The sequence below is a fragment of the Kurthia populi genome (genome assembly GCF_042686175.1).
In the GTDB taxonomy this organism is placed as follows: Bacteria; Bacillota; Bacilli; order Bacillales_A; family Planococcaceae; genus Kurthia; species Kurthia populi.
The window spans coordinates 1-57671 of record NZ_JBHUOR010000008.1; the positions used below are offsets into that span (position 1 = coordinate 1).

Here is a 57671-nt window from a genome sequence, read left to right on the forward strand (position 1 = left end):
TCATTTGCTTTGCTAGCGTTATCTTGCTTGATAACATTTTTTCGATTCAATTGAACCGAATTTATTGTGATTACATCTTGCTTGTTCAGTTTTCAAGGTTCATTTGTACGTCTTGCTGACGACTTTATTACTTTACCACGATAACTTTCAAAAAGCAAGAACTTTTTAATCGCTACTTTTATAAAGTTTTATAAGCCGTCTTAATGACAAGTAATACTATAAACCATAGAACTATTATTCGTCAATAGTTTTTCTAAAATATTTTTTTATTTTCTTTTCATCGGTTGTATAGAAGATAATCCCTACCAAAACAATGATGCCACCTATTATCTGTGATGAATGTAAATATTCACTGAAAATAAAGTATGCCAATATAGAAGCTCCTACTGGTTCAAATAAAATAGCAATTGAAATCGCATTTGCAGAAACATATTTTAATGCCCAGTTAAATAGATTATGCCCTAACAAATTGGGAACAATAGCTAATAGAAGAAACCACAGCCAGTCCATTGCCGGATAAGGGCCAAAACTTTCCCCTTTTCCTAACATATAAATGGCTAACACAACGGTACTAATCGCATAGACATTGATCGTATACGTAGTAGATGAAATGTTTTGACGCACACTTTGCCCGCATAACATATAGAAAGAAATGAGGGCACATGCAAGCAATGCTAAAAGATCGCCAAATAATGCTGTGCCACCTAGTTGCACATCTCCCCAAGCAAGCAACACACTACCAAAAATAGCGATACATGCGGCAATAATGGTTTTAGCTGTTATTTTTTCTTTAAATAAAAGATAGGTCCCAACGATTGCAAATAAGGGCTGCAATGTCACAAGTACAGTTGAGCTTGCAACAGATGTGTAGTTTAAGGATTCAAACCACAAAATGAAATGGAAGGCGAGAAAAATACCGGATAACGTCATAATCCCCCACTGTTTCCAATTGATGATGCGTAGTTCCTGTCGGTACTTTAGCCAAAATAATGGCAACATTAGTAACACCGAAAAGAACATTCGATAAAAAGCGATGGCTCCTGCTTCTGCACTTGCTAATTTCACAAAAATCGCAGAGGCGGCAACCGATAAAACACCTATAATAATTGCGAAGTATGGATGCATTTTCTTACTCCTTGAAAAATTGGTTAAATACTCCACTTAACTAATGTACAATGAAGCAATAACCTATTTTCTCATTAAACAGATGAACTGACAATATTATTTAAAAGGGGGAAATCCGATGGAGTGGCTGACAGATTATAGTTTATTACGAGAGGCTAGTATAAAAATGCTGATTGCTGCGACATTAAGTTTAATCATCGGTGTAGAACGGGAATTAAAAGGCAAGCCTGTTGGGTTGAAAACTAGTCTTGTTATCGCAACATTTAGCTGTTTATTGACGATCATTTCAATGGAATCGGCGCTACGTGCAACACCCGTTCCAGGCATCAATATTACAATGGACCCGCTACGTTTAGCGGCACAAATTGTTAGTGGTATCGGTTTTCTCGGTGCTGGGGTTATTTTGCATCGTACAAATGATAGCATTACAGGCCTTACAACAGCAGCAATGATTTGGGGCGCGGCTGGTATTGGAATTGCTGTAGGTGCCGGCTTCTATATCCCTGCTCTTATTGCCGTTTTCATTATTTTACTTGGTGTGGAAGTTGTAGCACCACTCTTCTTTCGTTTAGGGCCCGCTCTATTGCGGCGTAAAGAGGCTTCACTAAAGATTGTTGTGTTACAAATAGAGGATATGGATACCGTGCTTGATTATTTAAAATTAAACCATTTTACCATTGAGCAACTCAATATTAAGGATATCCATGCGGACTTCGTTTTGAAGCATGTTATTCATTTACAGCTATCCTCGTTACCAGAGGAGGACGCACTATCAATGTACCGGAAAATCCGTAAACTTGATTGTGTTGAAACAGTAGAAATTGAACTTCTATCATAGAGGAGGATTTTATAATGGGTGAATTTTTCTCACTTTTAAAGCAAGGTAATAAACCATCGCTTCTAGCAGGGTTTGTTAATTTAATTTTAGGCATTATTAAAGGGGTTGCTTATGTTTTCACAGGAAATGTAGCGATGTTCGCTGAAATGATGCACTCACTAGGTGACGCCGCCAATCAATTCTTTGTTTTCATTGGCTCCGCCCTCTCAAAAAAAGCGCCAACTCGAAAATTTCCCACTGGCTTTGGTCGGGTTATTAATCTTGTTTGTTTATTTGCTGTTATTATCGTTGGGATTTTAGCATATGAAACAATTTTAGAAGGCTGGCATCATATTTTACATCCGACGACTTCTACAGGTGTTTGGATTGTACTAAGTGTTTTAGCACTAGGTATCCTATTAGAAGGAACGGTATTATTTAAAGCTTGTAAAGAAATTAATCACGAGGCAAGTGTAGAGGCTAAAGGACTTGCAACATTTATATCCGCACTGAAAAATCTCGGACGTGCTAAGCCTGCAACAAAGCTTGTCTTTATGGAAGATACGGTAGCAACGCTTGGGAATGTCTTAGCCTTTATCGCCGTACTCATTGCGCATTACACACCGTTTAATCAGATTGAAGGGATTGTATCAATTATTATCGGCTGTATGATGTTCTTCGTTGTCGGGACAGTCTTTTTGGAAAATGCGCGTGGTGCAATTGGTGAAACAGATGAAGAAATGTTAAATCATATTGCTTATCTTGTATCCGATAATCCACATATAAAAGATATTCGTCGTCTAGAGGTTATTAAAGAAGGTGAATCCTTACATGTTGAATTAATGGCTGAAATCGATCCGACTGTGACAGTGGCTTTTGCCGATGATGTTCGAGACAATTTAATGAAACTGCTATTAGTACAAAAAGGTGTTAGTCGTGCTACAATTTATTTTGACGAAGATGACGGTGTTACAAACTGGAGTCATATCGGTGAACGACCGGAAACGTTAAAAACAGAGAATGCCAATTTATCATCAAAATAGCAATTCTTTTATTGCTACAAAAGAATTGTTCTACGGGACAATTCTTTTTTTATGGAGCGAGGAGCTGACTGGATGCGTACATTAGTAGTTGGAGATATTCACGGAGAACTAGCAATGGTTCAAGCATTAGTAAAAAAAGTAAAGTATGATTCATCGCAGGATGAGCTGATTTTTCTTGGTGATTATATTGACCGAGGTCCTGATTCAAAAGGAGTGATTGCCTTTATGAAGCAATTACAACAAGCAGGTGCTATTTGTCTTTCTGGTAATCATGAGCAAATTATGTATGAGGCCTTTAAAAATCGTTCTACCGAAAGCTGGCTACACTGGCTTCATACGGCTGGTGGTGTCGCAACACTTAAAAGCTACGGTTTTGTTACAGAGGATATCGAGCATAGTATGTCACCTGAATCGTTTGTGACAGCTGAAATTGAAGAAGATTTAGAATGGATTCGCTCACTTGAAACGTATGTCGAGCGTGACGACTATATTTTTGTCCATGGCGGCGTCGATCCAGAGGTGCCGCTTAGCATTACGCCAAAACATCGTCTGTTATGGATTCGCCAAGAATTTCACGACAATTATCGAGGCAAAAAAACGGTGGTGTTTGGTCATACGCCTACACCACGTCTTCATAAAGAACGAGGTAATTTCGCCGTCTATTTTGGTGATAACAATATTATTGGCCTTGATGGTGGCGCAGTCTTTGGCGGTGCACTACATTGTCTTGTCTTACCAACTAGAGAAATTGTATCTATTAATGCTAAGGGATAAGTTCGCCTTAAAAAAGAGACTGAGACAAAACACATCATGTTCCTTTTTAGCGTTCACAACGAAAAACCGGAACCGCGCCACCGCGCGATTCCGGTTTTTCTTATGCTCATAGATGTGTCAAAGCCTCTTTTTATTATACCCAGCCACGGAAGCGTGATGCTTCAGCTGTTTTACGTACGCCGACCATATAGGCTGCTAAGCGCATGTCAATTTTTCGTGATACGGCCACATTGTAAATATTATCGAATGCTTCGACCATTTTTTTGTATAGTTTTTCGTTTACTTCTTCTTCTGTCCAGTAGTAGCCTTGATTATTTTGTACCCACTCAAAGTAAGATACCGTTACACCACCAGCAGATGCTAATACGTCTGGCACAAGTAGAACGCCACGTTCTGTCAAGATTTTTGTTGCTTCTGATGTCGTTGGGCCATTTGCCGCTTCGACAACGATATTTGCTTTAATATTATGTGCATTTTCTGCTGTGATTTGATTTTCAATCGCAGCTGGCACTAAAATATCACATTCAAGTTCTAGTAGTTCTTCATTTGTAATCGTATTTTCGAATAGGTTTGTTACCGTACCGAAACTATCACGACGATCAAGTAAGTAATCAATATCTAAGCCTTCTGGGTCGTATAATGCACCGTTTGCATCTGAAATGCCGACTACTTTTGCACCTAGATCATTCATAAACTTCGCTAAGAAGCTACCCGCATTCCCGAAACCTTGAATCACAACGCGTGCACCTTTGATTTCTAGGTCACGACGTTTTGCTGCTTGCTCAATGACGATGGTTACACCTTGGGCAGTCGCACGGTCACGGCCTTGCGAGCCACCAAGTACGATTGGCTTCCCTGTAATGAAGCCTGGAGAGTTAAATTCATCCATGCGGCTATATTCATCCATCATCCATGCCATAATTTGTGCATTTGTGAAAACATCTGGCGCTGGAATATCTTTTGTTGGACCAACGATTTGGCTTGTTGCACGAACGTAACCACGGCTTAGGCGCTCAAGCTCGCCCATTGACATTTGACGTGGGTCACAGACAACGCCACCTTTACCACCACCATATGGTAAATCGACAATTCCTGCTTTTAATGTCATCCACATCGATAATGCCTTAACTTCTTCTTCTGTTACATTCGGGTGGAAACGAACGCCACCTTTTGTGGGGCCAACAGCATCATTATGTTGTGCGCGGTAACCTGTAAATACCGTTACAGTACCATCATCCATACGAACAGGAATGCGGACTTGTAGCATGCGTAATGGCTCTTTTAAAAGCTCATACATCGCCTCATCATAACCTAATTTTTGCAATGCTTCTTTAATAATCGTTTGTGTAGATGTAAATAGATTCAGATTTTCTGCCATTATACATTCCTCGCCTCTTTACTAAGTATTAGATTACCAATATCGCCCATATTGTAACACAGAACACTCACTCATGCCGACTATTTCTACTTTTTTCATCTATCTTTTTTAAAACGCTTACAAAACAATTAAAAAAAGAGTTGCCCCATTATGAGACAACTCTTTTTCAATCGAAAAACTGCTTAGTTTAAACCGGATTCTTCAATCCATTCACCGAGCTTTTCTTTTAATGAATTAAAGCCAACCGAGTCTTTTTCGTCCACTCGGTCTTGTAGTGATTTGCGTGGCAATTGTTCTTTTCGCTTTATCGGTTTTGCCTGTAAAGCGCGCAGTGACAGACTAATTTTTTCGTCATTATCCGCAATATCTAAAATCTTCACGCGAACAATGTCGCCGACGTTTAAATGGTCTGTAATGCTTTTTACAAAGCCGTAAGTAATTTCAGAAATATGAACTAAACCTTGCGTGTTAGCATCTAATGCAACGAAAGCACCATAAGGCTGAATACCAGTGACTTTGCCTGAAACAATATCGCCAACCTTATACTTGTTAGACATCGTCATCCTACTTTCCAAACTGCCCTTGTTCTTTTATATATCCATTGTCATTATAGCATAGACGAATTGGTGCTTCAAAAGTTCTCGATTATTTCTGAAAATATCTTTTTTAAATTTTCAAATATCTTTAAATATACGAAATCACAGCATTTTTGAGATTTGAATCATATAAAAAAGAACTTCTACTATATTAGTAGGAGTCCTTTTTTTATTTACTCTTCAACAAAGCCGCTAATTTTAGCACAATTAATTTGCGGGCGGTATCGATGCATTCTTCAATTGGTAACCACATTTGAGAAGACGTTTCATAAATGCGCTGAATTTGATTTCCTAAAGCAGACGGGTCAAACGTTTCTTGCAAGGCTTCAAACAATTTTACTGCTTGGTCATCCTCTAGCTTTAAAGCATTCCATTCTGCTAACATATGCTCCGCTTCTCGCTGTATGTCTATATTGTCCATTGCTTCCACCTATCTATTTCCATTAATACTCGATATAATAGCATAAAATCAACTAATGCAAAAAGAAATGGGGCTAAAAGCAATGAGTTTATTCGATAAAGTTTACACACGTCAACAAACGGATTCATTAAAATGGGACAAATTAAAACTCGTCTACGGACGCGATAATGTCGATGGCATCATTCCAATGTGGGTAGCAGATATGGATTTTGCCGCACCAAAAAGCATCACACAAGCGATTCAAAAACGCCTCGATAATCCCGTTTATGGCTATTCATTTGAAGGTGAAGCCTGCACGACTGCCACAACAAATTGGCTGAAGTCGCAGCATGATACAATTATTGATTCGAGCTGGGTACTGTATCACCAAGGGGTTGTTCCTGCGATTGCCTCTGTTGTGGAAGCATTCACAAGTGAAGCGGACACTGTATTAATGACGGCACCGATTTACCCACCCTTTTTCAATTCACCAAAGCAATTAGCGCGTGAGGTCGCTTTTTGTCCACTAGATGAATCAAATGGTATCTATACGTTAAATTTCGATAAACTTGAGGCTGCCTTAGCACCTGAACAGGTGACACTCTTTATTTTATGCCATCCACATAATCCAATTGGCTTTACATGGGATGAGACGGCACTGCGTCAAATCGATGCGCTTTGTGCGAAGCATGGCGTACTATTATTATCCGATGAAATCCATAGCGACCTTGTGCTAACGGGTACCCACACACCACTTCTAAAAATCACGGCGCATCCTGAAAATGTCATTACATTATTTGCGCCAACGAAAACGTTTAATATTGCAGGTATTCATGCAGCGATGATGTTTGTGCCAGACGCGCAAAAACGTCAAACCTTGCAAAAGACAATGCAAAGTCATGCACAAGGTGGCTTAAATATTTTTGCTATTGCCGCAATTGAAGGTGCTTTTAGCAAGGAAGGTGCTAATTGGTTAGCAGAGCTAAAAGATTATTTACGTGCGAATATCCGTTATACAGCTGAACAATTAAATGCAGTTGATGGCTTACGCATCCATGAAAATGATGCGACGTATTTAATGTGGTTGGATTACCGCGCAACAAATTTAGATGAAAAAGATGTCATGAATCGCTTATTAGATGCTGGTGTCGCATTAGATCCCGGCACAAAATACGGTGAATATGGCAAAGGCTTTTTACGCATTAATATCGCATGTCCTAAAGAAACTCTAGAACAAGGCATTTCACGTATTAAGGCTGTCTTTACAGCATAATTAACTAGCTCTTTCTTATTTTTTCTACACTATACATTTTTAAGTACATTAAACTAAAAAAGCACCATCTATAAGGACGTGTATAAAGAATTGGTCTCTTTTATACACGTTTCTTTTTATTTCTCCAAGTATTTTATTGACAAAAATATGATTTTAAATCAACAAAAATACGATAAATGGCATATTTTTATTATTTAAAACTACGTGTATAGTGTAATTACCGTTTTAATAAAAAGTATTTGCTAAAGAATACACTTGCCATGTGAAATTCAATCTCAAATGCATCTTTTCCCACTGACTTGCCGGTCGGTGGTTTTTTTTATGCCCAAGGATGGGCATAGTTCGGTGTTGCCGCATGGACGCGGCGCTCTTAACCGAACTTCCTCTTTCAGGACGTGAACGGATCGACGTTGCCACAGGACGTGGCGTTCTTAGTCGATCTTCCTTCGTTGGATGGGCATAGTTCGGTGTTGCCGCATGGACGCGGCGTTCTTAACCGAACTTCCTCTTCAGAACGTGAACGGATCGACGTTGCCACAGGACGTGGCGTTCTTAGTCGATCTTCCTTCGTTGGATGGGCATAGTTCGGTGTTGCCGCATGGACGCGGCGCTCTTAACCGAACTTCTTCTTTCAGGACGTGAACGGATCGACGTTGCCACATAAAAATAATTTTTAATACATTAAAAAAACACCGCATCTCCAAGTGGAGATGCGGCGTTTTATTGTAGTGGCAAATTAATCTTCTACAGTGATTGTGTTGATTTTGATATCTTCTTTTGGTTTGTCTTGGAAACCTTTTTCAACTTTAGCCATTGCATCGATAACATCCATGCCTTCGATTACTTGACCGAATACAGTATGTTTACCGTCTAACCAAGGTGTACCACCGTTGTTTTTGTAACCATCGATAAGCTCTTTTGGCCAGTTGCGTACTTCCATTTGTTTAATGAAAGAGTTATCAACTTTTGGTGCTTGTACGATGAAGAATTGAGAACCATTTGTGTTCGGACCTGCATTCGCCATTGAAAGTGCGCCACGCATGTTGAATAATTCTGGATCGAATTCATCTTCGAATGAAGAACCCCAGATTGATTCGCCGCCCATACCTGTACCGGTTGGGTCGCCACCTTGAATCATGAATGAATCGATAATACGGTGGAAGATGATGCCATCGTAGTAACCGTTTTTCGCATGTGTTACAAAGTTTTCAACTGTTTTTGGTGCTTTCTCAGGGAATAGCTTGAAAGTGATTGGACCCATTGTTGTGTCCATAACCACTTTAATTTCGTTTTCTTGAACTTCTGGTGTTAATTGTGGATACATCGTATCGCTCCTTATGTCAGAAATATTTTACGCTCATAGTCTAACATACATAGCGGACAATTTCAGTTGTAAGCTACGAATTCATTGGATTTTCGATAAATTTGCATGACAACCAGGAAATTTGTGCTATTCTTTTAATGAGTATTTTAATCTAGTCTAGGGAGGTTTCTCGTGAAAAAAGCATTTGGTTCATTCGTCATTATTGCGAGTATCGCCCTGCTTGTTGTGCTATTCCAAAAAATTGGTCTTGAGCTAAAATCCAGTCGTGCATTTAGTGAGCAGTTTGATAATGCTGTACAGATTACAGACCCTACTACGAATGTAGTTCCAACCATTTTAAAAGACCGAAATGGTACGATTTTTTCTGAAGAATATACGGATTGGCGCGAGCCTGTAAAATTAGCGGATATTCCTGAATTTATGCAAAACCTCTTTATTTATAGTGAGGACGCTAGCTTCTACGACCATATCGGCTTTGATATGGCAGCAATCGCTCGTGCCTTTATGGTGAATAACTCCAGTGGTGCCGCCTCACAAGGTGGTAGTACCATTACGCAGCAGCTTGTGCGTATGCGCTACTTAACACAAGAAAAAACATACGAGCGAAAAATGCTTGAGATTTTTTATGCTTATGAGCTAGAGCGTAAATCATCAAAAGAGGAAATTTTAAATAGCTATTTAAATGAAATGTATTTCTCTAATGGCGTTTACGGTGTATCAGCAGCGGCTTCGTATTATTTTGATAAGCCACTTAATAAATTATCACGCGCACAAATGGCCTTTCTAGCAGCTATTCCTAATAATCCAAGCCTCTATAATCCGCTAACAAATTTTGATAACACAAAAAAGCGACAAAAACGCTTATTGAATAAAATGGTCGAAAAAAATATCGCCTCGAAGCAACAGGTGGCGATTTGGAAAAAAGAAGATATCCATTTATCAATTAAAAAGAAAAAACAAAATCACCCTGCTTATAGCTCTTATGTGATGAATGAGTTAACATGGCTTGTTGCGGAGCGAGATGGCTATCAAAAACGATTAGATGCCGCTAAAACATCTCAACAGCGAGCACGTATTAATAAAGAATTGAAAAAACATGTTACGAAGCTTCGAAATAAGGGCTTAATTATTGAGACAGCGCTTGATCAAACGAAGCAAGTACGCGATACCGCATCGATTAATAGTCTCATAAATGGCCATAAAGACTTGCAGGCAGCGAGTGTCGTCATTGATAATGCTACACGTGAGGTTGTGAGCGTCTATGGTGGTAAAAACTTTAAGCGCTATGAATTTAACCGTGCCTACCAAGCTGTTCGTCAGCCTGGTTCTGCGATTAAACCTATTTTAGACTATGCACCGTATATCGAAAAATTCCGTGCAACGCCTGATTCAACAGTTAGTGGAGCGCCTTTCTGTCATAAAAATTACTGCCCAGAAAATAAAGACGGTGTCACAGTGAGGGATATGTCACTAGAGACAGGTTTTAAATATAGCTATAATACCGTAGCTATTCGTCTCTTTGATAATGTCGGTCTTGCTACGGCATTCCGTGCACTTAATCAATTTGATTTCCGCTCTGTGACAGAATCGGACCGCCGCTATACATCTGCTCTTGGTGGTTTCGAGTATGGTGTCACAACGGCCGAATTAGCCGATGCGTATACAAGCTTTGATAATGGTGAATATTATCGTTCTCATGCCATTCGCAGTGTGAAATCACGTGATGGTCAGACGCTTTACACATGGCCTGACAAGAAAAAAGAAGTATGGGCTGCATCTACTGCCGAAACAATACGTGCATTAATGCAGGCAACGGTCGCCTCTGGTACAGGTACAGCAATTTCCGTGCCCGGTGCAAGCTATATCGGTGCGAAAACAGGTACGACGAATAACTTTTTTGACCTTTGGACAGCCGGCTTAACAGACCGCTATACATCAGCCGTCTGGATTGGCTATGACACACCGCGCAGTATGCAGGCACTTGAAAACGCCAAGATTCAACAGCATATTTTCTCTTCTATTATGAGACCATAAAAAAGAGGCTTTGACATACGTGTAAAAACAACATCTTCTATGTGCATAAAAAAACCGGAATCGCGCGGTGGTGCGGTTCCGGTTTTTCGTTGCGAATATTAAAAAGGAAAATGACGTGTTTTGTCCCAGTCTCTTTTTCAATTAAATGGTAAGCTCGATACGATGCCGTTGTATAGTTTGAAAATCGCATACGCTAATAATGTTAAAATGACTGCCCACATGACAATCTCAAATAACATCACACCTAGCACTGCACCAAACGAAATGACATCACTCATTTTGTATGTAACGTATATAAAATAAATAAAGGCACTCGCAATAAAAATAGCGACTAAAATATATACACTCGTCAAGCCAACGACCGATGCCAATGAGCCGAAGAAGAAAATGACACTCCCTCCGCGAACTTTTGTGATGGCACTATCAATCGAGTCTTTTGTGAAAAAAAGCATGCCGACATTATGAATTGTTTCGCCAATTAATTTAAGTGCAGAAAAAACCATAAAATAAAGCGTCGAAAAGACAATTAATAAGAGCATGCGCATTTGCACATCTGATAAAAACTCATGCATGCCCCCGTACACACCGATTTTCCGGAATAATATAATGGCTTCATTCACACTAAATAGCCCAAAAGTTAAGCTAAATAAAATGATCGTAATCAATGGTAAATAACTATATAAATAAGGGTTTTTAATCATATCTAGTCCTCTTTAATTAAATTTCGTAGCAACTGTCCTAGCTGGACCTGCTGCTTTCTTGCATGATGAGGCAATTCTAAATGAACCCATAGCGCTGGCGCGAATAACCGATACAGTGCTGCACGTTGCATAACACGACCTTTTGTATAGCGTTTTAGTAGAGCATCTGCTAATGCACTTGGCTTTGGCATGGCTGCTTGGACAACTAAATCTGCTTCCGGTGCTTTCATGCGTCCATTCGTATACGCAATGGAACCCGTATCCCCAAAGACAAGCTGGCCCTCTTCACTTAAAGTCGAGACCGTTGTTACCGACTGCACATGCTGTGTTGCCGCAAAGGCTAACACATCGACAAGTGCCAAATCACTCGCTAATGCACCTTCCGCTAGCTCAATCGTTTTCCCAATCATCGTTGTAATGACATGCTTATTCGGCAACGTTGCCTTTAAGGTGCCAATCGCAAAAACACCCATTACTTGTGCAGTGACGACCGCTTCTACACTACTAAAAAGCGGCATCGTATCGCCGACTGCAAAAGCCCCGACAACCGCATGCTGTGCCTCAAGTGTCGTATTGACGAGTAAAACGCGCACATCTTCTTCGTAGGCCATGAGCGCCGCGCTAAAACCAAGCGCTTCTAAATCCTGAAGCGTTAACACCTGACACGCTAACTCAGCATCATGACAATACGCAATAATACGCTCCTCTATATGCGCTGCTGTTAGCACATTGACTGGTTCGTCTTCATAAGCACGCCATACAGCTAATTGCTCACTTTCGCGATGTGCGTCTGCTAGCTCAAGTCGTTCGTCTGTAATAAAAATTAGCTCATCTATCGATACATCGGCTTCATTTGACGAAGTTTGATAGCCATAGGGTGTATAACTGCCATAACGAATGGCGGATAGTATATGACTTGCTACCATTTGTTTTGAAAATTGTGGCATAAAAAACGTTTCAAGCATCACATTTGCACACGACCATTTACGTTCGATCATGAGCGCGCCGACCGCCTCAAATATCGTATCGATATCCGCTTCACTTAGCTGCTTGCGGTGATCAAGTCCCACACATAAAATACGTCCTGTCGCTGTTGGAAGAACAGTTAAGGCGCCTTTTTTCAGTTGAATATCTCCTGTCTTCATCCACTCATCCATTGGCACTGACAGTGAGGCTGAAAAGTCAGCCCATCCTGAAACGGTATGCTGATGACGTGAAACGCCGATAATCGTAACGTCCCCCATCTGTTGTTGTTGCTCAAGTCGATAATTCATTCCATCACCTCATTTTAACGCTTCTAGTATACCATGCCGATAGTCGCATGAATGCAAAAAACGAGACAACAGCCACTAGCCGTCCATCTCGCTTTTTTGTTATTAGAAAAATAATTTATACGCTGTATAACCAAACACATTATCATCCTCAAGCTCGTCGAGTTTAATGGGTTTTGCTTGTAGTTTTAAATCAAGTAGCTCTAGAATCATTAACGATGTGCGGTCATCTTGTCCTAATTCCTCAGGTGACATCCAGCGCACTTCGTATAGCTCATCTAGCTGCGCCTTTAAATTTTGCTCTGCGGTATGTGCCGTTAAATAAAATACAGCCAAATTATCGCTAATATCATACTGCAACACCCCTGTACGAAATCCTAAAAACCCTTGCATCGATGCATGCACATTCGTTTCTTCTTTTAATTCGCGCTGACACGCTTCATCAACCGTTTCGCCCGGTTTTACAAAGCCTGCCGGAAGCGACCATTTGCCATCTAAGCCCCCGTAGCGCTTCATGACAACGAGCCATTCGCCAAGTTCATTTTCCACTAACCCTGCGACTCCAAGCCAAACACGACTGCGTTCATTATTATCCATTGGCGATTCCCTCCTGACAATTCACTACTTTATTGTACGAAGAAATACGCAAAAAAGAAAATTTTAGCTACTTAAAGATATTAAATTTCCCCTTCTTCGCAATGAGACCTGGTCCCCCTACTAAGAAAAGTGCATGATTATCAATCATTTTCTTTAAAACAGCCGCTTTACGTCCTGTATATTCGCGCTCCTTCACAAGCGCTACGCCATCGCCGCTGCCTAGTGAGCAGACAGAACCTTTTAAATTTGGCATAAACGGCGTCAATGGCTCATCCTCAAGCAGATGCTGTAAATTATTCGCAATCGCTTCGCCTTGTTGCATGGCGATTTGCGCTGTCGGTGGGTACGGCTTTTGATGATAGCGGTCTGTAACAATGGCCGAATCCCCGACAACAAATACTTCTGGGTAATCTGCTACGTTTAATGTTGGTAATACTTGCACGCGGCCACCTGTTGACGGAATAGAGGACTGCTCAATTACAGCGGAGCCTTTCACACCTGCCGTCCACACAAGCGTCGATGCCGCAATCGCTTCTTCACCCTGTGGTCCACGCACGGTTACTGCCTTATCGGTTACGCCAATTACAGCCGTTTGTGTTAAAAATTCAACGCCGCGTGCTTCTAGCTGCTGTTTCGCATACAGAGAAAGTGATTCTGAGAAGCCAGGTAAAATGCTCGTATCCGCTTCAGCACAAATGACACGAAGCGCCTCTTGTGGAATATGATAGGCTTGTGCAAGCTTTGGTAATTGATCAACGAGTGAGCCGATAAATTCAATGCCCGTAAAGCCTGCTCCACCTACAACAATGGTCGCATATTCAGGGCTTTGCTCTTTTTCATACATTGCAAATTGTGCATTAATATGCGTCCAAATTTTTGATGCAGATAAGGCATTTGAAATCGACTGGGCATGCTCTTTAATCCCCGGAATACCGTAATCCTGTACTTCAAACCCTAAACCAACAACTAAGTAATCATAATTAAATACACCATTCGTTGTGAGGACTTGCTTGCTATCCACATCTAATGCTTCCACCGTTGCTTGTACAAAAGTCGCTGAATCTTTTAAAAGTGGCTCGATTTCATAGCACACATCATTCGCTGAAATCACGCCAGCTGCTGCTTCATGTAACCACGTCGTTTCATAGTGATAATCATTTTTATTAATTAATGTAATCGACACATTGTCTGCATTCACTTTACGCTGCAATGTCACAGCCGTTGCTAGACCACCATAGCCTGCGCCAACAACGACAATCTTCGTTTTTCCCATCACATGAACCCACCTTTAAAAAGTATTTACTATTACCATACCATGAACAATTGCCAAATGCCCAAAAAAAGGGAATAAAAAAGACTTTGCACAGTGCTGCACAAAGTCTTGGATTCGTTCTTAGCAGTTTCCTGGTGTACCAGCATTTTTTGCTGTACGGAATGAAGAACCACAGCCACATGCTGCGATTGCATTTGGATTGTCGATTGTAAAACCGCCGCCCATTAGCGATTGTTTAAAGTCGATTACTGTACCGTTTAAAATTGGAATATCTTGTTTTGCGACAACAATATTTAAACCAAACTCTTCGTAAGCCTCATCCTCTGGTGATACTTCTGTATCAAAGCCCATTGCATACGTTAAACCACTGCAACCGCCGCCTTTTACGGAAACGCGTAAAAATGCGTTTTCTTCTTCGTTGTTTTCCATCATTTCGTTAATATGGAAAACAGCTGCTTCTGTAATGTCTACTACGTGTTTTGTCATATTTACACCTGCTTTCTCTATAGTATTATCATATCAATTTTCCTAGCAGTCGTAAAATAGTTGAACTCATTTCTTTTTTTTACTTTAATGATATAATAGACCTATAACTAAACATAAGAAATGAGGCCTAAAAATGGACCTATCCCCCTATTATACAAAGCAGGTTGATTGCATTCATTGTAAAAAGAAATTTAATACGACAAAGATTCGCATGAAAATGCTGAAAATTGCGTCAACAGATGCCGATTTTCGTCCAGTTTATGAAAATGATGTACATGGTTATTTTTATAATGCTTATGTATGCGAGCATTGCGGCTTTGCATTTACAGATGATTTTAGCACCTATTTTATGCCCGGCACTTCTGAAGTATTACAACAGCAAATTAGCAATAAGTGGGTCCATCATGATTTTTCTGGTGAACGTTCTCCGCAGCAAGCACTACAAGCCTATCAGCTCGCGCTCGTTTCAGGGCAAATTAAAAAGGAAAAACATATCACACTCGCAGGACTTGCCCTTCGCTGTGCATGGATTTATCGCTCACTCAAACAGCATGATGCGGAGCTACGCTTTATCCGCATTGCGCGCGACCAATACATAGAAGCGTTTTCTACAGGTGATTATGTCAATAGCGGCATGTCTGAAGTACGCGTCGCATATTTAGCGGCTGAATTATCACGTCGCCTTGATGAACGAGAAAAAGCGATTCGCTATTTCTCGATTGTCATCGAACAACAGCGTACATCCAATGAAATAAAAATTATTGATATGGCAAAAGACGCCTGGAACGATATGCGTCAAGTGCAATAAAAAAGAGGAAGTATTCGTAAATTACGAATACTTCCTCCTTCATATATCGTCATTCATTGTGTATTAGAATACTTGCTCTACTTCAACTACGCCTGGTACTTCTTCTAAAAGTGCGCGTTCAATACCTGCTTTTAGTGTAATTGTAGAACTTGGGCAGCTGCCGCATGCACCTAGTAAGCGTAATTTTACAACACCATCTTCTACATCTACTAATTCACAGTCGCCGCCGTCGCGTAATAGGAAGGGACGTAATTTATCTAGAACTTCTTGTACTTGATCTAACATTCGTATCGACTCCTCTCTCTAAAATCATTATAATGTCTATAAGCTAAAAAATCCATTAAAGAAACACGGAGGTTAAAGAAATGACGAATGAACCAATTAAAATTGAGATTTTTGGAGCAGACGTACAATGCGCTAGTTGTGTGAATGCACCTTCTTCAAAAGATACCTATGAATGGTTACAAGCAGCAATTGATCGTAAATATCCCGGACAAGCCTACGCTATCAATTACATTGATATCGAACAACCAATTGAGAATGAACGCCATAAAGACTGGGCTACACGCGTTCAAGAAGATGAGTTTTTCTATCCACTTATTTTAATTAACGATGAAGTAGTTGGAGAAGGCTATATTCAATTAAAACCAATTTACAAAGAGCTTGAAAAATTAGGGTTCCACGCTTAGGAGATTTAGAACTACCACAGTATTGACTGTGGTAGTTTTTTATTTTAAAAGAAAAAGTAAACATAAAGCAGAAAAAAAGGACATAAAATTGGCATTATTGCGATTTTATTATTTATGCTATTCCCAACGACAACACCGCTTATCCTAGTCGGTGGCGTATTCTTTGGCTTCATTTCCGCTTCGATTACGACACTTGCACCTGCCTTAACGACGGCATTATTTGGTACACGTGATTATAGCCGCATTTATTCAAGTGTTTCTGTTGGTTTAGCTGTTGCATCTATCGTTGCACTGCCTGGATACGGCTATGTACTTGATTTCACTGGTAGCTACACACCAGCGATGATTGCCGTCATTGTATTACTTGTTATGAATATGCTGTTTGTTGTCCTTGCGTTCCGCGATAAAGACGTCCTTGTAAAACAAGGTACTTGGGATCGCCCAGCGCCTCTAGAACCACTAAAAGAACCGATTCAAACAGAATTAAACTAAAGAAAGACACTGGGACAGAACACGTCACTTTTATTTTTTAGCGTTCACAACGAAAAACCGGAACCGCGCCATAGCGCGATTCCGGTTTTTCTTATGCTCATAGGAGCGGTTGCTTTTACATGTATGTTAAAGCCTTTTTTTATTGCAACACAATACGGATTAGCCGTTTTGGTTTTTGTACATCCATAGTAAACCAGATTTCATCATACGTGCTACGCGACCTGTTACCGTTGCATCGCCTAAGTTTACGAAACCTTGTTTTTTACCTAATGCACCCATGAAGCCTTTTAGTTTGATTGGTGAAAGTTCTGCTGGTAGCGTTTCACCTTTCCAACGTTTTTGAAGAACGATCGCAATGCGGTCGCCTTGTTCTTCGGCTAATTGTGCACTTGGTCCACCTACTGAAGAATGGGCACAGTCGCCAACAACGAATACATGCTCATCTACTGGTAAATGATAATGTGGTGTAATTTTAATGCGACCACGTTCCATTTCAACGCCATCAACTTCGCGAGCTACTGATACTGGACGAATCCCTGCTGTCCAGACAATTAGGTCCGCTTCGATGCGGTCTTCATGGTTATAAAGTGCACCTTGCTCTACTTTTGTAATATCCGATTCTGCTACGACATCTACATCGTTTTTATCAAACCATTTTTGTACGTAGCGGCTAAGTCGTTCTGGGAAGTCTTTTAAAATACGTGCGCCTCGGTCGAATAATTTAATTTTTAAGTCTGAACGGCTTTCGCGTAATTCAGAAGCTAATTCAATACCTGATAAACCAGCACCTACTACAGCAACCGTTGCTCCTGCTGGTAATGCACTAATTTTATCGTAAGCGATACGTGATTTTGCCATTGTTTGAATTGAGTAGGTGAACTCTTCTGCACCAGGTACGTTGTGGTAGTTATCTTCACACCCTAAGCCAATGACAAGATCATCATAGTTTAATTCTTGACCATCTGCGAAAACAACAGCATTGTTTGCGCGGTCAATTTTTGTCACTTCACCGTAGACAACTTTTAAGCGTTCGTGGTCAGGGAATTGTACACGAATATGACTTTCTGGTGTTGTACCTGCGGCAAGTGCATAAAATTCTGTTTTTAAACTGTGGTATGGGGCGCGGTCTACTAATGTAATCTGAACGTCTTGGGGAAGGTTGTTCGGAAGTAGGCGTAATAATACGCGCATATTACCGTAACCGCCGCCTAATAATACTAAGTTTTTCATCAGGGATTCTCCTTTTTTATGTGACAATTTAGTTACAAGCTTTTTCTATCCTTTACGAGTATAAATGATTGTGATACTTTTCACAATATCTTTGTGATAACTTTCACAATTTAATTTCGTTTCGTTGACGCCGCGCATAAATCTATAGTAGGATTCACTATTAGAGGTGACAAACTTGAATCCATTAGTAGAATTTTGTGTAAGTAATCTAGCAATGGGTGCGCAATCCGTCTATGAAGCACTCGAAAAAGATCCAAATGTAGAAGTACTAGAGTATGGCTGCCTTAGCTTTTGTACCCGTTGCTCAGAGTCATTATATGCAGTGGTCGAAGGTGATGTTGTAGAAGGCGCCACACCAGAAGAATTACTGAAAAATATTTATACCGCTATCAATAATAATCCGATGTTTTCGGCGTCTGAATTTTAATAAAAAACGGGTACATGCTATGACACATGTACCCGTTTTTTTAATTGGTTATAGCCAATCTGCTAAAGTTTTTACATAGTACGTTGGCTGTGCGGACTTCGCTTTGACCGTCTCTTGACGTGTCACACCAGTGTCAACATGCACCGTATCGATGCCATACGCAATGCCTACTAAAATATCGGTATCATAATTATCACCAATCATCAGCATATCCTCTTTTTCAAAGCCAAAGCTATCGCGAATGATTTCAAGCATATGTGGTGCTGGCTTGCCGATATAAAGCGGTTCGACACCCGTAACGTTTTGCACAAGTTGAACAAATGAGCCATTTCCTGGTGCAAAGCCTTGCTCTTTTGGCAGTTTAATATCGCCATTTGTCGCAATATGCTTCGCCCCATGTTGAATGTCATAACACACATCTTCTAGTGCTTCGTATGAAATATTCATTGTGAGTCCCTGTGCAACGATGTCCGGATTTTCCGTCACAACGGGAATGCCCTCTGCGGCAATTGCCTGTTGTAAGCCTTGTTGACCGAGCACTTTTACGCTTTGACCCTGATAGTGCTTGGCGATATATTTCGCTGTCGCAATCGATGACGTCATAATGCGCGCTTCTGGTACAGCAAGGTCCATTGCTGCGAGCTTTTTCTGAATATCTAGTTGCGTATATTTCGCATTGTTTGTGACATAGAATGGTTCGATTCCTTGTGCTTGTAGATGGTGAATAAACGCCACCGCTTCTGGAATCGCCGCTGCACCGCGGTAAACAGTACCATCTAAGTCAAAACAATAGGCTTTATAAGCTTTCATCTAGTCTTCCTCAGGAATAAATGCTGTCACAACCGTACCCATTTCTTTCGCAACAAAGGCTTCAATGGCAGCACGTAGTTTTTTGATTGTTGGTACAACTGCTGTTAGGACACGTAATACTTCAGCATCGTCTACTTCTAAAATATCGCGTACTAATACGCGGCGTAATGTTAAGAGTAATTTTAAATCAGCATCATATTCTGCTGGTACGGCTTTTTCATCCACTAAAATATCAATAATATCTTCGTAACTACCTGGGTCACGCATAATAAAGCCGTCAATCATCGTGTTACCGATGTCAATAATTGCTTCAATATATACGTTGGCGATACGTTCTAAAGCAAGCTTTGAAACCGCATCTTCTAACCAGTTTTCACGCGACTCAAATACCGCAGTGATGTCATCCATATATGCTAAATTTTTTGTGATTTTTTTACTGTCGATAAAATACACAGCAATTCCTCCAATTGAAAAAAGTTGATAGTCTTTCCTTCCCTATAGTACCATATCTTTAACACCGGAAGGAGAATTAAACATGGATAGATTTTTCTTATATGATGACCTTGAAGATACACAAACACGCTTTGTTAGCTTTACAGGTGAAAGTCAGCGCTACGATTTAGCCATCATGCAAAGCACTCGTTTTTACGGTAAAATCATCGTCATGGATATGCAAATGAGTAAGTTTGCGATTATCGGCTCTGACGATTTAGATGAACCTGGATACTTAGAGCACGTTTACAACCGTCCTGCTGACGAGGCACAGGAGCTACGTGAATACTTACATGAATTAGTGTAAACAAAAAAACGGACGTCGCGATTTGCGATGCCCGTTTTTTTGTTGAGCTATAGAAATCAACCCTGTTCAGGCGTTGCTTCCTGTAACTCTTGCACTGGTTCCGTCACTTGTTCTGTAACTTCTTTATCCGGTGCTGGCGGTACAATTTTGCCGATTTTTCGAACGATAAAATAAGCACAACCAAAATTGCAATATTCATATAGGTAATCTTCTAATGTGCTAATCTTCGTATCGAATGTAGCTTTTTGGTTTCGCTCTTCATAGAAACCCTTCAAGCGCAATTGACCGTAGCCCCAATCCCCTACGATATAATCGTATTTTGATAAAATGTCGGCATAGCGACCTTTAAAATCTTCCTCATTAAAGGCGTTGCGATAATCTTGCACGACCTCATATTCATATTGATCCGCAACAATCATTTTTCACCCTCCTAGGTGATTTACATACCCGCCTCAGCCTGCATTTGGCGTTCTTTCGTCGCCGCATTTACCTGCTCATCTGCATGGTAACTACTACGAACGAGTGGACCCGCTTCACAGTGTTTAAAGCCTTTTTCCATCGCAATTTTACGTAAGCGACCAAATTCGATTGGTGCGTAGTATTTTTGGACAGGTAAGTGCTTTTTCGTCGGCTGTAAATATTGACCAATCGTCATGATATCTACATCGTTAGCACGTAAATCATCCATTACTTCGAGAATTTCTTCTTCCGTCTCCCCTAATCCTACCATAAGAGATGACTTTGTAGGAATGTCAGGTTGCATTTCTTTTGAACGACGTAAAAATTCAAGTGAACGATCATATTTTGCTTTCGCTCGAACTCTCGGAGTCAGACGGCGAACTGTTTCGATATTGTGATTTAAAATATCTGGTTTCGCATCCATTAGGATTTGAATGTTTTCCTTCACGCCGGCCATATCAGATGGTAGCACTTCAATTGAAGTTTGTGGACTTTTACGACGAATAGCGCGCACTGTTTCAGCCAGTACACTCGCGCCCCCGTCCTTCAAGTCATCACGGGCTACTACTGTTATAACGACGTGCTTTAAATTCATTAATACAACGGAGTCTGCTACGCGTTCTGGTTCCGCTAAATCGAGTTCAGTTGGCAAACCAGTTTTAACCGCGCAAAAACGACAGGCGCGCGTACAAACAGAGCCTAAAATCATAAAGGTTGCTGTGCGGCGCTCTCCCCAACATTCGTGGATGTTTGGGCATCTTGCTTCTTCACATACAGTGTGCAAGTTTTTCTCACGCATTAAGGTCTTTAATTCCTTGTACTGCTTATTCGCCTTAATGTTAATTTTTAACCAATCCGGTTTGCGGACGTGTTGTCGTTTATCGTCTTTCGATGTCGGTTTACATGATGACATAGAACTTCAACTCCTCATAAATGTGTATTAAATGACGTCCCCACCTGTCACTCTAACACATTTTTTGTTAATAATACAGTAAATTAGGAAATTTCAAACAGTGAAATTTGTCCATGTCAAAAAGATAAAAAGAAAACGACAAGGCCTATTTGTTACGCTGCCTTGTCGTTTTCTTTTTACGTCATATATACGGTCCCTTTTTCTTCTAAATAATCTGGTTCTACGTTTAGGATATCGAGCTCACTACTAGCTAGATCTAGCTCATATGTTGCTTTGACAAGCTTGCCATGTTCTTCAAAAATACGCAATTTCGGACGCATTGTATTGCTGGCATTTTGCTTTGATACAATGCCACGACTGCCATTACTTAAAAGTAAAACAGTACCATTTGGATAAGCCGCAATCACACGATTAAATGCTTCGACAACCATTTGGTCGTATAGCGTTCCTGACCCTTCATTAATAATGGCGAGACCTTCAGACGGTAGCAATTTATTACGATAAACGCGATTAGAGGTGACCGCATCAAATACGTCAGCTACAGCAATAATTTTGGCGTATGGGTGAATTTCAAAATCCACTAACCCACGTGGATAACCACTACCATCTAAGCGCTCATGATGCTGAAAGGCACAATGCGCCGATAATAATGAAATGGTATGCAGATTGCGTAGCATATCAAAGCCATACTGTGTATGCATCTTCATCGTGTCATACTCTTCATTCGTTAAACGGCCTGGTTTTTGTAAAGTTTCTTGTGGAATCAACATCTTACCGATATCATGCAACATCGCACCAATACCGATTTGACGCACTTCCTCGGCATTGTATTTCATTTCATGTGCAATCGAAATCGTATAGATGGTAACTTGCAAAGAATGCTGATAAATATATTCATCATAAATAAAGGCATCACTTAAGACCGTTAATAATTCTTCATTGTCAAAAATGCTGTCCATTAAGCTATTAATAATAGCCTTAAAATCTTTTGAACTTTTTTCTAAACAATACGTAATATCAGTTCCTTTTAAACGTTTTAGCGTTTTAAAAGAGTTTTCAATTTTATTGACTGCGGCATTACGAATCTTCGGTGGAATGGCTTCTGCCACCTCGATGTTTTTAGAAATTTTATCATCGATGTAGACATATTGAACGTTTAATTGCTGCAATCGTTGAATAATTCGATTTGTCACATGGACACCTTCTTGTAGTAGCGGCATACCTGCTTCATTCCAAATCGTTTTGGCGATAACCATCTCTTCTTGTAGCACTTTCGTTGATATAAGCCTCATACTTTTGTCCTCATTTACTTTGTAATCATATATATATTATATACTATGAATCATAATAAAAATATCTAATTTTCTAAAAAATTGATTATACAAAGTGCTTATGACCATAAATTGTAAGAATATCACGTAAAAATTGTGGTAGTAAATATGTTTTTGGCAATGCTTTTAACGCTGGGAAAAACCAGCCAAATGTAAACATATCGAGCGTCGCAACTTTCACTGTTTCACCTGGCGCTAGTATTTTATCGTTCACAAGAATATGCCCGTCTTGCTGTTTAAAATGATACGTCAGCATTTTACCAACAACAGTTCCTCGGAATCCTAAGCCACGCAGCTCACGCCTTGGCCATTCCTCCGCGCGCTCGATAATAGCTAAAATATCGCGTAGCTGTGCCTCGTTTAATTCAAAAATACAGGCATTGATTGGATGTGGTAGCATACGGTGAATATCAAGCGCCGTCACAGGCCCCTTTTTCATATCTGTTAAAAAAATGCCCGCATTAAAGAATGCACAATCTGCACCCGAGAAATCAAGTAGTGCCTCCGCAAAGAAATGAGATAGCTTCGAGTAGTGGTACCATTCCTTATTATAAAAGCGTGTCGTTTCAAATACTTCTACGTCTAAAAGCTCCTCACCGTAGCGTTGTTGTGCCGCTACCTCGCGATGCTCTCCTCGCTCGGGTGGAAGAGTCGTCGTATCAATTAATTCCGTTTCTACTCGCTGAACCATTCCATCATAATGAATAATCGAATGCCCGATGTAACGGCCATATTTGCCGCCTCCCGTGAGTAACGTTTGGTTGATGTATTTGCCATGCTCTAATACGTGATGCGTGTGAGAGCCAAAAATAAGCGTCACATCGCGCTCCTGCTCTGCAAGGCGCTCATCTGAATGTAAGCCAAGATGCGACAAACAAATAATAATGTCAGCTTCCTTGCGCGCCTGTGCAATCGATTCATGTAGACGTGTAAAAGGGTCCTCAATTTTCCAGCCTAGATTATTATAGTAATCTGGAAAAGGAGCTGTTGCCGCAACAACACCAAGCTTTGTACCAGATGCGAGTGTATACACATGATAAGGTTCTACCCATGTTGGCATTTTTCCGTCGGGCTCTTTTAAATTATTGACGATAACATTGAATTTTGCTTCAGTATATAGTTGATTCAGCGCTTCTTTTGCGAGCGTGATTCCCTCATTATTGCCGATAGTAACAGCATCATAATTCGCTTCGTTAAGTAGCGTAATACTTGACTTTCCGAGTGTTGCTTCTGTAAAAATATTCGAGCGATCAATAAAATCGCCAATATCTACTATTAAGCAGGCTTCGTCATGTTGTTCATGGAACGCGCGACGCTCTTGTAAATAACTTCGTGTGCGTGGCCATGAATCAAGATGGCTATGCACATCATTCGTATGATAAATATGAATTGTTTCCAAGGTCCACTCACCTCTCTATAATATGCTCGACACAATCGAGCGAATCCCCATTAATAGGAGCATGACACGTAAGCACAGAACGACGGTTTTTGAGTTGAGACGCTTGTTTAGCTCCGCTCCTAACTTACCGCCAATCATTGCTCCAATGACGACCGGTATGACGTAATGCCATGGAATATGGTCGAAATACCAGTGTGCGCCTGAATTGACGATGGATGTTAAAAACACTAAAAACATCGATGTTGCGACGGCCACATGTGCAGGGAATAAAAATAAAATTAACATCATCGGCACGATCATCGAACCGCCACCAATGCCAAATAAACCAGAGGCAAAACTAATGATGAACGACGCTAAAATCGCAAACCAAATTGGATAGCCATAAGTGTATGTATGCCCGTCTGAATCAGTGATGGTGCGCTTTGTGCCATGCTCCACAAACCAATTGACAGGCTTTAAACGATCTCGGACGATTAAAATAATCGACAGAATAATCATTAAAATACCAAAATACAGCTCAAATGATGGTACATCCATCACGCGGTTCACCGCAGCCCCCAGCATAACCCCTGGGATACTACCGATAAAGAAAATAAAGCCGCTTTTATAGTCGACTGTTTTTGATTTCATATAGGCAAGCGTCGATGAAAGACCTGTAAAAATCATCATCACCACGGATAAACCAACGATGCGCTGTGGCGTCAAATCGCTCATTAGGCCTTGTGAAATACCAAAATAGAGTAGTGCCGGTACTAAAATAATACCACCGCCAAGTCCGACAAGTGCGCCGACAATGCCTGAAAAAATCGCAAAGATAATAATCAATAGTGCTGCTGTCATTTCCTAATCCCCTTCAAATAAATCCAGTTGCTTCGGTGCAAGATGATCATAATGGATATTTAAAATCTCAAGTAGCTCTTTCGCATTATGCGCCGCATCGTTGCCTGAATTATTATTAAAAGCGACATAGACATGGCGCGTTGTTTTCGCTAATCGCTGAATATGCACCGCAATTTCGCGTAATTCCTCGTCGTTATAATTGTAGAGACAGCGTACTTTACGCCAATCTTCCTGACTACGACCATTTTGAAGCCAACCATGGACATTGCGCCCATGAATACGCACAAAGGCCGTATCCGTCGTCGCAATTGACAGCAATGGCACGGAGCCCTCTCCTGCCTGTGGCTCGTCACATACAGTATGAATAAATTTTAACTCACGTAATAAATTCATCGTGCCATCTACATATTGTTCGGTATACCATGTGCGATTTCGAAACTCAATGGCGACCGGAAAATCGCCAAGCTCCTGTTTCACGTAGCGCAAATATTGGACGTTTTTAAACTGACAATCAAACCATGGTGGAAACTGCATCAACACCGCCGCAAGTTTTCCAGCACGTTGAAACGGCTCGATAGCTTTTCTAAACGCTTCAAACATGTCTGCCTTCGTATCAAAATACGCATCCTTTTCACCACGTAAATGACCGGTCATACCACGATAGCCTTTGACGATAAATTTAAATTGATCGGGTGTTTCATCAATCCATTTCAAGACATTTTTCTCTGATGGAATCGCATAAAAAGACGTATCTACCTCGACCACTGGAAAATGACCACTGTAATCGAATAATCGATCGCGTGCAGAAGTCGTTTCACTATAGACATCTGGATGGTCTCCCCAGCCTGTTAAGCCTACATAAATCATCCTACTCCGCCTCCATTTCTGTTACTTCATATCATATCATAGCTGTTTACTTGGCTCTATGCGTGGCGCTTAAAAGATAGGGAAAATTAATGTTGCGTAAATAAAAACGAGACCCTGTTAAAGAGTCTCGTCTTTTTGTAGTTGATTGGCCTTTGTTTTATTACAAAGGAAGGTAAGCTAACTTCGCCGCATCCTTGCGGCAACGCTTACCGGGTCTGCGTCCAGCAGACCCTACCTGGATTCATCGACTAGATTCTCGGGTCAAATCACTTCTTCCTACGCGGCTAGACGCCACTTGTCAGAAGCTTTATTTGCCCGTCGAATCTGAACGAGTCGATTCATCACTTATTGGATATCCGGATTCAAGCGCTAACTCTTTGGGTTGTTTCGCTCTCTTCTACGTGACATAGAACGTCACTTGTCGAGAGCTATAAACACCCTTCAGAGTTAAACGAGCGCTTTCATCACTTATCGTTATCCGGATTCAAACACCAGTGCTTCGGGTTGTTTTGTTCCTTCCGATATTCTTTCAAATAAATTAAAAAACGAAACTCCTGTTAAAGAGTCTCGTCTTTTTGTAGCTGATTGGCCTTTGTTTTATTACAAAGGAAGGTAAGCGTCCAGCAGACCCTATCCGGATTCATCGACTAGATTCTCGGGTCAAATCACTTCTTCCTACACGGCTAGACGCCGCTTGTCAGAAGCTTTATTTGCCCGTCGAATCTGAACGAGTCGATTCATCACTTATTGGATATCCGGATTCAAGCGCTAACTCTTTGGGTTGTTTCGCTCTCTTCTACGTGACATAGAACGTCACTTGTCGAGAGCTATAAACACCCTTCAGAGTTAAACGAGCGCTTTCATCACTTATCGTTATCCGGATTCAAACACCAGTGCTTCGGGTCGTTTCGTTCCTTCCGACGCGACGAAGAACGCCGCTTGTCAGGAACTATAAACGCCCGTCAGCACTAAACGGTGTTTTCATCACTTAATTAACCAATCGAACCTTCCATTTCAAATTTGATTAGGCGGTTCATTTCTACTGCGTATTCCATTGGAAGTTCTTTTGTGAATGGTTCAATGAAGCCCATTACGATCATTTCTGTCGCTTCTTGCTCAGAAATACCGCGGCTCATTAAATAGAATAATTGTTCTTCAGATACTTTTGAAACTTTTGCTTCGTGTTCTAAAGAAATTTGGTCATTCATTACTTCGTTGTATGGAATTGTATCAGATGTTGATTCGTTATCCATGATTAGCGTATCACATTCGATGTTTGCGCGTGCATTTGTCGCTTTTTTACCGAATTTCACTTGTCCACGGTATGTTACGTTACCACCGTGTTTTGAGATTGATTTTGATACGATTGTTGAAGATGTGTTTGGTGCTAAGTGAATCATTTTCGCACCTGTATCTTGATTTTGGCCGCGGCCAGCGATAGCGATTGATAATGTCATACCACGTGCGCCTTCGCCTTTTAAGATACATGCTGGGTATTTCATTGTTAATTTAGAACCGATGTTACCATCAACCCATTCCATTGTACCGTGGTCTTCAACAACTGTACGTTTTGTTACTAAGTTGTACACGTTGTTTGCCCAGTTTTGAATTGTTGTATAACGGCAATAAGCGTTCTTTTTAACGATGATTTCTACTACTGCTGAGTGAAGAGAGCTTGTTGTGTAAACAGGTGCTGTACAACCTTCAACGTAGTGTACTGATGCATCGTCATCAACGATGATTAGCGTACGTTCGAATTGACCCATGTTTTCAGAGTTAATACGGAAGTAAGCTTGTAGAGGTGTGTCTAATTTAACACCTTTTGGTACGTAGATGAATGAACCACCAGACCATACTGCAGAGTTAAGTGCTGAGAACTTGTTGTCTGCAGGAGGGATTACTTTACCAAAGTATTCTTTGAATAAATCTTCGTTTTCTTTAAGAGCAGAATCTGTATCTTTGAAAACAACACCTAGTTTTTCAAGGTCTTCTTTCATGTTGTGGTAAACAACTTCAGATTCATATTGTGCTGATACACCAGCAAGGTATTTTTGCTCTGCTTCAGGAATACCTAATTTATCAAATGTTGCTTTGATTTCATCCGGTACTTCATCCCAAGATTTTTCAGCGCCTTCAGATGGTTTTACGTAGTACGTAATTTCATCGAAGTCTAATCCTGAAAGGTCGCCACCCCATTGTGGCATTGGTTTTGAATAGAAAATATCTAAAGATTTCAGACGGAAATCTAACATCCATTGTGGTTCGTCTTTCATACGAGAAATTTCTTTTACGATTTCAGGAGTAAGACCGCGTTCTGTACGGAAAATCGATACGTCTTTGTCGCGGAAACCATATTCGTACTCGCCGATTTCGGGCATTTGTTTAGCCATTATTTCTCCTCCGTTCAAAGCTTATTTTTTAATTTGTTCGTTAATCCCTTTTTCCATTGCTTTCCAAGCCAATGTCGCACATTTAATACGCGCTGGGAACTGAGATACACCTTGTAATGCTTCCACATCACCAAGGTCTAAATCTTCATCATGCTCATGACCTAACATCATCTCTGAGAATGTGTGTGCTAGTTCTACCGCTTCATCAATTGTTTTGCCTTTAATCAATTGTGTCATCATTGATGCAGATGACATGGAAATTGAGCAACCTTCACCTTCGAATTTTGCATCGGTTACGATGTTATCATCGACTTGAAGTGTTAAATGAATACGGTCACCACATGTTGGGTTGTTCATATCAAGCTGTACATTTGAGCCTTCAAGCGTCCCTTTATTACGTGGTTTTTTATAGTGGTCCATAATTACTGAACGATATAGTTGATCTAAATTAGACATTTCCGAAATACTCCTTCGTGAAGCGCACCCCGTCAGCGAGCTTGTCGATTTCTTCTTTCGTGTTATACACGTAGAAGCTTGCGCGTGCAGTCGCTACGCAGTTCAACCATTTCATTAATGGTTGTGCGCAGTGGTGTCCAGCACGAACAGCAATACCTTGGCTGTCTAGCGCCGTTGCTAGGTCATGTGGGTGAACATCATCAATGTTGAATGTCACAAGACCTGAGCGTTTCATTGGATCTTGAGGGCCGTAAATTGTTAGGCCATCGATTGTTGTTAATGCTTCGAACGCATATTTAGATAATTCTTGCTCATGAGCAATGATAGAATCCATGCCAATTTCATTTAAGAAATCGATTGCTGCGCCAAGACCAATTGCACCGGCAATGATTGGTGTACCTGCTTCAAATTTAGCTGGAAGATCAGCCCAAGTTGAATCATATAATCCAACAAAGTTAATCATTTCGCCACCGAATTCGACAGGCTCCATTTTTTCGAGGTGTTCTTTTTTACCATATAATACACCAATGCCCGTTGAACCGCACATTTTGTGACCTGAGAATGCAAGGAAATCGCAATCTAAATCTTGTACGTCTGTGTGGAAGTGCGGTACGCCTTGCGCGCCGTCGACAACCATTACAGCACCATGTTTGTGCGCGATGGCTGCTACTTCTTTAATTGGGTTATGCGTACCTAATACATTTGACGCGAAAGTCATTGAAACGATTTTTGTTTTATCGGTAATCGTTTTTTCGATGTCTTCCATTGCTAATGTACCATCTGGTTGCATATCGATATATTTTAATGTCGCACCAGTAGCTTTCGCTAGCTGTTGCCATGGAATTAAGTTTGAATGGTGTTCCATATACGTAATGACAATTTCATCACCTTCTGAAACGTTTGCACGACCGTAGCTTGATGCCACCATATTTAAACCTGTAGTTGTACCACGTGTGAAAATAACTTCTTCCGTCGATTTCGCATTAATAAACTGACGAACCTTTTCACGAGCGCCTTCATAAGCGTCTGTAGCACGGTTACCTAGCGTATGCACGCCACGGTGTACGTTTGAGTTATCGAACTCATAGTATTTACTAAGTGCTTCAATTACCTGAACTGGTTTTTGTGAAGTAGCCGCGCTGTCTAAATAAACAAGTGGGTTACCATTAATTTCTTGGTTTAAGATTGGAAAATAGCTACGAATGTCGTCTTTGATCATTATTTTACTTTCCCTTCGATAACTTCCATTAATTGTTTTTTAACACCTTCGATTGGCAGTTGAGAAACAACAGGTTCAAGGAAGCCATGGATGATAAGTCTTTCAGCGTTTGCACGAGAGATACCGCGGCTCATTAAGTAGTAAAGTTGCATTTCATCAACGCGACCTACTGAAGCTGCGTGTCCCGCTGTCACATCATCTTCGTCGATTAAAAGGATTGGGTTTGCATCGCCACGAGCGTCTGGAGAAAGCATTAATACACGTGATTCTTGTTGTGCATCTGCTTTTGTAGCGCCGTGTTCGATTTTACCAATACCATTGAAGATTGCACGAGAAGCATCTTTTACGACTGCGTGCGTTAAGATATTACCGATTGAAGCTTTACCCCAGTTACGAACTTCTGTTGTGAAGTTTTGGTTTTGTTTGCCGCTACCGATAACAACTGTTTTTGTATCAGCAACAGAACCGTCACCACGTAAATGTGTAATGCTTTCAGCGATTGTATCACCGTTGTTCATTAAGCCTAATGCCCAGTCGATTTCTGCATCACGTAATGTTTCACCACGACGGTTTACATAAGTTGTGAAGCCAGCATCTAATGTATCAACAGCACCGAAAGTAATTTTCGCGCCCTCACGAGCAATTACTTCTGTTACGATGTTTGCTTGTGTGTTGTTAGAAGCTACGCCTGAGAAGTAGTTTTCAACGTATGTTACTTTTGAGTTTGTATCTGCCACGATTAATACATGGTTGAATAATGAAGCATCTGCATTATCAACGTAGAAGACTGATTGTAAAGGCTCAGCAACTTCTACATCTTTTGGTACGTATACGAATACGCCACCGTTTACAAGTGCTGCGTGTAGTGCTGTTAATTTATGCTCATCCACTGTCACAGCTTCTGTCATAAAGAATTTTTGAACTAAGTCGCCATGTTCTTTAAGTGCTGTGAAAATGTCTGTCATAATGACACCTTGTGCTTTTAACTCTTCAGATACTTGAAGGAAAGCTGGTGTGTTGTTGCGTTGGATGTAAACGTTTTGTTGACCTTCAACGTCTACGATTTGTTTCACTGCTTCAGGTAGCTCAGCTAATGAAGCAAATGTGTCAGATTCAACAGTATGATTTTTGAAATTGAAGAAATCCCATTTATCAATATTTGTTTTATCTGGTTTAACCATATCTAAGTTTTCAACTTCCGCAAGAGCACGTTCGCGAAGCTCTGCAAACCATGTTGGTTCGCCTTGAGCTTCAGAGAAAGAGCGTACATCTTCGGCTGTTAAAGCAAGTTTTGTTTCAACCGTCATCTGTGCTCGTCCTCCTCGATTATGCTTCTTCTACTACTGCGTCTGTATCTTTAATGCCTAGTTCTTCTTTAATCCAGTCGTAACCTTCTGCTTCTAAACGTTGTGCTAATTCAGAACCACCAGATTTAACTACTTTACCTTGCATCATTACGTGAACGTGGTCAGGTGTGATGTAGTTAAGTAAGCGTTGGTAGTGCGTGATCATTAAGCAGCCGAAGCCTTCGCCGCGCATTTCGTTAATACCTTTAGAAACGATTTTAAGTGCATCGATATCAAGACCTGAGTCAATTTCATCAAGTACAGCGAATTTTGGTTTAATCATCATTAATTGAAGAATTTCGTTACGTTTTTTCTCACCGCCAGAGAAACCTTCGTTTAAGTAACGTTGGCCCATTTCTTCTGGCATTTCTAAGAAGTTCATTGTTTTATCTAATTGTTTGATGAATTTCATGATTGAAATTTCATCGCCCTCTTCACGACGAGCGTTAATAGCTGAACGTAAGAAGTCAGCGTTTGTAACACCAGCGATTTCTGATGGATATTGCATTGCTAGGAATAAACCAGCTTGCGCGCGTTCGTCTACTTCCATTTCTAATACGTTTTCACCGTCAAGTAAGATTTCACCTGAAGTTACTTCGTATTTAGGGTGACCCATGATCGCTGAAGCTAGTGTTGATTTACCAGTACCGTTAGGACCCATGATTGCGTGTACTTCGTTTGTATTTAGCGTTAAGTTAACGCCTTTTAAAATCTCCTTGTCTTCGATTGAAACATGAAGATCTTTAATTTCTAAAGTTGACATTCTAATACCCTCCGTTTGCGTTTCCCGAATGGCGAATCCATTCTTAATTTAATATCATTCTAATCTTAACTTAATTAAAAAGTGATTGCAACCATTTGAATTTCATTCTCAAGTAGATTACACAATCGTTGCTATTAAAAGATTTCCTATAATAATTGCAACGTAAAAGATGCATTTATTTTAAAATTTTCTCATTTTCAATAAGGACATTCTAATTGAGAATCGATTTCAATAAAGGTTGCTGTTTTCCACTATTAAAACGATGATAAACCGCATTATATCACGTTTCTGGTGGCATTACCTGTCTTAAAACAAAAGACTGCGTGCAAGAAATTTCTTTCTCACGCGCAGCCTTCCTCCTATTATTGTGCGATAGCATGTGTCTCCGCTAAATAGTTTGCAACTTGTGTGGCAACTTCGCGCCCTTCCTTGATTGCCCATACAATTAAGGATGGCCCTCTGCGCGCATCTCCTGCCGCAAAGACGCCTTGTACATTCGTTGTGTAATCTAGACGAGAGGCGTGGACACGATTGTTTAGCATTTTCACACCAAACTGCTCTGCAACAGCGGACTCAGCGCCCTGGAAGCCGATTGCGACGAATACATAGTCGGCCGGCCAAACTTTTTCCGTACCCGGAATTTCTTCAAAGTACGCATAGCCCTCGTCATTAATAATTTTATTCATTTGAATCGTATGCAGCTCTTTAACACGCCCTCGTTCATCAGCTACAATTTTTTTCGTTTGAATGCAGTATTCACGTGGGTCACCGCCAAATTTCGCATCGGCCTCCGCATACGCATAATCTAATTTATATACTTGCGGGTCAGATGGCCATGGCTGCTCTGGTTGACGCACAGCAGGTAATGCCGGGTGTTTACCGAATTGATGCACCGATTTACAGCCTTGGCGCACAGCGGTCGCTACACAATCCGCACCCGTATCCCCGCCACCGATAACGATGACATTTTTTCCTTTGACATTTAATGCACGCTCATCTTCAAAATTTGAATCTAATAAGCTTTTCGTTACGTCATGTAAGTAATTCATCGCTGGCACAACACCGCGTGCCTCGCTGCCTTCCATGCGTAGCTCACGCGCTTTTGTTGCGCCTGTCGCAAGCACAACTGCATCGTATTGTGCCTTTAATTCATCTGCCGTAATATCTTTACCGACTGCTGTATTTAGCACAAATTGAATACCCTCTGCCTGCAATAAGTTAATGCGGCGCTCGACGATTTTTTTATCTAGCTTCATATTTGGAATGCCATACATTAATAAGCCACCTGCACGGTCATCACGCTCATACACTGTTACTTGATGGCCTAATTGATTGAGCTCATCCGCGGCCGCTAATCCCGCTGGACCTGATCCGATAACAGCGACGCGTTTATCCGTACGCTTTTGCGGGATACGTGGTTGGACCCAGCCCATTTCAAAGCCCTTATCAATAATCGACTGCTCGATGCTTTTAATCGCCACAGACGGCTCATTAATGCCTAACGTACAGGAGCCCTCGCATGGTGCCGGGCAGACACGTCCTGTGAACTCTGGGAAGTTATTGGTCATCATCAAACGCTCAAGCGCTTCCTTCCACTGGCCCTGGTAGACAAGGTCATTCCATTCCGGAATATAGTTATTAATCGGACAACCTGCCGCAAAGCCACGAATTTCAATGCCCATATGACAAAATGGTGTGCCACAATCCATACAGCGTGCACCCTGTGTCGCTAAATCTTTATCTGATAATCGCTCCGTATATTCTTCAAAGTTTTTTACGCGTGCTAGTGGCGCTTTTTCTTTAACCTTCTTTTTATCATATTCCATAAATCCTGTTGGTTTTCCCATTCTAGATCACGCTCCTTTAAGATTTTGCTACGGGTTGTTTCTTCGGTGATGTCACGAGTGTGAATGCCTTCATCGCCGCTTCCTGTTCAGATAATCCTTCTTTTTCAAACGTATCAATATGCGCTAGCATATGCTTATAATCGGTTGGTACGACTTTAATAAAGCCATCCATCTCATGTGCAAAATCATTTAATATCGCTTTCGCTTTTGAGCTGTCTGTATAATGAATATGCTTCTCTAATAGCTCTTTTAATAGCTCGATATCCTTTTGTGTAAACTTCGTCGTAAACTCGATCATTTCCATATTACAAGCTGACTTGAATGCCTCGACATTTGACGGACGTACATATGCCACACCGCCAGACATCCCAGCACCAAAGTTTTTGCCAACATCTCCTAAGATCACGACGTTCCCACCGGTCATATACTCAAGACCATGGTCACCGATCCCTTCTACGACAACATTGGCGCCACTATTACGGACCGCAAAACGCTCACCTGCACGCCCATTAATAAAGGCCTCACCGCTCGTTGCGCCGTATAGACAAACATTACCCGCGATGACATTTGACTCCTCGCGCCCTTTAATCGGTGCTGACACGATGACTTTACCACCTGATAAGCCTTTACCGAAGTAGTCATTCGCATCGCCATCAACCGACATCGACATGCCTTTTGGAATGAATGCGCCAAAGCTCTGACCTGCTGAACCTTCAAAATGAAGTTTAATCGTATCTTCCGGTAGACCTACTGCGCCGTATTGCTTCGAAATATCGCTGCCGACAATCGTTCCTACTGCACGGTCTGTATTTTTAATCGGGAATGTAAGTGCGATTGGTGACGCGTGCTTAATCGCAAAATCAACACGCGGTAAAATCTCACGTAAATCTAGTGTCTCATCTAATTTATGGTTTTGCTGTACTTGCTTCGTGCGCGGTCCCTCTACTTGATGCAAGAGCTTCGATAAATCAAGCTGACTCGCTTTCCAGTGAGCTTGTGCGCGCTCGCTTACTTCGAGTAAATCCGTGCGACCGACCATTTCTTCAAATGTACGGAATCCTAGCTTCGCCATATATTCACGCACTTCTTCTGCAATGAACATCATAAAGTTCACGACATGATCTGGTGAGCCCATGAATTTTGCACGAAGCTCTGGATTTTGCGTTGCCACACCGACGGGACATGTATCCAAATGACACGCACGCATCATCACGCAGCCTAAAACGATTAACGGTGCTGTCGCAAAACCAAATTCCTCTGCGCCAAATAATGCCGCCATAATGACATCTTTGCCGGTCATTAATTTACCATCCGTTTCAAGTGTTACACGGTCGCGTAGATTGTTAAGCATAAGCGTCTGATGCGCTTCTGCTAAACCTAGCTCCCATGGTAGCCCTGTATGCTTAATACTTGTCTTCGGTGAGGCACCGGTACCACCGTCATAGCCACTAATAACGATGACATCAGCTGCGCCCTTCGCTACACCCGCAGCGATTGTTCCGACACCTGCTTTTGCGACAAGTTTCACCGAAATACGTGCATGACGATTGGCGTTTTTCAAGTCGTAAATTAACTCGGACATATCCTCGATTGAATAAATATCATGATGCGGTGGTGGTGAAATCAGGCCAACACCTGTTGTGGAACCACGAACCGTCGCTACCCATGGATATACTTTATTCCCCGGAAGCTGACCACCTTCACCTGGTTTTGCCCCTTGCGCCATTTTAATTTGAAGCTCATCTGCATTGACTAAATAATGTGATTTCACTCCAAATCGACCTGACGCAATTTGCTTAATTTGTGAGCGACGTAAATCACCGTTTTCATCTGGCGTAAAGCGCGATGGATCCTCGCCACCTTCACCTGAGTTCGATTTACCGCCGATGCGATTCATCGCGATGGCTAATGATTCATGCGCTTCCTGTGAAATCGAACCGAAGGACATCGCACCCGTTTTAAAACGTTTCACAATCGATTCCGCAGACTCGACTTCTTCAAGTGGAATGCTGTTGGTTTTTTTAAATGTTAGTAAATTACGAAGGAAGCCTAAGCGCTCCTCATTCGCCATTTCACTATATTGGTGGAATAGACCAAAGTCATTTTTGCGTGTTGCCCATTGCAGTGTATGAATCGTTTTTGGATTAAAGGCATGATGCTCGCCGTTTGCGCGCCACTGATACTCACTACCTGGTGGTAGACCTTTATCCCCTGAATCAATTGCTAGATTATGGCGACGACGTGCCTCCTCACCAATTGTTTGAAGGTCGATACCGCCTAGCTGACTTGCTGTGCCGGTGAAATGTTTGTCGATAACCTCTTTTGAAATACCTACTGCTTCAAAGATTTGCGCCCCGCGGTAACTTTGAATTGTCGAGATCCCCATCTTCGACATTACTTTTACAACACCCTGACTTGCGGCATACACATAACGTGCTACCGCTTCCTCGTAACTAAATTGTAGGTGTCCATCACGGATTGCTTGATCAATTGTTGCAAATACTAAATACGGATTAATGGCATCGACACCGTAGCCAATTAATGCGGCATGGTGATGTACTTCTCGTACTTCAGCGGCTTCTACGATAATGCTTGCTTGTGTGCGTTCCCCAACGCGTACAAGATGCTGGTGTAGACTACTCGCTGCAAGTAGAATTGGTAGCATCGGCTTGTCAGGCGCGACAAGGCGGTCTGATAAAATCAACAGCTCCACGCCGTCACGAATCGCGCGGTCTGCTTCATCTGCAATGCGCTGTAAATCGCTTGCGACGTCATCTGTCATAAATAAATCAATCACTACCGACTTAACGCTAGGCTGCTGTTTTAGCTGTGCTAGCTGGCCATTTGTCAGTACCGGTGTTTCTAAGAAAATACGCTTGCAGCTTTCTGCCGTCGGATGAAGGATATTCCCTTCCTTCCCTAGCAGCGTCATTGTCGACGTCACTAAATGCTCACGAATCGAGTCAATTGGCGGGTTCGTCACTTGCGCAAATAATTGCTTGAAGTAATGGAATAATGACTGCGGCTTATCCGATAAAATCGCAAGCGGTGCATCATTTCCCATTGAGCCGAGTGGATCCGTTTTTCCTGCCACAATCGGCACAATATATTTATGAACATCCTCATATGTGTAACCAAAAATCTTTTGATGAAGCAGTAAATCGTCAATATTTTCCGACTTTTCTTTTTGCGCTTCAAGCTCAATTAAATTATCATCTAGCCATTGTTTATACGGCTTGGCTGTTGCCATATCTGACTTCAATTTTTCATCAGCGATGATTTCGCCCTTTTCTAAATCGATTAATAGCATCTTCCCTGGACTTAGGCGGTCCTTATACGCCACATCTTCCTCGGCTACGTCAATAACGCCCACTTCTGAAGAGTAAATAATATAATCATCCTTCGTCACATAGTAGCGTGCTGGACGTAAACCGTTTCGGTCAAGAATTGCCCCAATTTGTTGCCCATTTGTAAATGCGATTGAAGTTGGACCGTCCCAAGGCTCCATTAATGTGCTATTGTATTGATAGAACGCCTTTTTCTCGGCTGAGATATGCGGATTTTCTGTCCATGGCTCAGGTATCATCATCATGGCAACCTCTGCTAGTGGACGACCTGCTAGGACAAAGAATTCAAATGCATTATCGACCATCGCTGAGTCAGAGCCTTCTGCATTGATAATTGGGAGTAGCTTTTCAAGGTCCTCACCAAATGCCTCTGACACAAATTTTTGCTCACGCGCCTTCATCCAGTTGGCATTCCCAAGTACGGTGTTGATTTCACCGTTATGGATAATGTAGCGGTTTGGATGCGCGCGCTCCCATGACGGGAATGTGTTAGTAGAGTAGCGTGAATGGACAAGTGCAATCGCTGAAGTGAAGCGCTCATCTTGTAAATCTACATAAAACTGAGCCACCTCTTCAGGTGCTAACAAGCCTTTAAATACCATCGTTTGCGTGGAGAAGCTTGGGCAATAAAATGTGAACCCTTGCTCCTTCACCCATTTTTCAACACGCTTGCGAATTACGTACAGTTTTCGTTCAAATGCTAGGGAATTTTCTGACGAAGCACTTGCGATAAATAGCTGGCGGACAACGGGTGCTGAATTCTTCGCCGTATCACTTAAAGATGCAGCGTTTGTCGGAGCAGTACGCCACCCGATAAGTTCTTGGCCTTCCTCGGTGATGATGGCATTAAATTTTTCTTCAATTTGTCGTCGCTCAGCGTCATCTGCTGTAAAGAAGAACTGACCTACACCGTATTCGCCTTTCGGTGGTAATGCCCATTCTGTGACCTGACGGAAAAATGTATCTGGAATCTGAACCATTAGCCCAGCTCCGTCCCCTGTTTTACCGTCACTACCACGTCCTGCTCGGTGGTCTAGGCGGCAAAGCATTTCTAAACCTTGCACGACGATGTCATGTGTTGGTTCATTTTTTAAGCTCGCATAAAATCCAATCCCGCATGCATCATGTTCGAAACTTGGATGATATAGCCCTTGTTCTTTCTGAATATTTTGAAACGTCATAAAAATCCCTCCCTCGTGAATCTATTTTAAATTCACAAATCAATGCAAACAATATATACTTTATATAGAATCAATCTAAAAAATAGATAAATTGGAGTTGACATGCCTTGGAATTACGACAACTACGCTATTTCGTGGCAGTTGCTGAACGCGAACATATTTCAGAAGCTGCTGAAAATTTACATGTTGCACAATCTGCCGTCAGCAGACAAATTGCCAATTTGGAGTCTGAATTAGGTGCTGAATTGTTTGAACGCATCGGCCGTAACGTCAAATTAACACCCATTGGACATGTATTTTTAGAACATGCCATTGTGGCGTTAAAAGCGATCGATTTCGCCAAAAAACAAGTGGATGAATATTTAGACCCTGAGAAAGGAACGATTAAAATCGGCTTCCCGACGAGCCTTGCAAGCTTCTTGCTACCTACCGTCATCTCGGCATTTAAAAAAGAGCATCCAAATGTATCATTCCATCTACGACAAGGGTCTTACCGCTTTTTAATTAATGCCGTGAAAAATCGCGAGCTCAATCTCGCCTTTCTTGGTCCCGTACCGCAAAAAGATGAATTAATTAATACAAGAATTTTATTTACCGAAAATATTTCTGCACTTGTCCCTGAAAATCACCCACTTGCGGAGCGCCAGGAAATTCAGCTTGGTGATCTACGCAATGAGAACTTCGTGCTGTTCCCTGAGGATTATATTTTAAATAAAGTGGTCGTTGACGCCTGTAAATCAGTTGGCTTCACACCAAATATTTCATCCGAGGGAGAGGACATGGATGCCTTAAAAGGTCTTGTGGCCGCTGGTATAGGTATTACGCTACTACCTGAATCTGCATTCTATGATGCGACACCACGACGTACGGTGCGTCTATCACTTATCGAGCCACCATTTACACGTAATGTCGGTGTCATTTTCCCGAGTACGCGTGAACTGGCCCCGTCCGAGGAAATCTTCTTAGACTTCGTCGGCAACTTCTTCTCACGTCTTACACAATTCCGTTAATCAACATCCTTCTGAACAACTGCTCAGAAGGATTTTTTATACACAGAAAAGAAAGCGTTTCCAATAATTACAATATAATAGAAGAAACACAGAATGCTTTTTATTTTAACTTTAAAATATTTTGCGTTATACTACTTGCGAAAGCACTTTGAAAGGGGTTTTATACATGAATCGTTTGGACAATAAAGTGGCATTAATTACAGGTAGTGGTGCCGGCATCGGCAAAGAAATCGCGAAACGTTTTGCAGAGGAAGGCGCAAAAATCGTCATTGCAGATTTTAACGAAGCCGCGTTAACAGATACCGTTAAGGAACTACAAGCAGCAGGTCACGAAGCCTTTGGCGTGAAGGTGAATGTTGCAGTCGAGGAAGATGTACAGCGCATGATTGACGATGCAATCGGCCACTTCGGTCAACTTGATATTCTTGTAAACAATGCCGGTGTGAGCGATAATATGCAGGCTGCTGGTAATGTGACAGATGAGGTTTGGCAACGCGTTTTTGATATTAATGTAACGGGCGTGATGCGTGGTATTCGTAAAGTATTACCTCACTTCATAGAGCGCGGTAAAGGAACAATCGTTAATATGGCATCGATTTCAGGCTTATTTGGCGGCCGTGGCGGCTTAGGCTATACAGCGGCCAAACATGCGATTGTCGGCATGACAAAGAACGTAGCGTCGCAGTACGGCCCTCAAGGCATCCGTTGTAATGCGATTGCACCTGGACAAATCCAAACAGGTTTTGCGGCAAACATGGACCATATCGATAAATTTGGCATGGAAGTAGCGATTCGTGGAACAAACTTAATGCCACGTGCCGGTACAGTAGACGATGTCGCAAATATTGCGCTGTTCTTAGCATCGGATGAATCTGATTTAGTAAATGGTGTTGCACTAGCAGCAGACGCTGGCTGGAGCGCTTATTAGGCATAAAAAAGAGGCTAGAGCAAAACACGTCATGTTGCTTTTTTAGCATTCACAACGAAAAACCGGAACCGCACACAGCGCGATTCCGGTTTTTCTTATGTTCCTAGGAGCAATTGTTTTTACACATATGTCCCCGTCTCTTTTTTATGTTCTATTTATCTACAGGAACAACCGAGCCGTCCCATTCTTCTAAAATGAAGTCTTGAATTTCTTTAGAATGCAATACATCAACTAATTTTTTGATTGATTCATTGTCTTTGTCTTTTGCATTTACTGCAATTACGTTTACGTAATCAGAGTTAGAATCTTCAATCGCAATTGAATCTTTTGTTGGGTTTAAATCGGCATCAAGTGCATAGTTGGCATTGATAACAATCGCATCACCTTCGTCGTTATTATACGTTTGTACTAACATTTCCGGAGAAACCTTCGCTTCGATTTTTACGTTTTTCGGATTTTTGTCGATATCTTTAATTTCAGCAGCTGTTTTATCTACACCCTCTTTTAGCGTAATTAAGCCATTCGCTTCAAGTAATGATAAAATACGCCCTTGCTCTGCTACTGAGTTCGAGATGATAATTGTTGCGCCATCAGGTAATTCATCTAATGATTTGTATTTCTTAGAGTAAACAGCCATTGGTTCAACGTGAATACCACCTGCACTCACGATATCATATTTAGGATTGTCTTTTAATTGCTGATCTAGGTAAGGTTGATGTTGGAAGTAGTTCGCATCAATTTCTTCGTCAGCTAAGTTTTTATTCGGTAGTACATAGTCTTGATATGTTTTAATTTCTAAATCAACGCCTTCTTTTTCAAGAAGTGGTTTCGCTTCTTCTAAAATTTCAGCGTGTGGTACGTTAGATGCACCAACAACTAATTTCGTTTCTTTATCATCGCCTTTTGAATCGTCTGAACCACATGCTGCTAAACCAAGTGCTAATGATGCTGTTAATAAACTTGCTACTAATTTTTTAGATGTTTTCATACTCGTAAATCCCCTTTTCCCTCTTATATTTATTTATAGATGACGCAAATGCGTTATCGTTTATCAATTTTTGCTGTAATCAAGTCGCCGATAAATTGGATGATGAAGACGATGACCAAAATAAGCACCGTCGCCACTAATGTCACATCCGTACGGCTACGCTGGAAGCCATCCATGAAGGCTAGATTCCCTAAGCCACCCGCGCCGATAACACCCGCCATTGCTGTGTACCCGACAAGTGCTACCGCCGTTACCGTAATACCTGAAATTAATGCTGGTAACGCCTCTGGAATTAATACCTTTGTAATAATTGTCCATGTTTTCGCACCCATTGAGCGCGCTGCTTCAATCACACCTTTATCAATTTCACGTAAGCCAATTAAAACCATACGCGCATAGAATGGGGCTGCACCAATAATCAGTGCTGGTAACGCTGCATTCGCACCAAGCATTGTGCCTAGTAGGAATTTTGTAAATGGAATTAATAAAATAATTAAAATGATGAACGGGATCGAACGGAAAATGTTCACAACCGCACCTGTTAGCCAGTTTGCTAACTTGTTTGCCCATAACTGATGTGGACTTGTTAGGAATAATACAATCCCTAATACTAAACCAATAATAAACGTTAAGATTGTTGAAATAGCGGTCATGTAAAGTGTTTCTTCTGTAGCTATCCACATTTTTTCCCAATCGACGTTCGGAAATAAATTAGTCAACATCACTAATCACCTCCGATTTGATACCCTTATTTTCTAAATATTGAATCGCAGCTGCGACATCAGCATCTGAACCAGTCAACTGGACGATTAACGTGCCGTACGGGCCACTCTTCGTCGGTGAGATATTACCGTGTACGATATTGACGTCTACCGCAAACTTGCGAATAATTTCTGTAATGACAGGTTGCTCTGTTTGATCGCCTACAAAGAATAATTTAATTAACTGTCCTTCGCGGTAATCCTCTAGCATTTGTGCAACCGATTCTTTTTGACCCGTTGACGTTGCTTGCGTCACGAAACGTTTTGTAATCGGTGCTTGTGGGTTTTGGAATACTTCAAGAACATTCCCTTGCTCAACGACCTTCCCTTTCTCCATGACCGCCACACGATGACAAATCTTACGGATAACGTGCATCTCATGCGTAATCAGCACGATTGTTAAGCCTAATTTTTCATTGATGCTCACAAGTAAGTCTAAAATCGCATCCGTTGTTTCCGGGTCAAGTGCAGAGGTTGCTTCATCACAAAGCAGCACAGTTGGATTATTAGCAAGCGCGCGGGCGATGCCGACACGCTGCTTTTGACCGCCTGATAACTGCGATGGATACGCATCATCACGTCCCTCTAGCCCAACAAGTGCAATCAATTCTTTCACACGCTTTTCACGCGCATCCTTTTTCACTCCCGCAATCTCAAGTGGAAATGCGATGTTCTCCGCTACCGTACGTGACCATAATAAATTGAAATGTTGGAATACCATGCTGATATGATGACGCGCATTGCGTAGTGCATTGCCGCGTGCCTTTGAAATATTGACATCATTGACAAGCACGTCGCCTGATGTCGGCTTTTCTAAGCCGTTAAGTAAACGAATCATCGTACTTTTTCCGGCGCCACTGTATCCGATAATGCCGAAGATTTCTCGATCCTGAATTGTTAAACTCACATTATCGACAGCCGTTAGAGAACCATTCGCTGTTTTGTATTGTTTTGAAACATTATCTAACTGAATCACTGTCATTCCACCTTGTTCTAAAACTTTTGAACTCTCTGATTATTCAAATTCCAACAATTATACTATGCTTTGTCGTCGTCCAATTTAAACTGCTAAAAAAAATAAAACCCTTCTGTTTTTTAGAGCAACAGAAGGGTTTAACGTATCGTGTCAAACCGTTCTCTCATCTCCCAAAGTAATGACTTTGCGTGAATTGGCACCATATCACATACTGCGACGGTTGCCGGGCTTCATAGGGCACTTCCCTCCACCTCTCTAAATAAGAGTAACGACATAAGTTTTTATTTTATTGTTGGTTTCTACTTTAACACTCTGATATTTTTACGTCAATGACTTATTTAAAATTTTTTCATACAAATTTGGTACGGATTGAAATGCGTATACTTTATCGCGCACTTGCCCATTCTCTGAAATTAGTAGACATGGCACACTTTCAATCTCATAATCGTATGCAATTTGTTCCATATAATTTAGATTTGCCTTCCCCATTGGGATTTGTGGCAATACCTGCTCTGTGACGTCCATCATTTTAGACGCTACTGCACATGTGCCGCACATTGGCGTATATAAATAAAAAGCCGTGACGTCATGTTTTGTACGTTCTTGCTCCCATTCTTCGCGAGACCATTCTTTCATTACATGTCATTCCTTATCGTATTAAATAGGCGGGATTCACTTGAAAATCAGCTGCTGCTAGCACGAAAGCTAAATAATTTTGCGGTGTATGCTCGACTTGCTTATACGTTCGTCGCGTGTATAAATGCTCGGCATGAGGAAAATAATGCTGCACGAGCTTTCGCGCTTTCTCACCGGACTCATCCGCATCAAAAAACACATATAAGTCACTGTCCTCATACGGTGCAAGTAGCTCCTCTAGTCGGTCCTCACTTATCGTACCATTCGTACAAATAATTTCGACCACTTCATTTAGTATGGGCAAAATGCGTAGCTTATCTTGCTTTCCTTCAACGATTAACACCTTGTCTGTCACCATTTCTGCCACCTCCACAAGCTTCCCCGTCTTCTACTTTAGTTATACCACAGCGCATGCACTCTACACAAAAAAGAACTACCCCAGTTGAGGTAGCTCTTTGTGATGCTAATATTATTCAGCGATTGCTTCTTGATATTGTTCTGCAGTTAATAAACTTTCAACGTCTGCTTCATTTGCAGGTTCAACAACGACCATCCAAGCTTGCTCGTATGGCGATTCGTTTACTAGCTCTGGAGAATCTTCTAAGTTTTCGTTTACTTCTAGAATTTTACCAGCGATTGGTAAGTATAATTCAGAAACTGTTTTTACAGATTCTACACTACCGAATGATTCGCCAGCACCGATTTCGTCGCCTACTGCTGGTAGTTCAACGAATACGATATCGCCAAGTTCTGATTGTGCAAATTCAGTAATACCGATTACTGCTTTACCATCTTCTAATTTAACCCATTCGTGATCTTCTGTGTAACGTAAATTTGTTGGAACGCTCATTGTTTATTCCCTCCGTTTATGTAATTTCATCTTTATTGTGTCACGTTTTCCGCGTGTTGACAAGGGTAATTCCGAACTTTCTAAAGGTCATACATCTTGTTACAACAGCATTTCAAGCGATTTTTGGTCGTCCATAATGGACACTATTTGTACGCTTCGACAAATTCCTGCTCTTTAAAGCCTAAAGTTACTTTTTTACCGTCCGTAGTGAGAGGACGCTTGATTAACATACCATCTGACGCTAAAAGTGCTAATTGTTCGTCTTCTGACATATCTGCAAGCTTATCTTTCAATCCTAACTCACGATATTTCATGCCAGATGTATTGAAAAATTTCTTCAATGGAAGCCCACTTAGTTCATAAAACTTGCGTAACTCATCCTTCGTCGGTGTGTCTGTCGTAATGTCATATGCCGTAAAGTCGATGCCTTCATCTTTCAACCATTTTGACGCCTTTTTACATGTCGTACATTTTGGATAATGGTAAAACTGAATCGCCATTTTGTATGCGTACCCCCTTCTCGTTTCCTCTATTGTATAGACATTTGAAAGCCTTTGCAAATACGAAAAGAAAAAGGATAGACGCACCCACTGCATCTACCCTTCTCATTATTTACATGGCCTACAGTAATATGGGAGTATTGTGTAGTTGTCTTTCGGGTAAGGCCTCTTACTTCCATACCCGAGTCACTTACACGATGAATTTTTCAGCTGCAATTAATGCTTCTGCCGCTTGGCGTTTTAAGCGAATCGTTTTCTTCGGTGCATAACGACCAAATTTACGAAGTGCTGATAGCATCATACGTTGGTTGTCACCTGATGATGAGTTCACTAGCGTATCACGCGCTTCTGCTAAGATTGTTTCAAAGGCATCTTGGCTGAAGATTTCTGTATACAATAGCTTTTGAGCCGCTTTGTCTGCACCATCGCGGTCAATCGCTTTTTGCGTACGTAATACCGCTGATTCCATCGCGAATAATTGGTTCGCGATATTGGCGATATTCACAAGAATTTCTTGCTCATCTTCTAGCTTGTTACCATATTTAAGCGCTGCTGTCCCTGCCGCAAGTAACGCCACTTTTTTCGCCATTTTCACTAAATATTTTTCTTGTGCTAATGGTTCGTCTGCGATTTCTTCTGGTACCATACCTAAGATTTCTTGCTGCAGTGCTTGCGCTTGCTCAAGAAGCGGTAATTCGCCCTTCATCGCTTTCTTCATAAATGTACCTGGAACGATTAAACGGTTGATTTCGTTTGTTCCTTCGAAAATACGGTTGATACGAGAATCGCGGTAAATACGCTCTACTTCATATTCTGCCATGTAGCCGTAACCACCGTGCAGTTGTACCGCTTCATCCGCTACATAATCAAGTACTTCTGAACCAAAGACTTTGTTGATTGAGCACTCAATCGCATACTCTGCAATCGCTTCTGCAATCTTTTTACCGTCTTTTTTCTCTTCATCACTCATTTGACCCATATTGTCCTCAAAGTACCCAACTGTACGATAAATTAATGATTCAGAGGCATAGATTTGTGCCGCCATATTCGCTAATTTTTCCTTTGTTAAGTTGAATGAAGAAATGGGTGTATTGAATTGCTTACGTTCATTAACGTATTGAATCGTAATATCTAATGCGCGTTTTGACGAGCCAATTGTACCTACGCCTAATTTGTAGCGACCAATATTTAAAATATTGAACGCGATGATGTGGCCGCGACCTACTTCACCAAGTAAGTTTTCTACTGGCACTTCTACGTCCTCTAAAATAAGCGTACGTGTAGAAGATGATTTGATCCCCATTTTCTTCTCTTCCGCACCAGTTGATACGCCTGCAAATTCACGCTCTACGATAAATGCTGTGAATTTTTCACCATCAATTTTCGCGTATACAACGAATACATCCGCAAAGCCTGAGTTTGTAATCCATTGCTTTTCACCATTTAATACATAGTGCGTACCTGCTTCATTTAAGCGCGCAGTCGTTTTCGCACCGAGTGCATCACTACCTGAGCCTGGCTCTGTTAATGCGTATGCCGCGATTAATTCACCCGTTGCAAGCTTCGGTAAATAGCGTGATTTTTGCTCATCATTACCGAATAAGACGATTGGTAAAGACCCAATTCCCACATGTGCGCCGTGTGTAATGGAGAAGCCACCAACAACAGCCATCTTCTCTGTTACAAGAGCAGATGTGATTTTATCAAGCCCTAAGCCATCGTACTCTTCTGGTACGTCTACTGCTAATAGGCCAAGATCACCCGCTTTTTTCAGTAGGTTTACTGAATGCTCGAACTCGTGATTTTCTAAATTTGGGATCAACGGGAAGACATCGTTTTTCACGTAGTCTTCTGTCGTTTTTGCAATCATTTTATGCTCATCTGTGAAATCCTCTGGCGTAAATACGCGGTTAATGTCCACGTCTTCTGTTAAAAAGCTACCACCTTTAATAATGTTTGCTGTATGTTCTGTCATCGTAAATTCCTCCCCGATTTAAATAATTCTCCCCTGTGAAAATAAGCGACAAATACGATTTATAAAACTTCGAAGACGCCCGCAGCACCCATACCGCCGCCGATACACATCGTTACGACACCGTATTTTTTGCCTTGACGTTTCAATTCATGAATCAGCTTTAATGAAAGAATCGAGCCCGTTGCGCCAAGTGGATGACCAAGTGCAATTGCACCGCCATTTACATTGACCTTCTCGATATCAATACCAAGCTCTTTTACGACTTGAATTGATTGCGAAGCAAAGGCTTCGTTGATTTCCCAAAGGTCGATATCCTCGATCTTCAAGCCCGCGATTTCAAGCGCTTTGGGAACCGCAACAATTGGCCCAATCCCCATGATTTCCGGTGGCACCCCTCCGACCGCAAATCCTAAAAATTTCGCTAATGGTGCAATGCCTTGTTCCTCTGCATATTCACGGTCCATTACAAGAACAGCCGCTGCCCCGTCAGACGTTTGTGAAGCATTCCCCGCTGTTACGCTACCCTTTACATTAAAGGCTGGACGTAGCTTCGATAATGTCTCCACTGTCGTTCCTGGACGAATCCCTTCATCCATTTTAAATTCAAAGCGTTTTTCCTGTGGCTTATTGTTGTCATCAACATAGCGCTGTACAACATCCACTGGCACGATTTGCTCGTCGAAACGACCTTCTTTAATCGCACGAATCGCATTTTCATGTGAGCGTACCGCAAAGGCATCTTGCTCCTCGCGAGATACGCTATATTTCACCGCGACATTTTCCGCTGTATGCCCCATGCTTGTGTAGTACTCAGGTGCTTCCTCTGCTAATGTCACATTTGGACGTACGACATGGCCCATCATCGGCACCATTGTCATTGATTCCGTACCACCTGCGATGATGGCTTTTGAATGCCCAAGCATAATACGCTCTGCCGCATTGGCAATCGTTTGTAGCCCTGATGAGCAGAAACGATTGACCGTTTGTGCTGGCGTCGTATCTGGAAGTCCTGCTAGCGCACCGATATTACGCGCTACATTCATGCCTTGCTCCGCTTCTGGCATCGCACAGCCGATAATTAAATCATCAATATCCCCTGTGTAGTTCGCGCGCTTTAGCGTTTCCTTTACGACTAATGCCCCTAAATCATCTGGACGAACTGTTTTTAATGACCCTTTTCCTGCTTTACCGACAGGTGTTCTGGCACCTGCAACAATTACTGCTTCACGCATAAGCGAATCCCCCTTATTATATGAAAACTAATTACGTAACGGTTTACCTTTTAAAAGCATGTGCTGCATACGTTGTTGTGTCGCCGCATTTTGTACGAGGCTAATGAATGCTTCACGCTCTAAATCCAATAAATACTGCTCATCTACAAGCGTGCCGTATGGAACAAGTCCACCTGCTAATACATACGCTAGCTTCTTCGCAATTTCTAAATCGTAAGTCGATGCAAAGCCTGAGTTTTTCAAGCCCTCCGCACCAAGTAGTAACGCCGCATAACCGGTCTCGCCAACTACTGGTACTTTTTCACGTGTAGGTGCTTGGTACCCTTCTGCTACAAGACCGATAACTGCTTGTTTCGCATCATATAGTAAGTGATCTGGATTCACGCTAATGCCGTCCGCAAAGTTAAGGAAGTTATTGTCGCGCGCTTCCTCTGCTGACATCGATGTTTTTGCTGTTGCAATCGTTTCAAACGTTTTGCTCACAATGTTTAATAAATCGATGTTCACGCCTTTTGGTAGGCCTTTTAATTGCTTCATATAAAGCTCCTTGTTACCGCCGCCGCCAGGAATGACCCCAACACCAACTTCGACAAGACCCATATATGTTTCCGCTGACGCTTGGATATGTGCTGCTGCTAAACAAACCTCTGCACCGCCACCAAGTGTCATATTGTACGGAGCTGCAACCACTGGCTTTTTGCTATATTTCATGCGCAGTGTGCCTTGTTGGAAAGCATTCACAACTGCATCTAGCTCAAATGTATTGTCATCTTCCGCTTCCATTAGAATCATCGCTAAGTTCGCGCCAACCGAGAAGTTTTTGCTCTGATTCCCAATCACTAAACCGATAAAGTCATCTGATTGGTCTAATAAATCCAGTGCGTAGTTCAGCATTTGCATTGTATCTAAGCCCAGTGCATTTGATTTTGAAGTGAATTCTAATAAAAGAACACCATCCCCGAAATCAATAACACTTGCGCCAGCATTTTTCTTTAATACGCCGTGTTGCTTTTTGTATAGTGCAAGGTCGATGGCTTTTTCATTACGTGGCACTTTCACATAGTCCGTACCGTCGAAGTAATGCAGCTCATCATCGATTGTTGTATAGAATGAATCATAGCCCTTATCAAGTAATGCATTGACGAATGCTGGAATTGTGTAGCCTTCCTTCGTCATACGCGCCACCGATTGTGTCACACCGATTGCATCCCATACTTCAAATGGTCCCTGTGTCCAGCCGAAGCCCCACTTCATCGCTTGGTCGATACCAAGAATCGAATCCGAAATCTCACCATTTAGCTCTGCTGAGTAAAGTAATGTTGGCGCAATGATGCTCCACAGTAACTCCCCTGTGCGGTCTTCTGCGTATACAAGTGATTTCACACGATTCGCCAGACCTCGTTGCTGCTTCGCCGCGGCGATTGAAGGCGTTTCCAATGCTTTGCGTGGACCATATTCAAATGTATCTAAATCAAGCTCTAAAATATCTCTGCCTTTTTTAAGGAAGAAACCTTGTCCTGATTTGGCACCAAGCCAGCCATTTTCAACCATCTTCGCTAAATAAGCCGGTACTTCAAATACCTTTTGTTCCTCGCCCGTTGTGTTGTCATACACATTGTTTGCAACGTGAATGAAGGTATCTAGTCCTACTACATCTAACGTGCGCAGTGTTGCAGACGATGGACGGCCAATTAATGGACCTGTCACCGAATCCACTTCACCTACTGAGTAGCCCTTTTCACGCATTACTTGTAGGGTAATCATGAGACCATATGTGCCGACGCGGTTACCGATAAAGTTTGGTGTGTCTTTTGCTAGCACAACCCCTTTACCGATCGCATCCTCACCAAATGCCAGCATATAATCAAGTACTGCTTGGTCTGTATATTTTGATGGAATCACTTCTAATAACTTTAAGTAGCGTGGTGGGTTAAAGAAGTGCGTTCCTAAGAAATTCTTTTGGAAATCTTCCGAGCGTCCCTCTGCCATCGCATCAATGCTAATGCCTGAAGTATTAGAAGAAACGATTGTTCCAGGTGTACGAACGGATTCAATTTTGTCATATAAAGACTTTTTGATTGCTAAGTTTTCCGTTACCACTTCAATGATCCAATCAACTTTTGACAGTTCCTTTAAATCATCCTCTAAGTTCCCTGTTTTAATGTTGTTTAGGCTTCTTTTCGTTGTGAGTGGTGCAGGTTTTTGCTTTAACAGCTTCGCCATTGCACTATCTACAAAGCGGTTACGAACAGCAGGTGATTCAAGTGTTAAGCCCGCTTTCTCTTCCTCCGCTGTTAATGAATTTGGCACAATGTCGAATAAATGCGTTTCAAAACCACAGTTTGCTAAATGCGCAGCGATACCTGAACCCATAACCCCAGAGCCGATGACCGCAACTTTTTGAATACGTCTAACCATAAAACAATTCGCCCCTTCCAATTTTGAATGAACAACCATTCATTTTTATCTAAAAAAAATATGGCCTTGAGATTTCTAAATTCATAGTAGCACGTTTTCCATTTTTTATGCAATAAAAAACGTCATTTTTGTTGAAAAAGTTTAAAATTTTCTGTTTCAATTCAATTTCCTCTTTTAATATAGTTTTTTCCTTTTCCATTTTTAAACGATTTCCAAAAAAATTAAACCAACTTACTTTCAGTAACTTATAAAACAGTGTACACTAGGATAGAAGTTATTCATTATGAGGAGGATTCAACATGCAACCAATTACAACTGTTGAACAATTTAACGAAATCATTACGATACAACCATCAGTGATCGTGAAATTTTACGCTGGCTGGTGCCCAGATTGTACACGCATGAACATGTTCATCGACCCAATCATCGAGCAATACAACCAATACACTTGGTATGAAGTAAACCGCGATGAGCTACCAGAACTAGCTGAAAAATACGAAGTAATGGGTATCCCAACACTTGCTGTATTCAAAAACGGCGAAAAAGTAGGTCACCTACACAGCGCAAACGCAAAATCTCCAGAACAAGTAACAGACTTCTTAGACGCACAAGAAGCATAATTAAAAGGAATCCCCCTTTACCGGCGGATTCCTTTTTTTAATAGTTCTTTTTTTTAGTAAATTTCGCTACAATAGAAGCAAGGTGGTGATTGGATTGGACTTACAACATGAAAACAGTCAATTAAAAGCGAAAATTGCAGAGTATGAGCTTATTTTAAGTTCGATGTCTGCACCCGTAATCGAATCATTTTTAGGAAACGTTGTACTCGTTCCACTAACAGGCATCCTCACGCTTGAGCGCATCAATAATATTGATCAGGCTATTTTTGATTATGTCGCTGAGAAGCCGTTATCTGAATGCATGGTGATTGATTTTACTGGCATCGATGTCAGTGACTTTAACTACATTGACTTGCATCTATTAACAGAGCGCTTTGAAAAGCTCAATAAAACATTAGCCATCATGGGCATTCGCGTATTGCATTCTGGTATGAATCCAGATGTTGTACGTCACTTTATTACGACGGGCTATTCATTAAAAAGCGAGTCATTTCCCTCTTTCCGTACAGCGCTACAGCAGCTCGTACGTGATGGCTATGAAAAAGCGAATGATTAAACTCAAGGCCAAATCGCAATACGATGCTTCTGTGAACGAACGCTATCAATCGTCTGCATGTGGCCCGACAGCAGTCGAGGCAATCTTACAGCATTACCTAAAGCAACCCGTTGCGATTAACTACTTATATAAAGCGCTCGGTACGACACCGATTGGTTTATTTACATGGCGCATGATTCGCCGACTTAAGCATTTACTCGGTCCAAACTGGCAAATTACACGTGTCACCAAACAAAAAGCCCTCGCTGCGATTGATGCAGGAGAGCCGATTGCACTGAAGTTCGATCGTTATTTCACACCGTTTTTCTTTAAAAAAGCACGCTATAACTATCACTGGACGGTCCTTGTTAACTATGCTGTCGAAGAGGGTCGCCTTCAGTTATTCGTACAAGATTTAGGCACGCGTAGCCGAGAAAGCCGCATCGAAAAGATTGACTATTTAGACAACGCACACGCGCTCACCTTCGTACACATTAAACCATTACTTAAAAATATTTAGCGCATGATTCGCGATTAGGCGGTATTCATGCTGATGCATTAAATCAAGCGTATCATTCGTCCACATTGGAAGTAATAACTCATCCATGCTAGCGTCGATTGGTACCGCTGTATTAATACGTGCAAGTTGTAGCGACAATTGTAGCATGTCTACGTTGTCGCTAATTTTTTGACGTTGACCCGGTTTTAATTTCGCAAGCGCAGCTAATACGCCGTCTACCGAGCCATATGTTTGGATTAACTGTAGCGCTGTTTTTGGACCAATGCCCTTCACACCCGGGTACCCATCGCTTGAATCCCCCATAAATGCTTTCACGTCTGCAAACTGCGCTGGCGAAATGCCATACTCCTCTGTAAAACGCGCCAAATTATACGGATTATATTCCGTATAACCTTTTTTCGTTAATGCAATTGTTGTATTCGGATTCACTAATTGAAGTAAGTCTTTATCGCCACTAACAACCGTAATCTGCGCATCATTTTTCCATTTTTCGACGATGGAGCCGATTAAATCATCCGCTTCCTGTCCCTTCACACCGAAGTTCTTCCAACCAATCATCTCTGACACGTCACGCGCCATATCAAATTGTGGTAGCATCTGCTCTGGGGGTGCCGTACGATTCGCTTTATAGCCGTCAAATAAATCGTTACGGAATGTGTGTGAGCCCATGTCCCAGCACACGGCCATATGTGTCGGACGGACGATATTTTGCGCGCTTAATACATGACGCGCAAAGCCCTGTACACCGTTCGTTGGTGTGCCGTCCTGTCGCGGGAAAAACTGACGCATTGGTGCCGTCGCATAAAATGAACGGAATAGTAGCGCCATACCGTCGATTAATAAAATATGTGGTTGCATTTCTTTCATTCTCCTTTAAAAAAAGCCAAGGAAGCAAATCCCCGGCTCTCTCATTAAATCACTCGAGCTACTTGAATCGTGGCTTGTAGCTCTAATTGTACATTACCACGAAGCGCTTTGCTAATCATGCAAGTCTCCTCTGCCTTCTCGGCAAAACGTTTCGCACGTTGTTGGTCGCGCTCCGACGCATTTGGCATTAGCTCAATCGTCGGCTTATGAATAATCTTCTTATACGTGAAGACGCCATTTGTTACATCAACATAGCCCTCTGACTGAAGCGTTTGCGTATTCGTCTCAATACCTGCGCGCTCTAGTAATGCAGCAAGCGTAATCATATAGCACGTCGCCGCAGCCCCTAATAGCATTTCATCTGGATTCGTCCCGATACTCGGTCCGTCCATCTCCTTTGGAATCGATACCTGCGTCTGTAAATTCCCCGCCGCAATATCTCCGACCGCATTTCGACCACCTGGCCAGCATGCTTGTAATGTAAATAAATGTTCCATTGTCATCGCTCCCTAATTCGAAAATGGATAGTACTGCTCTAGATACGGATCAAATGCATAGCGATACACATTATCCTTTTTCTCAAGCGCAATCAAATACACTTCTTGTCCCTCGTACGTATCGATTTTATTGCTGTATTCACGGTCCTTCACAATTTTACCACCTTCTGTACGCGCAATTAAGTCCTGCGCGTCCTCGACATTCACCTTTGGAATATCGCGCTCAAATACGAATGGTGCCGCGACTAATGCGGCGTATGCAATGCCGATTAACCAGTGCTTCTTACGAATATTTTGTTTCTCAATTAATGCGTAATATGCGATAAAAAAGGCCACTAACCCAATCATGACGTAGTTTGGCATGTCCCCTAAGCTGTTGATGCCGTTATAGGGCTTTCCACGAAAATAAAAATAAATAACTTCGATAAACGCTAGCACAACAAACCCTAGGAGTAGCTTTTCTCGCTTTCCTAAATTTATATCTCTTTTCAAAAAATTCACCTCTAACACCTATTTACATAAGAATCTATTCTATCATATTCTTTTCTTCAGACTTACATCATGTATTACGAAAGAAATCATCAAAAGGTTTCATGACGAAAAAAGAGCCGCGAAAAGCGACTCCTCATCGATCATCTATAATGCCTCAAGCATCTCTTTTAATTCCGTAATTTGTTCCTTCGTTAATGAAATTAACTCCGTTGTTACGTCATTTAATTCGCCAGCTTGTAGCTCCTTTAATGTTGCCTCTGCATCTTCAAGCATTAGCTCGATGTCTTCACGTTTTAAAATCGCCATGGTGTTGCTGCTACTAAAAACATATACAAAAGTATACATCTAGCTTTTTCCTGCTTCTCAGAATGCGTTCTCGGCACGTACCCCCTACTAACGTTTGTATCACTCTCCACAGGCTTCAATTCCGATGTAGCCCACCGTATTATATTCATTTAAACGGACACTAACAACTCATATTCTGTAGCTTGTTTTAAATTGATTGCAGCGTTTAAATCTCGGTCTAACACTGCATGACAGTTTACACATTCATAAACCCTATCTTTCAGTGTTAAATCTACTTTTTTATGCCCACAACAGCTACATAACTTAGAACTAGGATAAAAACGATGCACAAGGCGTAATTCAATTCCATACGCTTCACATTTCATCTGTAATTTTGTTCTAAAATGGAAGAAACCTTGTTTTGCAATCGCTTTTGATAAGTGCCTGTTTTTCATCATACCTCGAACATTTAACTCTTCTAATGTAATGAATGCTGGTTTGGTTTTTACCAATACACTCACAATGTTCTTATGATAATTTTCTCGAATATTTGCTAGACGCTGATGTAACTTTTGTACTCGACAGATTTGTTTTTGTCGATTGTTAAAGTAGCAGTTTTCACCTGCCTTTTTATATTTATTTTGTTCATAACTTCTGCTCAATTTCCGTTGAGCTTGTTTTAGCCGTTTTTCAAGTTTTCTTATTTTATCTGTTTTATTGATATTTTCATAAACCTTACCGTTGCTCATAATGGCAAAATCTTTGATTCCTAAATCAATACCGATACCTTCTGATTCAGGTGTTTGCTTATCACATTCAGGAACTTCACATAAGACCGAGATATAGAATCTGTCTGCTTTTTGTGATACTGTTCCACTTTTAATGATTGCATTTTGCGGTAAGTAACGAAACTCTTTTAGTGTTACCCACCCAATTGTAGGAATCTTAATTTGGTGGCGCTTTACTTTAAAATCGGTCTGATTATTCTTAGGAAAATAAGCTTTTACATCTTGTCTTGCTTTTTTTTTAAAACGAGGATGGTTACTTAATCCTTTAAAGAAGTTTTTATAGGCACGTTCAGCGTTCATAATCGCTTGCTTAACCGCCTTGCTTGATACCGTTTTAATCCACAAGTCTTGTTGGTTCTGTTTCGTGTGAACGTTGTTTAACCACTTAGAAAAATCGTAACCACTCATGAACTTTCTGTCTTCCTCATAATTCACACGATTCGTTGCAATGTACATGTTGTAGACATAGCGACAAACACCAAAGGTTCTGATGAGTTTTTCACGTTGTGCTTTAGTTGGTTTAATCTCTAATTTGTATACACGTTTCACAACTTATCATCCTTTTGTATTTTTTGTTTGTACGTGCGTAAGCCATAAACACCTATTGATGCTTTTATCCACATTTGTTAATGTTTTTGTTTACTGTTCAATCGCTCCTTTAAAGGTAATGTACATAGTGTACCATATTTAACAGCGCACATGCTTTCGTTTGAATCCAATGCGCCCTTTTTCTACTTCTTTTTCAATCGCACTAAGCGGCTCTAAAAATGTGCTTTTCTTGCCGTCTTTTTTTAGCTCGACCGACCCGACCTCTTTTGCGACCGCTAGTGCCTTTTCATGCAGTGGCTTATACGAAATGCCGACCGTCTTAATGAAGTTATTCATCGCAGACCTCGCCTGATTCGGTGCCTCATGAATCGTTTCCTTCGCAACATCTAATAGCACAGAAATCTTCGCCGCATCAAATGTCTCGTCCTTACGATTACCGAGCATCCAGCAATAGCAGCTCCACCCCGCAGACATACGCAGCGCATCCTCACTATGAATCCAGCGATTGGCCACCTCTTCTGCAATATCCGCCTCAGCCAACGTTACCGCTACGACATAGTCCGCCAGCATATTAAAATACGCGCCGTCCATCCAGCGCTCATAATCGGCGGCTGTCATATTATTTGGCTCTGCAATCATGCCCGCAAAATACATCGCATCGTAATTTTTCGTATCATATAACTCGTCTGCAAGTGTTTGATTGAGCCCCGTCTTTTTTAAAATCGGCTTCATCTTGCCCGTTGCGGTACCAAAAAGCGGCTCACGTGCACCACTTGCTAGATAGGATTTTTTCGTACGCTCCGTCCCTAATGCTTCTAACTCTGCTAATACGTCTACTGCATTCATGTCAGCACATCCTTCTTTAGTCGATACATTCATTATGAAGGCTATGAAAAAATGACGCAACAAACACTCAGAAATCACCCATCACCTCAGAAAGCGCCTTTTCGATACGACATATCTTTAAATATGTGTCAGCTGCATGTGAATAGGGCTAGAAAAAGGCTAATCATCTGATGTCACGATGAATTTTCGCAAATAACTACAAAAGTCGTGGCGATAGTTATCAAAGCTTTTCCTATTCATTCGCCAAAATTAGCACAAAAACACCCCGTAGACACCCGAAATCGACCCATTTTGATGCATTTCGGGGCCCCCGAATGCTTATTTCAATTGAAAACGTCAAAAAATTCCGGCTGGCTGTCGTTTTTTAAATAAATGACAGCAAGCTGCGCTGATCACGCCATAAACGCGTCAAAATCACCCCTCGGGGAAGCCGAAACGACCCTTTTTAGGCAATTTCCGGCTAAAATCATCCTTTTTCACAGCTCATTTTTAGTAAGTATTTACGCTATGACGCGTAAATAAATTTTTTCCTTGACCGATGATGCACGATAATTAGGAAATCTTCTTTTTTTCATATGTAAATAGCCGTGCTTTGACACTTATTTATAATTATGTTGTAGCCAAAACACGCTCCTTGGGCTTTTCGTTAAATGCTAATCAATCATTTTATATGAAAAATCTCCTCGGCGCCAT

General features: G+C 41.4%; 58 protein-coding genes and 1 riboswitch. Of the genes, 15 read left to right on the forward strand and 43 right to left on the reverse strand.

Going from position 1 to position 57671, the window contains the following annotated elements; genetic code table 11:
- Nucleotides 1-234: 234 nt before the first annotated feature.
- The gene (locus tag ACFSY7_RS01080) at nucleotides 235-1125 is read right to left on the reverse strand and encodes a DMT family transporter (protein WP_380146508.1); all 891 of its coding nucleotides are present in this window, start codon (nucleotides 1123-1125) and stop codon (nucleotides 235-237) included.
- A 118-nt stretch (nucleotides 1126-1243) separates the two neighbouring features.
- Here ACFSY7_RS01080 and ACFSY7_RS01085 point away from each other — a divergent pair, with 118 nt between their 5' ends.
- The 3 genes from ACFSY7_RS01085 (at nucleotide 1244) to ACFSY7_RS01095 (ending at nucleotide 3759) form a co-directional block, all read left to right on the forward strand.
- The gene (locus tag ACFSY7_RS01085; RefSeq protein WP_380146509.1) at nucleotides 1244-1963 is read left to right on the forward strand and encodes an MgtC/SapB family protein; all 720 of its coding nucleotides are present in this window, start codon (nucleotides 1244-1246) and stop codon (nucleotides 1961-1963) included.
- Between the two features lie 14 nt (nucleotides 1964-1977).
- Nucleotides 1978-2985 carry a cation diffusion facilitator family transporter gene (locus ACFSY7_RS01090; protein WP_380146510.1) on the forward strand — a complete coding sequence of 336 codons (1008 nt, stop codon included), beginning with the start codon at nucleotides 1978-1980 and terminating at the stop codon, nucleotides 2983-2985.
- 72 nt (nucleotides 2986-3057) lie between these two features.
- Complete coding sequence (locus ACFSY7_RS01095; RefSeq protein WP_380146511.1) at nucleotides 3058-3759, forward strand: metallophosphoesterase family protein; 702 nt, start codon at nucleotides 3058-3060, stop codon at nucleotides 3757-3759.
- 133 nt (nucleotides 3760-3892) lie between these two features.
- Here the strand turns inward: ACFSY7_RS01095 and ACFSY7_RS01100 are convergent, their stop codons facing one another.
- The 3 genes from ACFSY7_RS01100 to ACFSY7_RS01110 all read right to left on the reverse strand — a co-directional run bounded on the left by ACFSY7_RS01100 (nucleotide 3893) and on the right by ACFSY7_RS01110 (nucleotide 6154).
- Complete coding sequence (locus ACFSY7_RS01100) at nucleotides 3893-5137, reverse strand: Glu/Leu/Phe/Val family dehydrogenase (protein ID WP_380146512.1); 1245 nt, start codon at nucleotides 5135-5137, stop codon at nucleotides 3893-3895.
- Between the two features lie 182 nt (nucleotides 5138-5319).
- A complete protein-coding gene (gene yugI, locus ACFSY7_RS01105) occupies nucleotides 5320-5694 on the reverse strand; it encodes a S1 domain-containing post-transcriptional regulator GSP13 (protein ID WP_380146513.1) in 375 nt (124 codons plus the stop codon).
- A 208-nt stretch (nucleotides 5695-5902) separates the two neighbouring features.
- Nucleotides 5903-6154, reverse strand: a complete 252-nt coding sequence (locus ACFSY7_RS01110; protein WP_380146514.1) for a DUF1871 family protein — start codon at nucleotides 6152-6154, stop codon at nucleotides 5903-5905.
- Between the two features lie 55 nt (nucleotides 6155-6209).
- Here ACFSY7_RS01110 and ACFSY7_RS01115 point away from each other — a divergent pair, with 55 nt between their 5' ends.
- The gene (locus tag ACFSY7_RS01115) at nucleotides 6210-7406 is read left to right on the forward strand and encodes a MalY/PatB family protein (RefSeq protein ID WP_380146515.1); all 1197 of its coding nucleotides are present in this window, start codon (nucleotides 6210-6212) and stop codon (nucleotides 7404-7406) included.
- Nucleotides 7407-8142: 736 nt separating this feature from the next.
- Here the strand turns inward: ACFSY7_RS01115 and ACFSY7_RS01120 are convergent.
- The gene (locus tag ACFSY7_RS01120) at nucleotides 8143-8730 is read right to left on the reverse strand and encodes a peptidylprolyl isomerase (RefSeq protein WP_126989821.1); all 588 of its coding nucleotides are present in this window, start codon (nucleotides 8728-8730) and stop codon (nucleotides 8143-8145) included.
- A 171-nt stretch (nucleotides 8731-8901) separates the two neighbouring features.
- Here ACFSY7_RS01120 and ACFSY7_RS01125 point away from each other — a divergent pair, with 171 nt between their 5' ends.
- The gene (locus tag ACFSY7_RS01125) at nucleotides 8902-10764 is read left to right on the forward strand and encodes a transglycosylase domain-containing protein (RefSeq protein WP_380146516.1); all 1863 of its coding nucleotides are present in this window, start codon (nucleotides 8902-8904) and stop codon (nucleotides 10762-10764) included.
- Between the two features lie 137 nt (nucleotides 10765-10901).
- Here the strand turns inward: ACFSY7_RS01125 and ACFSY7_RS01130 are convergent, their stop codons facing one another.
- The 5 genes from ACFSY7_RS01130 to ACFSY7_RS01150 all read right to left on the reverse strand — a co-directional run bounded on the left by ACFSY7_RS01130 (nucleotide 10902) and on the right by ACFSY7_RS01150 (nucleotide 15092).
- Complete coding sequence (locus ACFSY7_RS01130; protein WP_233600520.1) at nucleotides 10902-11465, reverse strand: DUF5366 family protein; 564 nt, start codon at nucleotides 11463-11465, stop codon at nucleotides 10902-10904.
- Nucleotides 11466-11467: 2 nt separating this feature from the next.
- On the reverse strand, nucleotides 11468-12739 hold the full coding sequence (locus ACFSY7_RS01135; RefSeq protein WP_380146517.1) for a hypothetical protein: 1272 nt from the start codon (nucleotides 12737-12739) through the stop codon (nucleotides 11468-11470).
- A 102-nt stretch (nucleotides 12740-12841) separates the two neighbouring features.
- Entirely contained in the window at nucleotides 12842-13333 is a 492-nt protein-coding gene (locus tag ACFSY7_RS01140; RefSeq protein WP_126989824.1) for an NUDIX domain-containing protein, read from the reverse strand.
- Nucleotides 13334-13400: 67 nt separating this feature from the next.
- Nucleotides 13401-14606 (reverse strand): NAD(P)/FAD-dependent oxidoreductase, encoded by a 1206-nt coding sequence (locus ACFSY7_RS01145; RefSeq protein WP_380146518.1) that lies wholly within the window; start codon nucleotides 14604-14606, stop codon nucleotides 13401-13403.
- Nucleotides 14607-14726: 120 nt separating this feature from the next.
- Complete coding sequence (locus tag ACFSY7_RS01150) at nucleotides 14727-15092, reverse strand: HesB/IscA family protein (protein WP_126989826.1); 366 nt, start codon at nucleotides 15090-15092, stop codon at nucleotides 14727-14729.
- Nucleotides 15093-15225: 133 nt separating this feature from the next.
- On the opposite strand from ACFSY7_RS01150, the gene ACFSY7_RS01155 reads away from it, so the two are divergent.
- Complete coding sequence (locus tag ACFSY7_RS01155; protein WP_126989827.1) at nucleotides 15226-15900, forward strand: DUF2225 domain-containing protein; 675 nt, start codon at nucleotides 15226-15228, stop codon at nucleotides 15898-15900.
- Between the two features lie 63 nt (nucleotides 15901-15963).
- Here the strand turns inward: ACFSY7_RS01155 and ACFSY7_RS01160 are convergent, their stop codons facing one another.
- A complete protein-coding gene (locus ACFSY7_RS01160) occupies nucleotides 15964-16185 on the reverse strand; it encodes a NifU family protein (RefSeq protein WP_126989828.1) in 222 nt (73 codons plus the stop codon).
- Between the two features lie 80 nt (nucleotides 16186-16265).
- On the opposite strand from ACFSY7_RS01160, the gene ACFSY7_RS01165 reads away from it, so the two are divergent.
- Together ACFSY7_RS01165 and ACFSY7_RS01170 are read left to right on the forward strand one after the other, a co-directional pair.
- Nucleotides 16266-16589, forward strand: coding sequence for a YuzD family protein (locus tag ACFSY7_RS01165; RefSeq protein WP_380146519.1), 324 nt, complete (start codon nucleotides 16266-16268; stop codon nucleotides 16587-16589).
- A 114-nt stretch (nucleotides 16590-16703) separates the two neighbouring features.
- The gene (locus tag ACFSY7_RS01170) at nucleotides 16704-17081 is read left to right on the forward strand and encodes an MFS transporter (RefSeq protein WP_380146520.1); all 378 of its coding nucleotides are present in this window, start codon (nucleotides 16704-16706) and stop codon (nucleotides 17079-17081) included.
- A gap of 159 nt (nucleotides 17082-17240) precedes the next feature.
- Here the strand turns inward: ACFSY7_RS01170 and ACFSY7_RS01175 are convergent, their stop codons facing one another.
- The gene (locus tag ACFSY7_RS01175) at nucleotides 17241-18311 is read right to left on the reverse strand and encodes an NAD(P)/FAD-dependent oxidoreductase (protein ID WP_139995594.1); all 1071 of its coding nucleotides are present in this window, start codon (nucleotides 18309-18311) and stop codon (nucleotides 17241-17243) included.
- Between the two features lie 175 nt (nucleotides 18312-18486).
- On the opposite strand from ACFSY7_RS01175, the gene ACFSY7_RS01180 reads away from it, so the two are divergent.
- A complete protein-coding gene (locus tag ACFSY7_RS01180) occupies nucleotides 18487-18738 on the forward strand; it encodes a YuzB family protein (protein ID WP_126989832.1) in 252 nt (83 codons plus the stop codon).
- A 48-nt stretch (nucleotides 18739-18786) separates the two neighbouring features.
- On the opposite strand, the gene ACFSY7_RS01185 is transcribed toward ACFSY7_RS01180, so the two are convergent.
- Both ACFSY7_RS01185 and ACFSY7_RS01190 read right to left on the reverse strand, forming a co-directional pair.
- Nucleotides 18787-19548, reverse strand: a complete 762-nt coding sequence (locus ACFSY7_RS01185) for a TIGR01457 family HAD-type hydrolase (RefSeq protein WP_380146521.1) — start codon at nucleotides 19546-19548, stop codon at nucleotides 18787-18789.
- Complete coding sequence (locus tag ACFSY7_RS01190; RefSeq protein WP_126989834.1) at nucleotides 19549-20001, reverse strand: DUF86 domain-containing protein; 453 nt, start codon at nucleotides 19999-20001, stop codon at nucleotides 19549-19551.
- Nucleotides 20002-20083: 82 nt separating this feature from the next.
- Between ACFSY7_RS01190 and ACFSY7_RS01195 the strand changes: the two genes are divergently transcribed.
- Entirely contained in the window at nucleotides 20084-20347 is a 264-nt protein-coding gene (locus tag ACFSY7_RS01195; protein WP_126989835.1) for a DUF3055 domain-containing protein, read from the forward strand.
- A 56-nt stretch (nucleotides 20348-20403) separates the two neighbouring features.
- Here the strand turns inward: ACFSY7_RS01195 and ACFSY7_RS01200 are convergent, their stop codons facing one another.
- The 13 genes from ACFSY7_RS01200 to gltB form a co-directional block, all read right to left on the reverse strand.
- Complete coding sequence (locus ACFSY7_RS01200; RefSeq protein WP_126989836.1) at nucleotides 20404-20766, reverse strand: YutD family protein; 363 nt, start codon at nucleotides 20764-20766, stop codon at nucleotides 20404-20406.
- A 20-nt stretch (nucleotides 20767-20786) separates the two neighbouring features.
- On the reverse strand, nucleotides 20787-21719 hold the full coding sequence (gene lipA, locus ACFSY7_RS01205; protein ID WP_126989837.1) for a lipoyl synthase: 933 nt from the start codon (nucleotides 21717-21719) through the stop codon (nucleotides 20787-20789).
- Between the two features lie 176 nt (nucleotides 21720-21895).
- Nucleotides 21896-23011 (reverse strand): HD-GYP domain-containing protein, encoded by a 1116-nt coding sequence (locus tag ACFSY7_RS01210; RefSeq protein ID WP_380146522.1) that lies wholly within the window; start codon nucleotides 23009-23011, stop codon nucleotides 21896-21898.
- Nucleotides 23012-23096: 85 nt separating this feature from the next.
- Nucleotides 23097-24449 carry a bifunctional metallophosphatase/5'-nucleotidase gene (locus ACFSY7_RS01215; RefSeq protein WP_380146523.1) on the reverse strand — a complete coding sequence of 451 codons (1353 nt, stop codon included), beginning with the start codon at nucleotides 24447-24449 and terminating at the stop codon, nucleotides 23097-23099.
- Nucleotides 24450-24464: 15 nt separating this feature from the next.
- The gene (locus ACFSY7_RS01220) at nucleotides 24465-25289 is read right to left on the reverse strand and encodes a sulfite exporter TauE/SafE family protein (protein ID WP_126989840.1); all 825 of its coding nucleotides are present in this window, start codon (nucleotides 25287-25289) and stop codon (nucleotides 24465-24467) included.
- 3 nt (nucleotides 25290-25292) lie between these two features.
- Entirely contained in the window at nucleotides 25293-26156 is an 864-nt protein-coding gene (locus ACFSY7_RS01225; RefSeq protein WP_126989841.1) for a DUF72 domain-containing protein, read from the reverse strand.
- Nucleotides 26157-27148: 992 nt separating this feature from the next.
- Nucleotides 27149-28546, reverse strand: coding sequence for a Fe-S cluster assembly protein SufB (gene sufB, locus ACFSY7_RS01230; RefSeq protein ID WP_126989842.1), 1398 nt, complete (start codon nucleotides 28544-28546; stop codon nucleotides 27149-27151).
- A 21-nt stretch (nucleotides 28547-28567) separates the two neighbouring features.
- Nucleotides 28568-29002 (reverse strand): Fe-S cluster assembly sulfur transfer protein SufU, encoded by a 435-nt coding sequence (gene sufU, locus ACFSY7_RS01235; RefSeq protein ID WP_126989843.1) that lies wholly within the window; start codon nucleotides 29000-29002, stop codon nucleotides 28568-28570.
- A complete protein-coding gene (locus tag ACFSY7_RS01240) occupies nucleotides 28995-30221 on the reverse strand; it encodes a cysteine desulfurase (protein WP_380146524.1) in 1227 nt (408 codons plus the stop codon). Before ACFSY7_RS01240 ends, sufU begins: the two co-directional genes overlap by 8 nt.
- Nucleotides 30221-31528 (reverse strand): Fe-S cluster assembly protein SufD, encoded by a 1308-nt coding sequence (gene sufD, locus ACFSY7_RS01245; protein ID WP_126989845.1) that lies wholly within the window; start codon nucleotides 31526-31528, stop codon nucleotides 30221-30223. Before sufD ends, ACFSY7_RS01240 begins: the two co-directional genes overlap by 1 nt.
- 19 nt (nucleotides 31529-31547) lie before the next feature.
- Nucleotides 31548-32330 carry a Fe-S cluster assembly ATPase SufC gene (gene sufC, locus ACFSY7_RS01250; RefSeq protein ID WP_380146525.1) on the reverse strand — a complete coding sequence of 261 codons (783 nt, stop codon included), beginning with the start codon at nucleotides 32328-32330 and terminating at the stop codon, nucleotides 31548-31550.
- A 362-nt stretch (nucleotides 32331-32692) separates the two neighbouring features.
- Entirely contained in the window at nucleotides 32693-34177 is a 1485-nt protein-coding gene (locus tag ACFSY7_RS01255) for a glutamate synthase subunit beta (RefSeq protein ID WP_380146526.1), read from the reverse strand.
- A gap of 16 nt (nucleotides 34178-34193) precedes the next feature.
- Nucleotides 34194-38705, reverse strand: coding sequence for a glutamate synthase large subunit (gltB, locus tag ACFSY7_RS01260; RefSeq protein WP_380146527.1), 4512 nt, complete (start codon nucleotides 38703-38705; stop codon nucleotides 34194-34196).
- Between the two features lie 107 nt (nucleotides 38706-38812).
- Here gltB and ACFSY7_RS01265 point away from each other — a divergent pair, with 107 nt between their 5' ends.
- Both ACFSY7_RS01265 and ACFSY7_RS01270 read left to right on the forward strand, forming a co-directional pair.
- Nucleotides 38813-39715, forward strand: a complete 903-nt coding sequence (locus tag ACFSY7_RS01265) for a LysR family transcriptional regulator (protein ID WP_126989849.1) — start codon at nucleotides 38813-38815, stop codon at nucleotides 39713-39715.
- 166 nt (nucleotides 39716-39881) lie between these two features.
- The gene (locus tag ACFSY7_RS01270) at nucleotides 39882-40643 is read left to right on the forward strand and encodes a glucose 1-dehydrogenase (RefSeq protein ID WP_126989850.1); all 762 of its coding nucleotides are present in this window, start codon (nucleotides 39882-39884) and stop codon (nucleotides 40641-40643) included.
- 151 nt (nucleotides 40644-40794) lie between these two features.
- Here the strand turns inward: ACFSY7_RS01270 and ACFSY7_RS01275 are convergent, their stop codons facing one another.
- The 10 genes from ACFSY7_RS01275 to ACFSY7_RS01320 form a co-directional block, all read right to left on the reverse strand.
- Nucleotides 40795-41631, reverse strand: coding sequence for a MetQ/NlpA family ABC transporter substrate-binding protein (locus ACFSY7_RS01275; RefSeq protein ID WP_380146528.1), 837 nt, complete (start codon nucleotides 41629-41631; stop codon nucleotides 40795-40797).
- A gap of 53 nt (nucleotides 41632-41684) precedes the next feature.
- A complete protein-coding gene (locus ACFSY7_RS01280) occupies nucleotides 41685-42353 on the reverse strand; it encodes a methionine ABC transporter permease (RefSeq protein ID WP_380146529.1) in 669 nt (222 codons plus the stop codon).
- Entirely contained in the window at nucleotides 42343-43368 is a 1026-nt protein-coding gene (locus tag ACFSY7_RS01285) for a methionine ABC transporter ATP-binding protein (RefSeq protein WP_380146530.1), read from the reverse strand. The genes ACFSY7_RS01280 and ACFSY7_RS01285 overlap by 11 nt, the downstream gene beginning before the upstream one ends.
- A gap of 160 nt (nucleotides 43369-43528) precedes the next feature.
- A riboswitch (SAM riboswitch) is annotated at nucleotides 43529-43634 on the reverse strand.
- A gap of 55 nt (nucleotides 43635-43689) precedes the next feature.
- Nucleotides 43690-44004: a thioredoxin family protein gene (locus ACFSY7_RS01290; RefSeq protein WP_126989854.1), complete on the reverse strand. Its 315-nt coding sequence runs from the start codon at nucleotides 44002-44004 to the stop codon at nucleotides 43690-43692.
- Nucleotides 44005-44017: 13 nt separating this feature from the next.
- Entirely contained in the window at nucleotides 44018-44362 is a 345-nt protein-coding gene (locus tag ACFSY7_RS01295) for a toprim domain-containing protein (RefSeq protein ID WP_126989855.1), read from the reverse strand.
- 111 nt (nucleotides 44363-44473) lie between these two features.
- Nucleotides 44474-44854 (reverse strand): glycine cleavage system protein GcvH, encoded by a 381-nt coding sequence (gene gcvH / locus ACFSY7_RS01300; protein ID WP_126989856.1) that lies wholly within the window; start codon nucleotides 44852-44854, stop codon nucleotides 44474-44476.
- 143 nt (nucleotides 44855-44997) lie between these two features.
- Nucleotides 44998-45354 (reverse strand): arsenate reductase family protein, encoded by a 357-nt coding sequence (locus ACFSY7_RS01305; protein ID WP_126989857.1) that lies wholly within the window; start codon nucleotides 45352-45354, stop codon nucleotides 44998-45000.
- A gap of 190 nt (nucleotides 45355-45544) precedes the next feature.
- Entirely contained in the window at nucleotides 45545-47329 is a 1785-nt protein-coding gene (locus tag ACFSY7_RS01310; RefSeq protein ID WP_380146531.1) for an acyl-CoA dehydrogenase family protein, read from the reverse strand.
- Nucleotides 47330-47388: 59 nt separating this feature from the next.
- Nucleotides 47389-48561 carry an acetyl-CoA C-acetyltransferase gene (locus ACFSY7_RS01315; protein ID WP_139995566.1) on the reverse strand — a complete coding sequence of 391 codons (1173 nt, stop codon included), beginning with the start codon at nucleotides 48559-48561 and terminating at the stop codon, nucleotides 47389-47391.
- 27 nt (nucleotides 48562-48588) lie between these two features.
- A complete protein-coding gene (locus tag ACFSY7_RS01320; protein WP_139995564.1) occupies nucleotides 48589-50979 on the reverse strand; it encodes a 3-hydroxyacyl-CoA dehydrogenase/enoyl-CoA hydratase family protein in 2391 nt (796 codons plus the stop codon).
- Between the two features lie 299 nt (nucleotides 50980-51278).
- On the opposite strand from ACFSY7_RS01320, the gene ACFSY7_RS01325 reads away from it, so the two are divergent.
- From ACFSY7_RS01325 to ACFSY7_RS01335, 3 genes are all read left to right on the forward strand, one after another.
- Nucleotides 51279-51599, forward strand: coding sequence for a thioredoxin family protein (locus ACFSY7_RS01325; protein WP_380146532.1), 321 nt, complete (start codon nucleotides 51279-51281; stop codon nucleotides 51597-51599).
- A 94-nt stretch (nucleotides 51600-51693) separates the two neighbouring features.
- A complete protein-coding gene (locus tag ACFSY7_RS01330) occupies nucleotides 51694-52155 on the forward strand; it encodes a hypothetical protein (protein WP_380146533.1) in 462 nt (153 codons plus the stop codon).
- Nucleotides 52148-52654, forward strand: a complete 507-nt coding sequence (locus ACFSY7_RS01335; protein ID WP_380146534.1) for a C39 family peptidase — start codon at nucleotides 52148-52150, stop codon at nucleotides 52652-52654. The genes ACFSY7_RS01330 and ACFSY7_RS01335 overlap by 8 nt, the downstream gene beginning before the upstream one ends.
- On the opposite strand, the gene ACFSY7_RS01340 is transcribed toward ACFSY7_RS01335, so the two are convergent.
- The 6 genes from ACFSY7_RS01340 to ACFSY7_RS01365 form a co-directional block, all read right to left on the reverse strand.
- Nucleotides 52637-53521, reverse strand: a complete 885-nt coding sequence (locus ACFSY7_RS01340) for a 5'-3' exonuclease (protein WP_380146535.1) — start codon at nucleotides 53519-53521, stop codon at nucleotides 52637-52639. The genes ACFSY7_RS01335 and ACFSY7_RS01340 overlap by 18 nt on opposite strands.
- A 44-nt stretch (nucleotides 53522-53565) precedes the next feature.
- A complete protein-coding gene (locus ACFSY7_RS01345; protein ID WP_380146536.1) occupies nucleotides 53566-54018 on the reverse strand; it encodes an OsmC family protein in 453 nt (150 codons plus the stop codon).
- 12 nt (nucleotides 54019-54030) lie between these two features.
- Nucleotides 54031-54510 carry a hypothetical protein gene (locus ACFSY7_RS01350; protein WP_380146537.1) on the reverse strand — a complete coding sequence of 160 codons (480 nt, stop codon included), beginning with the start codon at nucleotides 54508-54510 and terminating at the stop codon, nucleotides 54031-54033.
- Between the two features lie 144 nt (nucleotides 54511-54654).
- A complete protein-coding gene (locus ACFSY7_RS01355; protein WP_139995552.1) occupies nucleotides 54655-54855 on the reverse strand; it encodes a hypothetical protein in 201 nt (66 codons plus the stop codon).
- 110 nt (nucleotides 54856-54965) lie between these two features.
- The gene (locus tag ACFSY7_RS01360) at nucleotides 54966-56132 is read right to left on the reverse strand and encodes an RNA-guided endonuclease InsQ/TnpB family protein (protein WP_380146539.1); all 1167 of its coding nucleotides are present in this window, start codon (nucleotides 56130-56132) and stop codon (nucleotides 54966-54968) included.
- Nucleotides 56133-56270: 138 nt separating this feature from the next.
- Entirely contained in the window at nucleotides 56271-56978 is a 708-nt protein-coding gene (locus ACFSY7_RS01365) for a DNA alkylation repair protein (protein WP_380146540.1), read from the reverse strand.
- Nucleotides 56979-57671: the final 693 nt, after the last annotated feature.

Bases quoted from the DNA above. Each gene is read 5' to 3' on its own strand.
- ACFSY7_RS01080 (WP_380146508.1), bottom strand. From the start codon at position 1,125: ATGCATCCATACTTCGCAATTATTATAGGTGTTTTATCGGTTGCCGCC.
- ACFSY7_RS01085 (WP_380146509.1), top strand. From the start codon at position 1,244: ATGGAGTGGCTGACAGATTATAGTTTATTACGAGAGGCTAGTATAAAA.
- ACFSY7_RS01090 (WP_380146510.1), top strand. From the start codon at position 1,978: ATGGGTGAATTTTTCTCACTTTTAAAGCAAGGTAATAAACCATCGCTT.
- ACFSY7_RS01095 (WP_380146511.1), top strand. From the start codon at position 3,058: ATGCGTACATTAGTAGTTGGAGATATTCACGGAGAACTAGCAATGGTT.
- ACFSY7_RS01100 (WP_380146512.1), bottom strand. From the start codon at position 5,137: ATGGCAGAAAATCTGAATCTATTTACATCTACACAAACGATTATTAAA.
- yugI (WP_380146513.1), bottom strand. From the start codon at position 5,694: ATGTCTAACAAGTATAAGGTTGGCGATATTGTTTCAGGCAAAGTCACT.
- ACFSY7_RS01110 (WP_380146514.1), bottom strand. From the start codon at position 6,154: ATGGACAATATAGACATACAGCGAGAAGCGGAGCATATGTTAGCAGAA.
- ACFSY7_RS01115 (WP_380146515.1), top strand. From the start codon at position 6,210: ATGCAAAAAGAAATGGGGCTAAAAGCAATGAGTTTATTCGATAAAGTT.
- ACFSY7_RS01120 (WP_126989821.1), bottom strand. From the start codon at position 8,730: ATGTATCCACAATTAACACCAGAAGTTCAAGAAAACGAAATTAAAGTG.
- ACFSY7_RS01130 (WP_233600520.1), bottom strand. From the start codon at position 11,465: ATGATTAAAAACCCTTATTTATATAGTTATTTACCATTGATTACGATC.
- ACFSY7_RS01135 (WP_380146517.1), bottom strand. From the start codon at position 12,739: ATGAATTATCGACTTGAGCAACAACAACAGATGGGGGACGTTACGATT.
- ACFSY7_RS01140 (WP_126989824.1), bottom strand. From the start codon at position 13,333: ATGGATAATAATGAACGCAGTCGTGTTTGGCTTGGAGTCGCAGGGTTA.
- ACFSY7_RS01145 (WP_380146518.1), bottom strand. From the start codon at position 14,606: ATGGGAAAAACGAAGATTGTCGTTGTTGGCGCAGGCTATGGTGGTCTA.
- ACFSY7_RS01150 (WP_126989826.1), bottom strand. From the start codon at position 15,092: ATGACAAAACACGTAGTAGACATTACAGAAGCAGCTGTTTTCCATATT.
- ACFSY7_RS01155 (WP_126989827.1), top strand. From the start codon at position 15,226: ATGGACCTATCCCCCTATTATACAAAGCAGGTTGATTGCATTCATTGT.
- ACFSY7_RS01160 (WP_126989828.1), bottom strand. From the start codon at position 16,185: ATGTTAGATCAAGTACAAGAAGTTCTAGATAAATTACGTCCCTTCCTA.
- ACFSY7_RS01165 (WP_380146519.1), top strand. From the start codon at position 16,266: ATGACGAATGAACCAATTAAAATTGAGATTTTTGGAGCAGACGTACAA.
- ACFSY7_RS01170 (WP_380146520.1), top strand. From the start codon at position 16,704: ATGCTATTCCCAACGACAACACCGCTTATCCTAGTCGGTGGCGTATTC.
- ACFSY7_RS01175 (WP_139995594.1), bottom strand. From the start codon at position 18,311: ATGAAAAACTTAGTATTATTAGGCGGCGGTTACGGTAATATGCGCGTA.
- ACFSY7_RS01185 (WP_380146521.1), bottom strand. From the start codon at position 19,548: ATGAAAGCTTATAAAGCCTATTGTTTTGACTTAGATGGTACTGTTTAC.
- ACFSY7_RS01195 (WP_126989835.1), top strand. From the start codon at position 20,084: ATGGATAGATTTTTCTTATATGATGACCTTGAAGATACACAAACACGC.
- ACFSY7_RS01200 (WP_126989836.1), bottom strand. From the start codon at position 20,766: ATGATTGTTGCGGATCAATATGAATATGAGGTCGTGCAAGATTATCGC.
- lipA (WP_126989837.1), bottom strand. From the start codon at position 21,719: ATGTCATCATGTAAACCGACATCGAAAGACGATAAACGACAACACGTC.
- ACFSY7_RS01210 (WP_380146522.1), bottom strand. From the start codon at position 23,011: ATGAGGCTTATATCAACGAAAGTGCTACAAGAAGAGATGGTTATCGCC.
- ACFSY7_RS01220 (WP_126989840.1), bottom strand. From the start codon at position 25,289: ATGACAGCAGCACTATTGATTATTATCTTTGCGATTTTTTCAGGCATT.
- ACFSY7_RS01225 (WP_126989841.1), bottom strand. From the start codon at position 26,156: ATGATTTATGTAGGCTTAACAGGCTGGGGAGACCATCCAGATGTCTAT.
- sufB (WP_126989842.1), bottom strand. From the start codon at position 28,546: ATGGCTAAACAAATGCCCGAAATCGGCGAGTACGAATATGGTTTCCGC.
- sufU (WP_126989843.1), bottom strand. From the start codon at position 29,002: ATGTCTAATTTAGATCAACTATATCGTTCAGTAATTATGGACCACTAT.
- ACFSY7_RS01240 (WP_380146524.1), bottom strand. From the start codon at position 30,221: ATGATCAAAGACGACATTCGTAGCTATTTTCCAATCTTAAACCAAGAA.
- sufD (WP_126989845.1), bottom strand. From the start codon at position 31,528: ATGACGGTTGAAACAAAACTTGCTTTAACAGCCGAAGATGTACGCTCT.
- sufC (WP_380146525.1), bottom strand. From the start codon at position 32,330: ATGTCAACTTTAGAAATTAAAGATCTTCATGTTTCAATCGAAGACAAG.
- ACFSY7_RS01255 (WP_380146526.1), bottom strand. From the start codon at position 34,177: ATGGGAAAACCAACAGGATTTATGGAATATGATAAAAAGAAGGTTAAA.
- gltB (WP_380146527.1), bottom strand. From the start codon at position 38,705: ATGACGTTTCAAAATATTCAGAAAGAACAAGGGCTATATCATCCAAGT.
- ACFSY7_RS01270 (WP_126989850.1), top strand. From the start codon at position 39,882: ATGAATCGTTTGGACAATAAAGTGGCATTAATTACAGGTAGTGGTGCC.
- ACFSY7_RS01275 (WP_380146528.1), bottom strand. From the start codon at position 41,631: ATGAAAACATCTAAAAAATTAGTAGCAAGTTTATTAACAGCATCATTA.
- ACFSY7_RS01280 (WP_380146529.1), bottom strand. From the start codon at position 42,353: ATGTTGACTAATTTATTTCCGAACGTCGATTGGGAAAAAATGTGGATA.
- ACFSY7_RS01290 (WP_126989854.1), bottom strand. From the start codon at position 44,004: ATGAAAGAATGGTCTCGCGAAGAATGGGAGCAAGAACGTACAAAACAT.
- ACFSY7_RS01295 (WP_126989855.1), bottom strand. From the start codon at position 44,362: ATGGTGACAGACAAGGTGTTAATCGTTGAAGGAAAGCAAGATAAGCTA.
- gcvH (WP_126989856.1), bottom strand. From the start codon at position 44,854: ATGAGCGTTCCAACAAATTTACGTTACACAGAAGATCACGAATGGGTT.
- ACFSY7_RS01305 (WP_126989857.1), bottom strand. From the start codon at position 45,354: ATGGCGATTCAGTTTTACCATTATCCAAAATGTACGACATGTAAAAAG.
- ACFSY7_RS01310 (WP_380146531.1), bottom strand. From the start codon at position 47,329: ATGACAGAACATACAGCAAACATTATTAAAGGTGGTAGCTTTTTAACA.
- ACFSY7_RS01315 (WP_139995566.1), bottom strand. From the start codon at position 48,561: ATGCGTGAAGCAGTAATTGTTGCAGGTGCCAGAACACCTGTCGGTAAA.
- ACFSY7_RS01320 (WP_139995564.1), bottom strand. From the start codon at position 50,979: ATGGTTAGACGTATTCAAAAAGTTGCGGTCATCGGCTCTGGGGTTATG.
- ACFSY7_RS01325 (WP_380146532.1), top strand. From the start codon at position 51,279: ATGCAACCAATTACAACTGTTGAACAATTTAACGAAATCATTACGATA.
- ACFSY7_RS01335 (WP_380146534.1), top strand. From the start codon at position 52,148: ATGATTAAACTCAAGGCCAAATCGCAATACGATGCTTCTGTGAACGAA.
- ACFSY7_RS01340 (WP_380146535.1), bottom strand. From the start codon at position 53,521: ATGAAAGAAATGCAACCACATATTTTATTAATCGACGGTATGGCGCTA.
- ACFSY7_RS01345 (WP_380146536.1), bottom strand. From the start codon at position 54,018: ATGGAACATTTATTTACATTACAAGCATGCTGGCCAGGTGGTCGAAAT.
- ACFSY7_RS01355 (WP_139995552.1), bottom strand. From the start codon at position 54,855: ATGTATACTTTTGTATATGTTTTTAGTAGCAGCAACACCATGGCGATT.
- ACFSY7_RS01365 (WP_380146540.1), bottom strand. From the start codon at position 56,978: ATGAATGCAGTAGACGTATTAGCAGAGTTAGAAGCATTAGGGACGGAG.